At 60.0% G+C, this 57,671-nt stretch carries 45 protein-coding genes and 1 tRNA gene (1 of these 46 running past the window's edge); 25 read left to right on the top strand and 21 right to left on the bottom strand.

Features of this window, described 5'->3' with window-relative positions:
* Positions 1–554: the 3' portion of an HlyD family secretion protein gene (locus tag KGA98_RS13550; RefSeq protein WP_223502544.1), read on the top strand. 394 nt of this gene lie to the left of the window's left edge; the window shows 554 of its 948 coding nt (coding positions 395–948); its start codon lies beyond the left edge, outside the window; its stop codon occupies positions 552–554.
* Positions 555–768: 214 nt separating this feature from the next.
* Here KGA98_RS13550 and KGA98_RS13545 read toward each other — a convergent pair whose 3' ends face one another.
* The 4 genes from KGA98_RS13545 to KGA98_RS13530 form a co-directional block, all read right to left on the bottom strand.
* Positions 769–2,190, bottom strand: coding sequence for an efflux transporter outer membrane subunit (locus KGA98_RS13545; RefSeq protein ID WP_090455289.1), 1,422 nt, complete (start codon positions 2,188–2,190; stop codon positions 769–771).
* Positions 2,190–5,369, bottom strand: coding sequence for an efflux RND transporter permease subunit (locus tag KGA98_RS13540; RefSeq protein ID WP_150812992.1), 3,180 nt, complete (start codon positions 5,367–5,369; stop codon positions 2,190–2,192). The genes KGA98_RS13545 and KGA98_RS13540 overlap by 1 nt, the downstream gene beginning before the upstream one ends.
* A gap of 12 nt (positions 5,370–5,381) precedes the next feature.
* On the bottom strand, positions 5,382–6,635 hold the full coding sequence (mexE, locus tag KGA98_RS13535; RefSeq protein ID WP_223502543.1) for a multidrug efflux RND transporter periplasmic adaptor subunit MexE: 1,254 nt from the start codon (positions 6,633–6,635) through the stop codon (positions 5,382–5,384).
* Positions 6,636–6,954: 319 nt separating this feature from the next.
* Complete coding sequence (locus KGA98_RS13530) at positions 6,955–7,872, bottom strand: LysR family transcriptional regulator (protein ID WP_090455287.1); 918 nt, start codon at positions 7,870–7,872, stop codon at positions 6,955–6,957.
* A 270-nt stretch (positions 7,873–8,142) separates the two neighbouring features.
* Between KGA98_RS13530 and KGA98_RS13525 the strand changes: the two genes are divergently transcribed.
* From KGA98_RS13525 to pgm, 4 genes are all read left to right on the top strand, one after another.
* Positions 8,143–9,165 (top strand): zinc-dependent alcohol dehydrogenase family protein, encoded by a 1,023-nt coding sequence (locus KGA98_RS13525; protein WP_090455285.1) that lies wholly within the window; start codon positions 8,143–8,145, stop codon positions 9,163–9,165.
* A 548-nt stretch (positions 9,166–9,713) separates the two neighbouring features.
* A complete protein-coding gene (locus KGA98_RS13520) occupies positions 9,714–11,204 on the top strand; it encodes a hypothetical protein (RefSeq protein WP_223502542.1) in 1,491 nt (496 codons plus the stop codon).
* Positions 11,205–11,244: 40 nt separating this feature from the next.
* Positions 11,245–12,645, top strand: coding sequence for a PLP-dependent aminotransferase family protein (locus tag KGA98_RS13515; protein ID WP_223502541.1), 1,401 nt, complete (start codon positions 11,245–11,247; stop codon positions 12,643–12,645).
* A gap of 113 nt (positions 12,646–12,758) precedes the next feature.
* Positions 12,759–14,405: a phosphoglucomutase (alpha-D-glucose-1,6-bisphosphate-dependent) gene (pgm, locus tag KGA98_RS13510; RefSeq protein ID WP_223502540.1), complete on the top strand. Its 1,647-nt coding sequence runs from the start codon at positions 12,759–12,761 to the stop codon at positions 14,403–14,405.
* Positions 14,406–14,583: 178 nt separating this feature from the next.
* On the opposite strand, the gene KGA98_RS13505 is transcribed toward pgm, so the two are convergent.
* Entirely contained in the window at positions 14,584–15,279 is a 696-nt protein-coding gene (locus KGA98_RS13505) for a pirin family protein (RefSeq protein WP_102670283.1), read from the bottom strand.
* Between the two features lie 279 nt (positions 15,280–15,558).
* Here KGA98_RS13505 and KGA98_RS13500 point away from each other — a divergent pair, with 279 nt between their 5' ends.
* Complete coding sequence (locus KGA98_RS13500; RefSeq protein WP_223502539.1) at positions 15,559–18,033, top strand: UvrD-helicase domain-containing protein; 2,475 nt, start codon at positions 15,559–15,561, stop codon at positions 18,031–18,033.
* Positions 18,034–18,214: 181 nt separating this feature from the next.
* On the opposite strand, the gene KGA98_RS13495 is transcribed toward KGA98_RS13500, so the two are convergent.
* Positions 18,215–18,487, bottom strand: a complete 273-nt coding sequence (locus KGA98_RS13495) for a DUF1652 domain-containing protein (protein ID WP_057716601.1) — start codon at positions 18,485–18,487, stop codon at positions 18,215–18,217.
* A gap of 266 nt (positions 18,488–18,753) precedes the next feature.
* On the opposite strand from KGA98_RS13495, the gene KGA98_RS13490 reads away from it, so the two are divergent.
* The 4 genes from KGA98_RS13490 to KGA98_RS13475 all read left to right on the top strand — a co-directional run bounded on the left by KGA98_RS13490 (position 18,754) and on the right by KGA98_RS13475 (position 22,561).
* A complete protein-coding gene (locus KGA98_RS13490) occupies positions 18,754–19,572 on the top strand; it encodes a helix-turn-helix transcriptional regulator (protein WP_223502538.1) in 819 nt (272 codons plus the stop codon).
* 50 nt (positions 19,573–19,622) lie between these two features.
* Positions 19,623–21,029, top strand: a complete 1,407-nt coding sequence (locus KGA98_RS13485) for an NAD(P)/FAD-dependent oxidoreductase (RefSeq protein ID WP_223502537.1) — start codon at positions 19,623–19,625, stop codon at positions 21,027–21,029.
* 29 nt (positions 21,030–21,058) lie between these two features.
* Positions 21,059–21,400 (top strand): cupin domain-containing protein, encoded by a 342-nt coding sequence (locus KGA98_RS13480; RefSeq protein WP_008050088.1) that lies wholly within the window; start codon positions 21,059–21,061, stop codon positions 21,398–21,400.
* A gap of 75 nt (positions 21,401–21,475) precedes the next feature.
* The gene (locus KGA98_RS13475) at positions 21,476–22,561 is read left to right on the top strand and encodes a polyamine ABC transporter substrate-binding protein (RefSeq protein WP_223502536.1); all 1,086 of its coding nucleotides are present in this window, start codon (positions 21,476–21,478) and stop codon (positions 22,559–22,561) included.
* 46 nt (positions 22,562–22,607) lie between these two features.
* Here the strand turns inward: KGA98_RS13475 and KGA98_RS13470 are convergent, their stop codons facing one another.
* Together KGA98_RS13470 and KGA98_RS13465 are read right to left on the bottom strand one after the other, a co-directional pair.
* The gene (locus tag KGA98_RS13470) at positions 22,608–23,279 is read right to left on the bottom strand and encodes a lysozyme inhibitor LprI family protein (RefSeq protein WP_223502535.1); all 672 of its coding nucleotides are present in this window, start codon (positions 23,277–23,279) and stop codon (positions 22,608–22,610) included.
* A gap of 137 nt (positions 23,280–23,416) precedes the next feature.
* The gene (locus KGA98_RS13465) at positions 23,417–23,641 is read right to left on the bottom strand and encodes a YgdI/YgdR family lipoprotein (RefSeq protein WP_056724775.1); all 225 of its coding nucleotides are present in this window, start codon (positions 23,639–23,641) and stop codon (positions 23,417–23,419) included.
* Positions 23,642–23,835: 194 nt separating this feature from the next.
* On the opposite strand from KGA98_RS13465, the gene KGA98_RS13460 reads away from it, so the two are divergent.
* The 4 genes from KGA98_RS13460 to KGA98_RS13445 all read left to right on the top strand — a co-directional run bounded on the left by KGA98_RS13460 (position 23,836) and on the right by KGA98_RS13445 (position 30,824).
* Positions 23,836–25,503, top strand: coding sequence for a VRR-NUC domain-containing protein (locus KGA98_RS13460; RefSeq protein ID WP_223502534.1), 1,668 nt, complete (start codon positions 23,836–23,838; stop codon positions 25,501–25,503).
* On the top strand, positions 25,500–27,779 hold the full coding sequence (locus KGA98_RS13455) for an ATP-dependent DNA helicase (RefSeq protein ID WP_223502533.1): 2,280 nt from the start codon (positions 25,500–25,502) through the stop codon (positions 27,777–27,779). The genes KGA98_RS13460 and KGA98_RS13455 overlap by 4 nt, the downstream gene beginning before the upstream one ends.
* Before the next feature lie 125 nt (positions 27,780–27,904).
* Positions 27,905–28,807 carry a zeta toxin family protein gene (locus KGA98_RS13450; protein ID WP_223502532.1) on the top strand — a complete coding sequence of 301 codons (903 nt, stop codon included), beginning with the start codon at positions 27,905–27,907 and terminating at the stop codon, positions 28,805–28,807.
* Between the two features lie 100 nt (positions 28,808–28,907).
* A complete protein-coding gene (locus tag KGA98_RS13445) occupies positions 28,908–30,824 on the top strand; it encodes a PAS domain-containing sensor histidine kinase (RefSeq protein ID WP_223502531.1) in 1,917 nt (638 codons plus the stop codon).
* Here KGA98_RS13445 and KGA98_RS13440 read toward each other — a convergent pair.
* Positions 30,802–32,163 carry a cation:proton antiporter gene (locus tag KGA98_RS13440; protein ID WP_090455248.1) on the bottom strand — a complete coding sequence of 454 codons (1,362 nt, stop codon included), beginning with the start codon at positions 32,161–32,163 and terminating at the stop codon, positions 30,802–30,804. The two genes, KGA98_RS13445 and KGA98_RS13440, sit on opposite strands and share 23 nt — an antisense overlap.
* A gap of 198 nt (positions 32,164–32,361) precedes the next feature.
* Positions 32,362–33,516 (bottom strand): MalY/PatB family protein, encoded by a 1,155-nt coding sequence (locus KGA98_RS13435; protein WP_223502530.1) that lies wholly within the window; start codon positions 33,514–33,516, stop codon positions 32,362–32,364.
* Between the two features lie 289 nt (positions 33,517–33,805).
* Between KGA98_RS13435 and fdnG the strand changes: the two genes are divergently transcribed.
* The 7 genes from fdnG (at position 33,806) to KGA98_RS13400 (ending at position 42,900) form a co-directional block, all read left to right on the top strand.
* Positions 33,806–36,871, top strand: a complete 3,066-nt coding sequence (gene fdnG / locus KGA98_RS13430; protein WP_223502529.1) for a formate dehydrogenase-N subunit alpha — start codon at positions 33,806–33,808, stop codon at positions 36,869–36,871.
* The gene (gene fdxH, locus KGA98_RS13425) at positions 36,872–37,807 is read left to right on the top strand and encodes a formate dehydrogenase subunit beta (protein ID WP_057714811.1); all 936 of its coding nucleotides are present in this window, start codon (positions 36,872–36,874) and stop codon (positions 37,805–37,807) included.
* A complete protein-coding gene (locus KGA98_RS13420; RefSeq protein WP_057714812.1) occupies positions 37,804–38,469 on the top strand; it encodes a formate dehydrogenase subunit gamma in 666 nt (221 codons plus the stop codon). Before fdxH ends, KGA98_RS13420 begins: the two co-directional genes overlap by 4 nt.
* Before the next feature lie 3 nt (positions 38,470–38,472).
* A complete protein-coding gene (gene fdhE / locus KGA98_RS13415; protein ID WP_223502528.1) occupies positions 38,473–39,399 on the top strand; it encodes a formate dehydrogenase accessory protein FdhE in 927 nt (308 codons plus the stop codon).
* A gap of 51 nt (positions 39,400–39,450) precedes the next feature.
* Entirely contained in the window at positions 39,451–40,881 is a 1,431-nt protein-coding gene (gene selA / locus KGA98_RS13410; RefSeq protein ID WP_223502527.1) for an L-seryl-tRNA(Sec) selenium transferase, read from the top strand.
* Complete coding sequence (gene selB, locus KGA98_RS13405) at positions 40,878–42,785, top strand: selenocysteine-specific translation elongation factor (RefSeq protein ID WP_223502526.1); 1,908 nt, start codon at positions 40,878–40,880, stop codon at positions 42,783–42,785. Before selA ends, selB begins: the two co-directional genes overlap by 4 nt.
* Positions 42,786–42,804: 19 nt before the next feature.
* Positions 42,805–42,900 (top strand) — tRNA-Sec (locus KGA98_RS13400).
* Positions 42,901–43,019: 119 nt separating this feature from the next.
* Here the strand turns inward: KGA98_RS13400 and KGA98_RS13395 are convergent.
* The 3 genes from KGA98_RS13395 to KGA98_RS13385 form a co-directional block, all read right to left on the bottom strand.
* Positions 43,020–43,310, bottom strand: coding sequence for a type II toxin-antitoxin system RelE/ParE family toxin (locus tag KGA98_RS13395; protein ID WP_102670267.1), 291 nt, complete (start codon positions 43,308–43,310; stop codon positions 43,020–43,022).
* A complete protein-coding gene (locus tag KGA98_RS13390) occupies positions 43,303–43,548 on the bottom strand; it encodes a type II toxin-antitoxin system ParD family antitoxin (RefSeq protein WP_102670266.1) in 246 nt (81 codons plus the stop codon). The genes KGA98_RS13395 and KGA98_RS13390 overlap by 8 nt, the downstream gene beginning before the upstream one ends.
* Positions 43,549–43,718: 170 nt before the next feature.
* Positions 43,719–45,038 carry an OprD family porin gene (locus KGA98_RS13385; RefSeq protein WP_223502525.1) on the bottom strand — a complete coding sequence of 440 codons (1,320 nt, stop codon included), beginning with the start codon at positions 45,036–45,038 and terminating at the stop codon, positions 43,719–43,721.
* A gap of 262 nt (positions 45,039–45,300) precedes the next feature.
* Here KGA98_RS13385 and KGA98_RS13380 point away from each other — a divergent pair, with 262 nt between their 5' ends.
* Positions 45,301–46,032 carry a hypothetical protein gene (locus KGA98_RS13380; protein ID WP_223502524.1) on the top strand — a complete coding sequence of 244 codons (732 nt, stop codon included), beginning with the start codon at positions 45,301–45,303 and terminating at the stop codon, positions 46,030–46,032.
* Positions 46,033–46,380: 348 nt separating this feature from the next.
* Here the strand turns inward: KGA98_RS13380 and KGA98_RS13375 are convergent, their stop codons facing one another.
* Both KGA98_RS13375 and KGA98_RS13370 read right to left on the bottom strand, forming a co-directional pair.
* Complete coding sequence (locus KGA98_RS13375; protein WP_223502523.1) at positions 46,381–47,871, bottom strand: DUF1254 domain-containing protein; 1,491 nt, start codon at positions 47,869–47,871, stop codon at positions 46,381–46,383.
* Positions 47,872–47,981: 110 nt separating this feature from the next.
* On the bottom strand, positions 47,982–49,049 hold the full coding sequence (locus KGA98_RS13370) for an alpha/beta fold hydrolase (RefSeq protein WP_090455232.1): 1,068 nt from the start codon (positions 49,047–49,049) through the stop codon (positions 47,982–47,984).
* A 289-nt stretch (positions 49,050–49,338) separates the two neighbouring features.
* Here KGA98_RS13370 and KGA98_RS13365 point away from each other — a divergent pair, with 289 nt between their 5' ends.
* Positions 49,339–49,848 carry a cupin domain-containing protein gene (locus KGA98_RS13365; protein WP_223502522.1) on the top strand — a complete coding sequence of 170 codons (510 nt, stop codon included), beginning with the start codon at positions 49,339–49,341 and terminating at the stop codon, positions 49,846–49,848.
* A 503-nt stretch (positions 49,849–50,351) separates the two neighbouring features.
* Positions 50,352–50,930, top strand: coding sequence for an S-(hydroxymethyl)glutathione synthase (gfa, locus tag KGA98_RS13360; RefSeq protein WP_223502521.1), 579 nt, complete (start codon positions 50,352–50,354; stop codon positions 50,928–50,930).
* Positions 50,931–51,013: 83 nt separating this feature from the next.
* Here the strand turns inward: gfa and KGA98_RS13355 are convergent, their stop codons facing one another.
* From KGA98_RS13355 to KGA98_RS13335, 5 genes are all read right to left on the bottom strand, one after another.
* Complete coding sequence (locus KGA98_RS13355; RefSeq protein WP_223502520.1) at positions 51,014–51,781, bottom strand: ABC transporter ATP-binding protein; 768 nt, start codon at positions 51,779–51,781, stop codon at positions 51,014–51,016.
* Between the two features lie 30 nt (positions 51,782–51,811).
* Entirely contained in the window at positions 51,812–52,525 is a 714-nt protein-coding gene (locus tag KGA98_RS13350) for an ABC transporter permease (RefSeq protein WP_150813157.1), read from the bottom strand.
* Positions 52,522–53,211 (bottom strand): ABC transporter permease, encoded by a 690-nt coding sequence (locus tag KGA98_RS13345; protein ID WP_223502519.1) that lies wholly within the window; start codon positions 53,209–53,211, stop codon positions 52,522–52,524. The genes KGA98_RS13350 and KGA98_RS13345 overlap by 4 nt, the downstream gene beginning before the upstream one ends.
* A 92-nt stretch (positions 53,212–53,303) precedes the next feature.
* The gene (locus KGA98_RS13340) at positions 53,304–54,083 is read right to left on the bottom strand and encodes an ABC transporter substrate-binding protein (RefSeq protein ID WP_371319465.1); all 780 of its coding nucleotides are present in this window, start codon (positions 54,081–54,083) and stop codon (positions 53,304–53,306) included.
* A gap of 73 nt (positions 54,084–54,156) precedes the next feature.
* The gene (locus KGA98_RS13335; protein ID WP_223502518.1) at positions 54,157–55,326 is read right to left on the bottom strand and encodes a M20 aminoacylase family protein; all 1,170 of its coding nucleotides are present in this window, start codon (positions 55,324–55,326) and stop codon (positions 54,157–54,159) included.
* A gap of 121 nt (positions 55,327–55,447) precedes the next feature.
* Between KGA98_RS13335 and KGA98_RS13330 the strand changes: the two genes are divergently transcribed.
* Positions 55,448–56,401, top strand: a complete 954-nt coding sequence (locus tag KGA98_RS13330) for a LysR family transcriptional regulator (protein WP_223502517.1) — start codon at positions 55,448–55,450, stop codon at positions 56,399–56,401.
* Between the two features lie 115 nt (positions 56,402–56,516).
* Here the strand turns inward: KGA98_RS13330 and ctlX are convergent, their stop codons facing one another.
* Positions 56,517–57,473: a citrulline utilization hydrolase CtlX gene (gene ctlX / locus KGA98_RS13325; protein ID WP_223502516.1), complete on the bottom strand. Its 957-nt coding sequence runs from the start codon at positions 57,471–57,473 to the stop codon at positions 56,517–56,519.
* Positions 57,474–57,671 lie beyond the last annotated feature (198 nt).

Genomic DNA, 57,671 nt, shown 5'->3' with positions numbered 1-57,671 from the left:
GCGAAGAGTGGGAGAAAGCCAGCACCGACGTGTCGGTGGCCCAGGCCGACTTGATGCGTAATCAGGCCAGTCTGGTGTTGGCCCAGGCCAACGTGCAACTGGCCATCGCGGCATTGACCCAGTCCGAGCTCGACTTGCAGCGTACCCATGTCGTCTCCCCGGTGACCGGCTATGTCACCAATCTGCTGACCCGGGAGGGTGATTACGCCTCGGCAGGTGGCCCATTGCTGGCGCTGGTGGACAGCGAGTCGTTCTATGTCAGCGGTTACTTCGAAGAAACCAAGTTGCCGCGGATCGGGGAGGGTGACCGGGTCAAGATCGAGTTGATGAGTGGCGAAACGTTCGGCGGCAAAGTGCAGAGTATTGCCTTCGCCATTGCCGACCGGGAAAACCTGCCGGGCGGCCGTCTGCTGGCCAGCATCAACCCCAGCTACACCTGGATCAAACTGGCGCAACGGGTGCCGGTGCGGATCGAGATCGATGCCGACTATGCCGGTAAAGACAAATTGCGCGCCGGGACCACCGCGACGGTGACCGTCCAGGAACACCCCTGATCCCTGTAGGAGCGAGCCCGCTCGCGAGGGTGGTCAACAATGACGCGGGCAGCCTGAATTAGCGCGGTGTTCTTTGGTTTTTCGCGAGCAAGCTCGCTCCTACAAGGGGGATGCATTGCTTTGAAAGGCAAAAAAAAGCCCCGCGACCGAATGAGACGCAGGGCAAGGAAATTGGTTGGTTGCGGCCAACCAAAGGAGCGCTTTAAAAACCGTATTACTTGCTCGCGACCGTCTCCGGCTGCCAGCCACCACCGAGGGCCTTGTAGATCGCGACGATGCCGCGATACAGGTCAACCTCGGCCTGGGCCTGGGTGTCTTCGGCCGCCAGACGTTCACGCTGCGCATCAAGCAGCACGAGGAAATCGGACGTGCCTTCGCGGTAGCGGATTTGCGCCAGGTCGGCAGCCGAGCGGCTGGACTCGCTCTGGCGAATCAGCGAGATCAGGCGCTGTTGGCGTTTGCCATAGTCGCTGAAAGCGTTTTCCGATTCTTCCAGGGCCAGCAACACTTGCTGCTCGTAGGTCGCCAGGGCGCCTTCGGCATCGGCGTCGGCGCCACGTATGCGGGCTTTTACGCTACCCAGGTCAAACGCGGCCCAGGTGATGCTCGGGCCCAGCGCCCAGGCGTTGGCCGCCGAAGAACCGATCTGCGAACCACGCCCGGCAGTCCAGCCGAGGAAGCCGCTGAGGCTGACCCGCGGGAACAGATCCGCCTTGGCCACGCCGATACGCGCGGTGGCCGAAGCCAGTTGGCGTTCGGCACTGCGAATGTCCGGACGGCGTTGCAGCAGTTCACCCGGATCGCCGATCGGCAGGGCCTTGGCAATCGCCGGCAGGTCTTTCGGGCTCAGGTCCACGGTCAGCTTGTCCGGCCGCTCACCGAGCAAGGTGGCGATGCGGTTTTTCTGCCGAACCTGTTCGGCCTGCAGCTGCGGCACGCTAGCCTCAACCGACGCCAGTCGCGCATCGGCGCGCTCCACATCGAGCTGGTCGCCGACGCCGGCATCACGCAGGCTGATGGTGATCTTGCGCGACTCCTGCTGGTTCTCCAGGTTGGCCAGGGCAATTTTCTCCCGCAACTGCGCGCCGCGCAGCTGCCCGTAGGAGTCCACCAGTTCGGCAATCATGGTGACTTGCAGTTGGTACAGATCGGCCTCGAATGCCTGTTGCTCGGCGTTGGCCGACTCCAGGTTGCGCTGGATGCGACCGAACAAGTCGATTTCCCAGGCCATGTCCAGGCCCAGATCATAGCGTTCGCTGTTGACCCGGTCGGTGGTCTGGCCCGGAATCTGGCCTTTGCCCAGGTCACTGCTGACGCGGCTGGTGATGGTCGGCATGGCGTCGTTGCTGACGTCATCGCGGATCGCCCGCGCCGCTTTCCAGCGGGCGAAGGCGACGCGCAGATCACGGTTGCCTTGCAGGGATTGCGTCACCAGCTGGTTGAGGGTCGGGTCTTCGAACTGCTGCCACCAGATGCCTTCGAAACGCGAACGGTCAAAGTTCTTCTGGCCGGCGGCGCCATCGGTGGCGGCCGTGATGTTGGCCGCCTCGGTGGTTGGCGTCTTGTAGTCCGGGCCCACGGCACAGGCACTCAGGGCCAGTACCAGCAGGCTCGGCAGGAAGGCTTTCAAACTCATCAGTGCGACTCCAGCTTCAGGGTGGCCTTGGCAGCTTTGCGTGCCTGGCCGCGCTCGACAAAGTTACGGATCAGTACGTAGAACACCGGCGTCAGCAACAGACCGAAGAAGGTCACCCCAAGCATCCCGGAGAACACCGCGACACCCATGGCGTGGCGCATTTCGGCACCGGCGCCGCTGGAGAACACCAGGGGCACCACACCCATGATGAACGCGAAGGAGGTCATCAGGATCGGCCGCAGACGCAGACGGCAGGCTTCCAGGACCGCAGCCAGCGGGCTCAAGCCTTCCTCCTGTTTATCCTTGGCGAACTCGACGATCAGGATCGCGTTCTTGCAGGCAAGCCCCACCAATACGATCAAACCGATCTGGGTAAAGATGTTGTTGTCACCGCCGGAGGCGATCACACCGGTGATGGCCGACAGCAGGGTCATCGGTACGATCAGGATCACCGCCAGTGGCAGGCTCCAGCTTTCGTATTGAGCCGCCAGTACCAGGAACGCCAGCAGCACACAGAGCGGGAACACGAACAGTGCGGTGTTACCGGACAGGATCTGCTGGTAGGTCAGGTCGGTCCATTCGTAGGTCATGCCGTTGGGCAGTTCTTCCTTGAGCAGTTTCTCGATGGCTTTTTCGGCCTGGCCGGAGCTGTAGCCGGGGGCTGCCGCACCGTTGATTTCAGCGGTGATGAAGCCGTTGTAGTGCATCACGCGGTCCGGGCCAGAGGTGTCGCTGACCTTGATGAAGGTCGCCAGCGGGATCATCTCGCCCTTGTTGTTACGCACTTTCAGCTGGCCGATCTGGTCGGATTCGAGGCGGAACTGTTGTTCGGCCTGAACGTTGACCTGGTAGGTGCGACCAAAGCGGTTGAAGTCGTTGGCATACAGCGAACCCAGATAGATCTGCAGGGTGTCGAAGATGTCGCTGACGGCCACGCCGTGGGTCTTGGCTTTTTCCCGGTCGATGGCGGCATCGACCTGGGGCACGTTCACGGTGTAGCTGGTGAACAGGCCGGCCAGTTCCGGCACGTTGTGGCTCTTGTTGATGATGTTCATGGTTTCCTTGTACAGCTCTTCGTAGCCCAGGTTGCCCCGGTCTTCGATCTGCAGGCGGAAACCACCGATGGTGCCCAGGCCTTGTACCGGCGGCGGCGGGAAGATCGCCATGTAGGCTTCCTGGATATTCGCGTACTGGCCGTTCAAGGCACCGGCAATCGCACCGGCGGACATGCTCGGGTCTTTACGTTCGTCGAACGGTTTGAGGGTCACGAACACGATGCCGGCGTTCGGACTGTTGGTGAAACCGTTGATCGACAGGCCCGGGAAGGCCACGGCGCTTTCCACGCCGGGCTGTTTCAGCGCCAGCTCGGACATGCGCTTGATCACGTCTTCGGTACGGTCCAGGCTCGAGGCATCCGGCAGTTGCGCGAAGGCCACCAGGTATTGCTTGTCCTGGCCCGGGACGAAACCGGTCGGAGTGCTGGAGAAACCGAAGAAGGTCAGGACCATCAGGCCGGCGTACAGCAGCAGGGCGATACCGCTTGAGCGGATCACGCGGGCAACGGTGCCGACATAACCATGGCTGGCCTTTTCAAAGAAGCGGTTGAACGGACGGAACAACCAGCCACCGAAAATCTTGTCCAGCACCTTGGAGAATCGGTCCTTCGGCGCGTCATGGCCCTTGAGCAATACCGCGGCCAGCGCTGGCGACAGGGTCAGGGAGTTGAAGGCCGAGATCACCGTGGAAATCGCGATGGTCAGGGCGAACTGTTTGTAGAACTGGCCGGTCAGGCCGGAAATGAACGCCGCCGGAACGAATACCGCACACAGCACCAGCGCCGTGGCGATGATCGGGCCGGTTACCTCGCCCATGGCTTTTTTGGTCGCTTCAACCGGGGTCAATCCGAGTTCGATGTTCCGCTCGACGTTCTCCACCACCACGATGGCGTCGTCCACCACGATACCGATCGCCAATACCAGGCCGAACAGCGACAAGGCGTTGAGCGAGAAGCCAAACAGATGCATCACGGCAAAGGTACCGATCAGCGATACCGGCACAGCGACCAGCGGAATGATCGAGGCACGCCAGGTTTGCAGGAACAGGATCACCACGAGTACCACGAGGATCAGTGCTTCGAAGAGGGTGTGAACCACCGCCTCGATGGAGCCGCGCACGAAGATCGTCGGGTCATAGACGATGCTGAAGTCCATGCCTTCGGGGAAGCTCTTCTTCAGTTCGGCCATTTTCGACCGCACTTCGTTGGAGATTTCGATGGCGTTGGAACCCGGACGCTGGAAGATCGGGATCGCCACCGCCGGCTGGTTGTTCAGCAACGAACGCAGGGCGTACTGGCTGGAGCCCAGTTCGACGCGAGCGATGTCTTTGAGGCGAGTGATTTCACCGTTGTCGCCAGAGCGAATGATGATGTTCTCGAACTCTTCCTCGGAAACCAGACGGCCCTGGGTGTTGACCGACAACTGGAAGGCCGTGGCATTCGGTGCAGGAGGCGCACCCAAGGCACCGGCCGCCACTTGACGGTTCTGCTCACGAATCGCCGTGACCACATCGGTGGCGGTCAGGTTGCGCGAAGCGGTCTTGTTCGGGTCGAGCCAGACACGCAGGGAGTAATCGCCCATGCCAAACAACTGCACATCGCCGACACCACCCAGACGCGCCAGCTCATCCTTGATGTTGAGCAAGGCGTAGTTGGACAGGTAGAGCATGTCGTAGCGTTTGTCCGGCGAGGTCAAGTGCACAACCATGGTCAGGTCGGGCGAAGCCTTGTCCACGGTGATACCGATGCGCGTCACTTCCTCGGGAAGTTTTGGCTCGGTCCGCGTCACACGGTTCTGCACCTGCACCTGTGCGTTGTCCAGGTCAGTGCCCAGCGCAAAGGTGATGGTCAGGGTGATCTTGCCGTCAGCGGTGGACTGCGAGGACATGTACAGCATGTTCTCGACACCGGTGATGGCTTGCTCCAGTGGAGCGGCCACGGTTTCACCGATGACTTTTGGGTTGGCACCCGGGAAGTTGGCACGAACCACAACGGTCGGCGGTACCACTTCCGGGTATTCGCTGATCGGCAGCTGGAACAGCGAGATGGCGCCGGCGATCAGGATCAGCAGCGAAAGCACCGCTGCAAAGATCGGCCGTGAAATGAAGAATTGGGAAAAATTCATCGTAAAAATCCCTTAACCGCGTGGGGTCGTGGCAGCCAGTTTCACAGCCGTACCCGGCGCAACCCTGGCAGGCGCGACTTGGGGCAGGTTGCTGGCTTCCAGCGCTTGGCGTTGTTGTGCGAGTGCCGCGAGGGTTTGTTCGCTGGCCATCGGAATCACTTCAGGGCTGACCGGTGAGCCAGGGCGCACCCGTTGCAGGCCCTTGACGATGATGGTGTCGTCCTTGTTCAGGCCATTGCGCACAATGCGCAGACCTTCGATCTTCGGACCCAGCTCCACCGCGCGGTAGGCGGTCTTGTTGTCGGCATCCATCACCAGCACGAACTTCTTGCCCAGGTCGGTGCCGACCGCTTCGTCATTGATCAGCATGGCGCTGTAAGTGCCGCTGCCCACCAGTTTCAGGCGTGCATACAGGCCCGGGGTGTAGCTGCCATCGCTGTTGTCGAACACGGCGCGCCCACGAATGGTGCCGGTCTTCGGGTTGACCTGGTTGTCGACGAAGTTCATCACGCCCTGGTGCGGGTTGCCGTCCTCGTTGGACAGGCCCATGTAGACCGGGGTGGTGGCGCCGCGCTTGCCCTGGCGAGCGAGCTCGGTGTACTTGAGGAACACACGCTCGTCCGCGTCGAAGTAGGCGTACACCTTGTCAGTAGAGACCACGCTGGTCAGCGGGGTGGTGTCGGCAGTCACCAGGTTGCCGGCGGTGATTTCCGCACGGCTGACGCGGCCGCTGATTGGAGCAGTCACACGAGTAAAGCTCAGGTTCAGCCTGGCCAGATCCAGCTGCGCTTGCAGGGCGCCGACCGCGGCGCGGGCTTCCTGGGCGGCGCTGGTCCGCGAGTCGGCCAGTTCGGCGGAAATCGCGTTGCTGGTGCGCAGGCGCTCACCGCGCTGGGCTTCGTTTTCGCTGCGGGTGGCATTGGCGCGCGATTGTGCAACCAGTGCTTCGAGGCGGCGGACCTCAGCCTGGAACGGACGCGGGTCGATCTGGAACAGCAGGTCGCCTTTCTTGACCAGGGCGCCTTCCGTGAACGCCACTTCATCGATCTGGCCGGAGACCCGTGGACGAATCTCGACGGTTTCCGGCGCTTCGAGACGGCCGGTGAACTCGTCCCATTCGTTGACCGGCTGTTCCAGCACCTTGGCCACGCTGACCTTGGCCGCTGGCATGCTGGCGGCGGTTTCCGGGGCCTTGCCGCAAGCGCTGATCACCACTACGGCCAACAAGGCCAACGGGAAGCGCAAATGTTTGAGTGACTGTTCCATGGATGCATCCGCCAATGTGTTGAGATTGGCGAATGATGCGCGGCGGGTTTGTATCTCACGAATCGAATGGGGCGAAGGTAACTATCATCCGGAATGATATAAGACCCAAGCCAGCCCTCTAGCCTGCGCCTTGTGTTCGGTCGTCATCAACTGGATTGATGACAATTGTGTGTTGCATTGGATGCAATAGTCGGATCTGGAACCGTGTCGCGGCCATCGCGAGCAAGCTCGCTCCCACATTGGATCTTCGTCGTTCCCAAATCCCTGTGGGAGCGAGCCTGCTCGCGATAGGGCCAGAAGCCCTCATGCAAAATCAGGATCAGGCCAGACTGTCCGGATCCCCAAAAAACATCTGAATCCGCGACCGCAACCAGCGCTCCCCCGGATCATTATCCTGGGACCCGCGCCACGCCATGTGCAACTCGAAGCTGCGCACCGGCAACGGCGGATCTTCGGCCCGCACGCCGCCAGCGGCAGTCAGTGCATCGGCTGTGTAGTCCGGCACCGTCGCCACGATGTCGGTTCCGGCGAGCAGGGTGCTCAACCCGTTGAACTGGGGAACGGCGAGCACCACATGCCGTTTGCGCCCGAGCTTTTCCAGCTCTTCATCGATGAAGCCGCTGAGGTCGCCAGCGAACGACACCAGTGCATGGGGGCGAGCGCAGTAATCATCCAGGCTCAACGGCCCCGGCACGGTGTCGGCGCGCAACAGCTTCGGTTGGCTGCGGCGCAGTACCTTGCGTTTGGCGTTGGCCGGCAGGTCGGTGGTGTAACTGACACCGATGGATATCTCACCGGATGCCAGCAACCCCGGCATCAGGATGTAGTTGACCCGACGTACCACCAGCACAATCCCCGGCGATTCGGCACGCAGGCGCTTGAGCAGCATTGGCAGCAAGGCGAACTCGACGTCGTCCGAAAGGCCGATGCGGAACACGGCGGTACTTGTGGCAGGATCGAACTCGGCCGCACGGCTGACGGCGGTGGAAATCGAATCCAGTGCCGGGGAGAGCAGGGCGAAGATCTCGACCGCCCTGGCGGACGGCTCCATGCTGCGGCCGGTACGCACAAACAAAGGATCATCGAACAGGCCGCGCAGGCGCGAGAGCGCCGCACTGATGGCTGGCTGGCCGAGGAACAGTTTCTCCGCAGCACGGGTCACGCTGCGTTCGTGCATCAATGTTTCGAAAACGATCAACAGGTTCAGGTCGACACGACGCAGGTCATTACGATTCATCTGGAGTCCTGGCAGAGTCAGCAAGCTTGACGTGGGCGGCCATATGAGAACAATGGCCAGCAGGAATATTACGGGGAAAGACTGGTACTCTGCACCGGGTAATTCAGTTTTTCCTACATAGGCTGCTTCGGTTTCTTACGACATTTGACGATGTTGCCGCCGCTGCGGAATCAATGACAGGCATGTCGACTATTAATAGCCACAGATAGTGTTGGGTTGAAAGCCCGGCTAGAGTTCATGGCATTAGAGGTTTATTTGGCGAGGTTTGCGATGTCCCGCACGATACGTTTTCACAAGTTTGGTCCAGCCGAGGTGCTCAAATGCGAAGAGCATGCGACGGCTCTGCCTGCACCGGGCGAAGTGCAGGTGCGCGTCGAGGCGATCGGCATCAGTTGGTATGACACTCTCTGGCGTCAGAACCTGGCCCCGTCCCATGCCCGACTGCCTTCAGGCCTTGGCCAGGAGATGGCCGGTATCGTCACCGCTGTCGGTGATGGCGTCGATGACCTGGAGGTCGGTGACAAGGTCGCCAGCTTTCCGGCCCAAAGCCCGAACGACTATCCGGTCTACGGCGAGCAGATCGTTCTGCCGCGCTCGGCAGTCACCCGTTATCCGGATGTGCTTACCCCGATTGAAGCGAGCGTGCACTACACGCCGTTGTTGATCGCCTATTTCGCTTATGCCGATCTGGCACGGGTCAAGCCCGGGCAATTTGTGCTGGTGACTGACGCGAGTCATTGCGCCGGACCTTCGTTCGTACAACTGGGCAAGGCCTTGGGTGTTCGAGTGATCGCCGCGACCAAGACCGAGGAGGAACGTGAATACCTGCTGTCGCTGGGTGCCGAGAAAGTGATCGTCACCGAGGAAGAAGATCTGCTGATGCGGATCAACAAAATCACCGATAACCGTGGCGTAGATGTGGTGTTCGATGGTTTGGGCGGTCCGCAGATGTCGTTGCTGGGCGATGTGCTGGCGCCTCGCGGCAGCCTGGTGCTGTACGGCCTGCAAGGTGGCAACCAGACACCTTTCCCGGCCTGCGCAGCGTTCCAGAAGAACATTCAGTTCTTCGTGCACTGCATCGGCAACTTCACGGGCAAGCCGGAACTGGGCATCACCCAGGACCAGGCCGCACTGCAACGTGCCTTGCGCGATATCAATCAGCTGACCGCCGACCGCGTTCTGCTGCCGCTCAAGACTCGGGTCTTCCCGTTTGCCGAGTTTGTCGAAGCACACCGCTACATGGACGAATGCCCGTGTCGCGAACGGGTCGCGCTGCAGGTCGAGCCGGCGTAGCACTTACAGTCCTCCCAAGAGTCCGTGCCCACACGGACTCTTTCGTTTGAGCCCCCCGAAAGCCGTCGATCAGCAGGCCGGTCCAGCAACTGAACTGGTTTTTGCCCGTAATCTGTAGCTTCTAATCAGCCACTAAGCCCTGATAATTGAATGATTACTTTCATCTCAAGGAATGAGTCATGGCCGGGTGTCAGGCTGAAACTTTTCAATGTGCGCCATCGGTGCAAATCTCCAAATTAGTTGGCCGTTGGCTAGTTGCCAAAAAGACAGCTGCAACTTCCTTCCTTGTTTCTTGTATTAAGTGTCTGTGGGACTTTGTCGGATATTTCCTAGGACTCCGATTTCAAATCAGCAAACCCTTGCCAGTAGGGCGTTCCAGCCCCACCTTTGTCGTTAAGTCGAGGGGGTGCTGCGATCGTTTCAAATGATTTCAAGAAAATTCAAGTGTTAGCATTTGGCAATAAAGTCCATGACTCCATTCGCGCCGACAGTCCAACGGGATTTGCTGTCTGCACGATATTGAACTTACGAGTATCAGGTAAATAAAGATGACCAGCATCCATGACCAAGCGATGAACTATGTCTATCAACAAGTGCTGCAGCGATTGCTGGGTTTTTTCTCCCGTGCCGAACGCACTGCATTGCAATTGTTGATTCAGCGCCTGGCAGTAGCGGCCGGGGGCATGGAGCACATTGGCGATTACAAGGTGTTGGCGATCCAGTCCGGGGCCCGTGACAACTGCTACACCCTGGCTTTGTTGCGTGCTGCACAGCTGACCATTGCCACGCGGACGCCGACGACATTCCAGTTGCGCATCGCCTCGTTACGGTTGAACGGTACAAGCGGCGCGGCCGTGGAAAACATGCACAGGACCAACAGCGCATTGTTTGTCTATGACGATCCCCGGGTCGAGGTACTGATGGTCGATGATCGGGAAGTCTTGCCGTTCAACCACCTGACGCCGATCTCCGACGCCGGCCGCGAGTCCAGCCGCCTGAACCTGCTGCTGATCGGCCATCGCCGGGAGTGGCGCGGCGGGTTCGACCTTTGGGATGACGGTTATCTGGCCACGGGAGAGTTCTACGGACAAATCGCTCGCTGGGACGGCGGTGTCGACGCCTTGCTCATCAGTGACACGCCGCGTCAGCAAACGCAGTTCATCGACGGCTTGAGGCGCGCCGCCACCAAGGCAGGGCTCAAGCCTTCGCCTGCGGGCGAGCCGGGTTATGCGGGGTTGTTTGCATTGCTCGATGAACTGGGCAGCGACTGTTATCACGGGTTCTACGCCGATTACGGCCAGGCCCGGTGGCGTCCGCAAGAGCGCTTCGAAACCTGCCGTCGTACGGCCTGCATCGACATTCACGACCTGCTGGTCAGCAACCTGGAAGAGCGCTGGCCATTGTTGACGGAATTTCTCGGCTTCCAGCCTGACGAACTGTCCGCGCAGATCAGCGACAACGAATTCGTCAGCCCGTCGATCACGGCGCACGTCCGAGGGTTGCATGCGTGCTTTGTACAGAATCGCAATTACGAATCCGGTGTTGCGCAATACCTGCAACGTGCCTTGGTGATGATGCGCCGCAAGCACTTGCCCGAGCGATTGTGCGAGCAGGCCATCGAGGTCTTCGGCAATCCGGCGACACTGGTCGAACTGCGCGCCCGAGCGGCGGCCGAGGCACAAAAGAATCTGGGCCTGAGCGAAGCACAACTGGTGTGCCTGCTGTTTGCGCCCTTTACCGAAAAAGGTGCGGGGCTCGAGCGTTTTCTGCGTCAGTGCCATCCGGGCATGCTGGTGGCCATGCCCGAGTTGCACAAGGCCATGCAGGGGCATCCGGTCGCCGAGCAGATCATGCAATGGATGATTGATGTCAGCGGATTGCCCGTCAGCCTGATTGGCCAGCTTTACCGCATGGAGCGGACGCCCGCAGACGCTGGCGAGGCGGCTGAAGCAGTCATCCCAAGGGCCGTGTCGCAAGATGCGCTGGGCGATCCTGATGCTGACAGCACGTTGGTGGATGAATGGTCAGCGGGTCACTGAACGTGGGCGGATTTTCAGTCAATGCAAATGGCCTTCGCCGATGAAAGGTCCACGAGAAACGGATTTCGCCTATCAAGCGGTTTATCGATACCTGGTCAGCCTGATCAACGAGTCTGAAGGGGATTCGCGCATCCGCCTGCCTTCGCTGCGGCACCTGGCTGAGCGTCTGAATGTGTCGATCTCGACCATTCAGTACGCCTATTCGCTGCTGGAGAAAGAAGGGCGGGTCTATTCGGTGGCCAAGTCCGGTTACTACGCATTGCCAGTGTCCGCAATCAACCTGCAGGACAGCGGCAGCGACTTGCTGGAAGCGGTCTACGTCAATGCCAGGCGCCCGGGGATGCTGGTCATGAGCGCCGATGAACCGGCGTTATTGCAGCCACTGGACAGCCCGTTGTTGCTGCTGGAGCGGGAGTTGCTGCGCCAGTATCCCCGCCAGCCGCAGTCGCCTTCGCAACCCTGCGGCGAACTCGAACTGCGTGCCGCCCTGGCAGCACGCTACACCACGTCTCCCATGCGTTACTGGCACGCCGATGATGTCTACATCGGCGCCGACCTGCGCGGTGTACTGGAAATCCTGATCGCCGTGCTGGGCTTGAAAGACGCCACGGTGGTGGTCGAATCGCCGTGCGACTGGACGATCCTGCGTTTGTTTCAAGCCGCCTGCGTGCGGGTGATCGAGTTGCCCGTGCAAGCCGATGCCTGTCTGGATCCGGAACGTCTTGAAATGCTGCTCGATACCGAACCGGTAAGGCTGGTGATGCTGTCATCGGCCCTGAACATGCCCCGTGGCAGCCTGGCGCCTGACCACAACAGACAGGCCATTGCCCGGCTGTTGGCCGCGCATGACAGTTGGGTGCTGGAAAACGACTGTTATGGCGAACTCGGATTCGACCTGGGCACCCTGCGTTTTCGAGACTTGCTGGACCCTGAACGGCTGATGGTGTTTTCCACGTTCGAGAAAATCATCGGACCTGAAGCGCCTTACGGTTTTCTGCTTTCAAGGCATTTGAGCGCGCAGTTGCAACGGCACTTTCTGCTGCGGTCCTTCCGACTCTCGCCGATACGCCAGAAAGCCATTGCCCGTTTGTATAGCAGCGGTCGCATTGACCAACACCTGCTGGTGCTGCGGCGGCTGCTCAATGACCGCAAGAATCAAATGACCCTGTTGTTGCAGGAGCGATTGGGTGATGCCTTGCATTTCGTCGAGCCGCACGGTGGTGCAACGATCTGGATGCGCTCGTTGCGTCGGGTCAATGTCCGTCGTGTGTTCCAGCGTCTTCTGGCGCATCAGGTGGTCATCGCGCCGGGCGAGTTGTTCAGCCTCCACGGTCTGCACGGACAACATCTGCGCCTGAGCCATACCTTCGGTGGCGATCACAATCTGGCGGCCGCGCTGGGATTGCTGGGGGATGCGCTGCGCCTGGAATCAATCGAGTGAGTGAGACAAAAAATAACAACTTCCACTGTGCTGGATCGATCCCATCGCCTTGCGGTCAAACTGCCAGTAAACTGCGACCCAATTCCTGAACCACTCTATTCCAGAGGTTTTGCATGACACTCAGTCCTTTTGCGGGTAAACCGGCACCGGCACAATTGTTGGTCGACATCCCGCGACTGGTAACGGCCTATTACACCGGTCAGCCTGATGCCGCGATTTCGACCCAGCGCGTTGCCTTCGGCACGTCGGGGCACCGCGGCAGCTCGTTCGACTTGAGTTTCAATGAATGGCACGTTCTGGCGATCAGCCAGGCGATCTGCCTGTACCGCGAAGCTCAAGGCATCGATGGCCCGCTGTTTGTCGGTATCGACACCCACGCGCTGTCCACGCCGGCCGGCGCCAGTGCCCTCGAGGTACTGGCAGCCAACGGCGTGACCGTGATGATCGCCGAAGGTGACGAGTACACGCCGACACCGGCCATTTCCCATGCGATTCTCTGCTACAACCGTGGACGCACCACTGGCCTGGCGGACGGCATTGTCATCACGCCGTCCCACAACCCGCCGCAAAGCGGTGGCTACAAGTACAACCCAACCAACGGTGGCCCGGCCGATACCCACATCACCAAGTGGATCGAAGCCAAGGCCAACGAACTGCTGGCCAACAAGCTCGCCGGCGTCAAGCGCATCAGCTACGAGCAGGCACTGAAGGTCAGCACTACCCATCGTCACGATTACCTCAACACCTATGTCGCCGACCTGATCAACGTGATCGACTTCGACGTCATCCGCGATGCCAAGCTGCGCCTGGGTGTCGATCCACTGGGTGGAGCAGGGGTGCGCTACTGGTCGGCGATTGCCGAGCATTACCGCCTGGACCTGGACGTGGTGAACAAAGAGGTCGACCCGACCTTCCGCTTCATGACCGTCGACTGGGACGGCCAGATCCGCATGGACCCATCGTCCAGCCACGCCATGCAAGGCCTGATCGGCCTGAAAGAGCGCTTCGACGTGGCGTTTGCCTGCGATCCGGACCACGACCGCCATGGCATCGTCACGCCGTCCGGTGGCTTGCTGGCACCGAACAACTACCTCGCCGTTGCCATCGACTACCTGTTCCGGAATCGTCCGCAATGGCGCGCCGATGCCGCCGTGGGTAAAACCGTGGTCAGCAGCGGCTTGATCGATCGCGTGGCCAAGCGCCTGGATCGTCGCCTGTACGAAGTGCCGGTGGGTTTCAAATGGTTTGCCGACGGCCTGTTCGATGGCTCCCTGGGTTTCGGCGGCGAAGAAAGCGCCGGTGCCTCGTTCCTGCGCAAGGACGGCGGGGTCTGGAGCACCGACAAGGACGGTTTGATTCCGGCCCTGCTGGCCGCCGAGATGACGGCCCGGACTGGTCGCGACCCGAGTCAGGCGTATCGCGCCTTGACCGATGAACTGGGTGAGCCGTTCTCGGTACGGGTCGACGCCAAGGCCAATCCGGAGCAGAAAGCGCTGCTGAGCAAGCTGTCGCCGCAACAGGTCACCTCGACTCAACTGGCCGGCGAGCCGATCCAGAGCATCCTCAGCCACGCACCGGGCAATGACCAGGCCATTGGCGGTCTCAAGGTCATGACCGAGAACGGCTGGTTTGCGGCGCGTCCTTCGGGCACGGAAGACATCTACAAGATCTACGCCGAAAGCTTTGTCAGCGACGACCACCTCAAGCAACTGGTGGCCGAGGCGCAAACGCTGGTGGATGGTGCCATTTCCGCGAAATAAACCCACGACCCTGTGGGAGCGAGCTTGCTCGCGATGGCGGCAGGTCAGTCGACATACTTGTTGAATGTCAGACCGCTATCGCGAGCAAGCTCGCTCCCACAGGAGGTCGTTGCAGCCACAAAAAAAGGGGCGACCAATCACGGTCGCCCCTTTTTTGTGCCGCCCGGTAATTACCTAATCAAGCCAGGTCCACCAGAACAATCTCGCTGTCCTCGATGGCCGTCACCCGCAGCACCTGCTCATCGGCAACGGCTACACCGTCTCGAGCTTGTGCACGCAAGCCATTGACCTCAATGACCCCCGTGGCCGGTACCAGGTAGGCGCGACGCCCGTTGTCCAGGTGATACTCGGCGGATTCGCCGGCCTTGAGGTTCGCGGCCACCAGCCGGGCATCGGCGCGGATGCGCAGGCTCTGATCGTCACCTTCCTTGCCGCTGGCCAGGGTGACAAAACCTTCGCGGTTACCTTTCGGGAACGGCTTGGCGCCCCAGGACGGCGCCAGGCCGGACTCGTTCGGGATGATCCAGATCTGGAAAATCCTGGTCGGCGTCGCTTCCAGGTTGTACTCGCTGTGGGCAATCCCGGTGCCGGCGCTCATGACCTGGACGTCACCCGCTTCGGTACGACCCTTGTTGCCAAGGTTGTCCTGGTGGGTAATGGCGCCTTCGCGGACATAGGTGATGATTTCCATGTCGCGGTGCGGGTGTTGCGGGAAACCGGTGCCGGGCGCGATCACGTCATCATTCCAGACCCGCAGGTTGCCCCAGTTCATACGCTTGGGATCGTAGTATTCGGCGAACGAAAAATGATGGTGGGCATCCAACCAGCCGTGGTGAGCACCGCCGAGCGAGTTGAAAGGTCTGAGTTCAAGCATGATCGTCTCCAGAAAAGGTTCGTCATGGGGCCAGGTGCCTGAGCCACGAAGCGAGACCGGTGAGTGATGACGGCCATCATCCAACAGGCAACAATCGATAAAAAGCGTAAAAAATGCAGCATTCCTATCGAATGGATTGATATGAAATAACCTCGAAAGTTTCTCATCCAACCTTCACTTCATCGCATAAGCCAATGAGTCATAAGCAATTCACTAGAACTCAACGGCAAATGCAGACACCATAGCGCTCAACAGCCTCACACCCTGGAGTCAGTCCGCGTGCCGCAACACACCCCCGATCTCCCGCCTGAACTTCGCCCACTGGCCGAGATGCCGCTGATCAAGCGATTGCTCGCCCGATTCTTCGGTTACAGCCTGACCCGCCTGCACGCACAGCATCGGGCGTCGTGGTTGCATGGCCAGGCCGACGGTTTTCGCAGCGGTCACAGTGCCGGGGTCGATTACGGCTACAGGGAAGGCAAGCTCGAAGGTCTGGAGGAGGGTCGACAGGTCCTGCTGATCCGCGACTCGCGCAGCACTGAACACCGACCGCCGAATGTCGACGACCTGTTGTTCGACGACTGGCGCCTGCCGTTGAGCGCCGAGCTGAAGAAGCGCATGAAGGCCGATGTCGCCCGCTTGTTGCCGGCCCATGCTCAACCCAGCGCCGCACAGTGGAAAATGATCTTCAGCGACACCCCGTCCACTTCGGTGATCGCGGGTGCCGGTGCAGGCAAATCGACCACGCTGGTGCTGCGTATCCTGCTGCTGACCCATTACCTGGGCTTCGAGCTGAGTTCGATGACGGTGGTGACTTTCACCCGCGAGTCACGCAAGGACTTCATCAACAAGCTGATCGAACTGTTTGCGCTCTGGGGCCGCGGGATCAGTTTCAAGGAGGCGCGGGACCTGGTGCGCACCTTTCACTCGCGGATCCTGCCGATGGTGCGCAGCCTTCCGGGTTTCGAACGTTTACAGGCTTTCGAGAACCTCAGCCTGCGGGCTGCACAGGGGGACGAGGAGGTCGACAGCAATCCGTTCGATCTGCGCATCAACGACGCCCAACGCCAACAGCTCAACGCCTGCTATCACCGTCTGCACCGTGACGATGAGCGTTTTCGCGAGTTGATCAAGCCATTGTCCCGGCATGCGCTGCAACTCAAGGAGCTGGAGCGCGATCACCCGGATGTGCAAAAACGCATGGGCGTTACAGAGCTTGCGGCCAAACGCGATGAGGAGCTGTGCGACGCCATCGAGGACCTGTGGTTTCGCGCCGGTGCCTGGCCCATCAAGGGCATCGAACCGAATCGCCAGTCGTTCGATATCAACGGTTCGACATTCCATTGTCACGGCTACATCCCGTCGCTGGATGCCTGGGTGGTGCTGGGGTTCGATCCTCGGGAGAACCCGCAGGTCACGCGACCAAACGCCAAGCTGTCGGTGCGCGCGGAGTGGGCAGTAAAGCGCACCCTGTTTCAAGCTTTCTGTCGTAAGCCATTGATATGGCTAGATAGTTATGAATCATCAAAGCGTGTTTTGGCCTCGCTCGCCGGCGATGCCAGTGCCGGGCCGGGCTTCGATTACAAGGTCAAGGGCGAGCTCGCTTCAGCGCCACTGCTCGATTGTTTTGTCGCCGCCGCCGGGTTCATCGAAAACCTCGGGCTGGACGTGCCGGGCGCCGTGGCCCGGATGAGTTTCGCCAAGGACGATCCCGACCGGTTCTTCTTCGAAGCCTTGAGTCTGTACTGGCGGGCGCTGGAAGATCATTTGCTGGATCAGAAGCCGCCGATCATGACCTACAACCGAATGTTCGCCCTGTTCAGCGAACATTCGCCGGAGAACCTCAAACTGCTCGGCGATGAGCTGCTGCGGCCGTTGTCACACCTGATGATCGACGAATTCCAGGATGTCTCGCCGCAGATCGTCTCCTGGATCAGGGCCAGCCTGGCAGAGATCCGCAGTCGCGGGCCGGCCATGCACGTCGGGCGCGCAGCCCAGCGTTCCTCGTTGCTCTGTGTGGGCGATGACTGGCAGTCCATCTATGGTTGGCGCGGCAGTTCGCCGACCTACTTCATGGAGTTCAACAAGGAGTTCCCGTCGCCGAGCACCACCAAGGTCATGCTCAGCGACAACTACCGCAGCCACCAGCACATCATCGATGCCGCCGAGCACATCGTGCGCGCAGCACCGGCGATTGCCGGGAAGAAAGCCAAGGCCAGCGGTGAACCCAAGGCATTGCTGCCGGTGAACGTCCTTGATCGTGATGACCAGGGCATGGCCCAACGCCTGATGGAGCATTACAGAAAGGGCGATTCGATCTTGATGCTTTATCGAAAAGGCAGCGATAAGTCATTGATAGAAGAGCATATTCAATCGGTACTTAATGTTGATTCCAGCTTGCCGTATGAGGCTCGCAGGCTCAAGCAGTTGACGTATCACAGCGCCAAGGGCCTCCAGGCCGACGCGGTGTTTTTGCTGGGCGACTGCCAGCACCTCACCAGCTCGCCCTACAAGAATCAGGTGTACCGGATGGCGGGCCTGGGCAAGGCCGGTGACAGCGAACCCTACGACAACGCCCAGAAGGACGAGATCCTGCGGCTGGCCTACGTGGGTATTACCCGCGCTGTCAGCCATTGCTACTGGTACGTCGACGCACAAGACACCCAGGCCGCGAACATGCCCAAGGCCTCCGACCGGATCGGCAGGGGCAAAGCGTTTTTTGTCGACCATCGTAAAAGCCAAATCACCGCCTGACCTTGTAGGAGCGAGCCCGCTCGCGATGGTCGTTAACGATAACGCGTATTTACTGGCTAAACGCGGCGCTCTTGAGTCCATCGCGAGCAAGCTCGCTCCTACAGGTACAGGTACAGGTACAGGTACAGGGAAGCGTTCAACAAAAAGCCCACATAAAGTGGGCCTTTTAACAACTGAGCCTTCAGGCGTAACTCTTGAAGGCCTCCGGTGGGATGAAGGCTTCAAGCTCGTCCTCCACCGCTTCGATTATTCGTTCTACATCCGCAGCATTCATGACGGTGGCGCACGGAATACCGGCAATGGCGATCATGGTCTCGCCAGTGGCACGATCAAAAAGACGGGCAATCATACTGCCCGGCGCGTCCATGCTCGCCTCGAAACCCATGGGATGAAAATGCCAGCGCATCAGCTGGCAGGCGTTTGGAAACGTAACCTTACTGAACCCTTTATTCATGTGTTGCCCGCCTTCATTATCGAGCGCGTCCGTTAGCTCATGGTAGGAGGGAAGAACCTTCATTGGTTCAACCAGTGACAGTTTTTAAAAGTAGCATCCGGATGTGAAAACAATGTGGAGTTTTCAGGTCGTTTGGCGATTGCCGGCACTTTTTTTGATTCAGGTCACGCTTATCGGCCATTTGCGGGCACAAGCCATCATCGGTTTAGTCGTTGAAGACAAAACGGAAGTTGGGCAAGCTCGGTCTTTTCCCGTCGAGATGTTCAATGCACGCCGATGATCATGATGGCCCGCTGCAAACCCAGGCCACGGGCGAGACGGTCATGCGCTATCACTTGCGCTGGAAGCACCGGGATCTGGACGGCGTCATGGCGCTTTATCACCCTGAAGTCCAGTACAACGACTTTTTCCAGAACCGGGTCATGGGCCTGGCCGAATTGCGCGAATATGTGCGCAGCAGCATGCCCCGGGATCCGGATGAAGCGCTGGAGCACTCCGACCGCATTCGACTGGACGGCAACACTGCGTTCATTCAGTACCGCATCACCTTGCGCGGTGGTGAAGGGTTGGTGTCGTTCCGCGCCAGCGAAGCGATCACCGTCAAGGACGGGCTGATCTGGCGGGTCAATGAATATGCTTCATTGGTGCATGAACAACCCGGCAGCAAAACGTCCGGCAATCAGCGCCCGGCGGTCAGCCGGCTCGGCCTGTCGCCTCGCCAGTTGAGCTTCATGGCCGATGACCTGCAGCAGTATTTCCAGCGCCAACAGCCTTATCTGGACCCGGAGCTCGATCTGCAACGAGTGGCGAAGGAGTGTGGCTACAGCCGCAACCAGATTTCCTACCTGTTGAATCAGGTGCTGGGCCAGAGCTTCTACCGCTACGTCAACCAGGCGCGCCTGCAACATTTGCTTGCGGCGCTGGATACCGCCATGCCGCCAGTGCGCATCGACGAACTGGCCTTCGCCGCCGGATTCAATTCGCTGTCGGCGTTCTACAGCTGTTTCCGCCAGCACACCGGCCAGTCCCCCAAGGCCTACGTCAAACAAATTTCTTTGCGTGCACGCGCGCAAGACAACGCCTGAGCCCACGCACTAGGATCGACGCCATCGAAGTTTGAGTGGCGGAGTCTTGCATGCCGGCGTGGCGCACTATCAGTTTGTGGATGGACCAGCTCGACGAGCCGCTATTGGCGCGTCCGGCGCTGGAGCGGGACCTGGATGTCGACGTGGCGATCATCGGCGCGGGTTATACCGGACTCTGGACCGCGTACTACCTCAAGCGGCACAAACCTGACCTGAACATCGCCATCGTCGAAGCGCAAACCGCCGGTTTCGGCGCGTCGGGGCGCAATGGTGGCTGGCTGATGGGGAATTTGCTGGGAGAAGACCGCCTGCTGGCCAAACTGTCGGCCGAAGCGCGCCGCGCCTCCTACGATTTGTTGCACAGCATTCCGGATGAAGTGGAAATTGTCCTCGAACGTGAGGGAATCGACTGCGATTACCGTAAAGGCGGGGTGCTGTATTGCGCCGCACGCTATCCGGAGCAGGAGGCCAGCCTGCGTCACTACCTGGACGATCTCCACCGCCAGGGCCTAAACGACAGCCACTATCGCTGGCTTACCCCGGAACAACTGGCGCAACAGATCCGCGTCGCCAAGCCCTACGGCGGTATCTACGCGCCGCACGTGGCGACCATTCACCCGGCCAGACTGGTACGGGGGCTGGCCCGGGCGGTGGAGCGCCTGGGCGTCAGAATCTACGAAAACAGCCCGGTCACCCATTGGCAGCCCGGCAGCCTACGCACGGCCAAAGCTTCGGTGCGCAGTCGCTGGGTGGTGCCGGCGGTAGAAGGCTACTCCGTGACGCTGCCGCCATTGGGGCGTTATCAGTTGCCGGTGCAGAGCCTGATCGTCGCGACCGAGCCCTTGTCGGCGGCCATCTGGGACGAAATCGGCCTGAGTCACGGCCAGGCATTCAGCGAGGCCAGTCGCCAGGTCACCTACGGTCAACGCACCGCTGACAACCGATTGATCTTTGGCGCCCGTGGCGGGTACCAGTTCGCTGGCAAGCTGCGCCACGACTTCGACCTGAGCGCTGACGAAATACACCTGCGGCGTTATCTGTTCGGCGAACTGTTCCCGCAGTTGAAGAACGTGCAGATCACCCATTCCTGGGGCGGCAACCTGGGCATGTCCCGGCATTTCCAGCCACACATGCTTTGCGACCGGACCAACGGCATTGCCCTGTCGGGCGGTTACGGCGGGGAGGGCGTTGGCGCCAGCAACCTGGGAGGCCGCACGCTGGCCGACCTGATCCTGGGGCGCGATACCGATCTGGTACGCCAACCGTGGGTCATCCCCCAACGCGGCCTCGACGCACTGCGGGCCTGGGAGCCGGAGCCGATCCGCTGGCTCGGCTACAACGCGATCATCCGCAGCTTTGTCCACGAGGACCAGACCCTGGCCAACCCGGCCACAGCGCCCTGGCGGCGCAGGCTGGCCAGCGGGGTGGCCGGTTTCATGGAAGGTTTCATGCACTAAACAGCGTCTCTACATCGACAGGTATCCCCATGAGCATCACGCAATTCAAGAACACCGCAACCCTGAAACTGGACGAATCCAATCCGGTCGCCGTGCCCCTGGGAACTCCCGTGGCCGTGGCTTCGACCACCAGCGTCGAACGCGACGACGGCGTCGAGACCGGTGTCTGGGAATGTACCCCCGGGCGCTGGCGGCGGCAGATCGTCGCCCAGGAATTCTGTCACTTCATACAGGGCCGCTGCACCTTCACCCCGGACGGCGGCGAGCCCCTGCACATAGAAGCCGGCGACGCACTGATGTTGCCGGCCAACAGCCTCGGCATCTGGGACATCCAGGAAACCGTGCGCAAGACCTACGTGCTGATTTTTTGAGTTTTCAATTCTTTGAAATTTGAAAGCTGATCCTTTGATTGCCTGCCAACAAAAAAAACCTACAGGAATCGACTCATGCTCCGAAAGACACTGACTCTGGCCCCGCTGATGCTGGTTGCATCCATCAGCCAGGCCGCCGAAACCGTCAAGATCTACAACTGGTCGGATTACATCGCGCCAGACACCACGAAAAACTTCCAGAAAGAAACCGGCATCGACGTCACCTATGACGTCTATGACAGCAACGAAACCCTCGATGGCAAGTTGATGACCGGCAAATCCGGCTACGACGTGGTGTTCCCGTCCAACCACTTCATGGCCCGGCAGATTGAAGGCGGCGCCCTGAAGAAACTCGACAAGAGTCAACTTGCGAACTGGAAGAACCTCAACCCTGTGTTGCTCAAGGCGTTGCAGACCAACGATCCGGGCAACGAACACGGCTTCCCGTACCTGTGGGGCAGCACCGGCATCGGCTACAACATTGCCAAGGTCAAGGCCGTGCTGGGGGACAACGTCCCGGTGGATTCCTGGGACCTGATCTTCAAGCCCGAGAACATGCAGAAGTTGCACAAGTGCGGCGTGGCCATCCTCGACAACGGCCCCGAACTGCTGCCGGCCGCGTTGAACTACCTCGGGTTGCCCCATCACAGCAAAAACCCGGAAGACTACAAGAAGGCCGAAGCCTTGCTGATGAAAGTGCGGCCGTATGTCAGCTATTTCCACTCGTCCAAATACACCAGCGACCTGGCCAACGGCGATATCTGCGTCGCGGTCGGTTTCTCGGGTGACATCCTGCAGGCGGAAAACCGCGCCAGGGAAGCCAACAACGGCATCGACATCGGCTACTCGATTCCCAAGGAAGGCGCAGCGATCTGGTTCGATATGGTTGCCATGCCGGCCGATGCCCCGGATGAAAAGGCCGGTTACGCCTTCATGAACTACCTGCTGCGCCCGGACGTCATGGCCGGCATCAGCAACCATGTGCATTACGCCAATGGCAATGAACAGGCCGACAGCCTGATCGAACCGGCCATCAAGAACGACACCAAGGTTTACCCAAGCCCGGAAATGATGGGCAAGCTGTTTGCCCTGGAAGCCATGCCGTTGAATATCGACCGGATTCGCACGCGGGTGTGGAACAAGATTCGCACCGGCAGTTGAAGACCTGGTCAGGCGATCGGGACAGGACGTCCCGATGCCATCGTCATCAGCCGACCGGCTCGGCTGCGCAACTCATCTGGCCTGAGCCGGGTATCTGGAAAAAAACGTCATCGTCGATTTGCCAGAAGCTGTAGCTGCCTTTGTAATCCTTGCCCGTGTACTGGGTTCCGGCATTGTTCGGCACCTGGTTCAACGTCACCGAGGTGTTGGCCCATTTCAGGAACACCACGCCCGGTTCGACCGTAAAGAAGGTCGCGGCAACCAATGCGTTAAACCCTGCGCAACGATAAGCCAACGGGCCTTCCGTGAGCCTGCTGGGGTCCTTGGTTCTGGCAATGGCCGAACCCTGGCGCAGTTGGAACGCACGCTCGGCATAACTTCGCACGATGCACGCCTTGTCTTGCGGCCCGCCACCACACTGGTTGCGGGACTCAATCCAGAACCGCTGATCAATCTCGACTTTATTCGGGCGCGGCACCGAATGGTCGTCGCTGAGAGCCAGGAGATAAAGGCGATTGAGTTCCAGATCCATGCGCGCCAGTTGAGCGTCGTGACAGATTAGCTTTTCGGCGGATGCCTGGGGGTTGGCGCAATCGAAACTGGTTTTGTACGTTGGCAAGGGCTTTGGCTTGGCCTTTGTGGCAGCGTCACACAGGCTCGCCGTCATGCACGCGCTGACGGCGAGCACAGAGGCAAGAAGTGGCATGACCATTTTCATTTCGGCGTCACCTGAGTCTTTGCGTGATGCCCGTATTGCAACGCATATGTCGAAGCGTTGCACAGTCATTCGGTCGCACGGGGTCTATCGAGTGTAAAGCAGTGCTCGAAACCTGCCACATCGTGCCAGGAGAAACGTCAGTCTTCCTCACGAATCGTCGCCACTTCATCGGCCCTGACTTTCACCATCGCTCCGGAAATGTCCTCAAACTCAAAGAACCCGTCCTTGGTCTTGGTCTTCGGCATGTCCTTGGTCAGGTATTGAGTGCCGTTCTGCAGCGTCACCACCGTTGGCGTCGAGCAACCGGCCAGCGCCAGCAGGGCCGCTGCAGCCAGGGGCAAGCCCAATGTCTTGATGTCCATAATCACCTCCCGTTCGTTTAAAGCAGCGCCAACAGCCCGAGGCTGTCACTGCACCTGTATGGCGGTTGGTGCCGCCAGGGAGCAGAAAGTTCTACTGCCCGGGAAAATTCCGTAACGCGCCGCCATTTATCCTTTTCCGATTGCGCCACGCGGGCTGGAACTGGTATCTGTATGCATAACCAGTATCTCTCGCCATGGCCCATTTTCCAGTGACCGCAAATCCCCTCGACGATCCGTTCTACTACTTGAACAACTTCATGCAAGTGCTTGATTGGCTTGAGCAGCGCTTTGCCGATGTGCTGAGCGTCGACGAGCAGCGTTTCATTCATGAGTTTAAGCGCTTACCCCGTGAGTCGCAGGCACTGCTGGTCAGAATGGTCATGCGCAAGGGTGTCCATTTCAGGGCGAGCAAACTGCACTATGACGAAATCGGCGATACCGGCTGCGCCGTCGGGCCGCTGTTAGCGCTCGGCTGGGTCGATGAGCGAATGCCGTTGGCGGTCGAAGCGCTGTTCGAGGTGCTGCTCAAGGGTGAAATCCTCCAGGCCTTTGGCCCGGTCATCGATCAACCCAAAGGCAGGAAAGCCGATTGGTTGCCGGCGCTGTGCGAGCAGTTTCCCCAGGTGCAAAGCTTCAACGACTGGTGTCCGACCCTGGACGAGCGCCTGTTCAGCCTGACCATCATGCAATTGTGCGATCGCCTGCGCCTGATGTTTTTCGGCAACCTGTATCAGGACTGGTCGGAGTTCGTATTGGCCGACCTCGGTATCTACACCTACGAAAAAGTCGAATTCTGTGCCGAGTCCCGTGGCTTGCGCAGCCGCGAAGACGTGGATGCCTGCGTCCTCCTGCACGCATACCAGCAACAATTCGAGGCCGGTGAAGCGCGGGAAGAGGTGGCCGAGCGGATCAAGGGCCTGGCGCTGGACAATCCGTGGTTGCAGCGCCGGCGCGGCAAGCTGCTGTTCCAGATGGCCCAGTACTGCGAACGCATCGCCGATTTCTCCATGGCCCTGAACCTGTACCGCGAATGCGCTTTTCCCGGCGCGCGTGCGCGGCTCATTCGCGTACTGGAACGCAGCGGCCAGTTTGAACAGGCGATGGACCTGGCCGTGCAGGCCGAACAGGCACCGCAAAGCGCCGCGGAACACCAACAGTTGCTCCGCGTCCTGCCACGTCTGCGGCGCAAGCTCGGCGGGCCGCCCATCAAGCGGGCAGCGCCTCGGGAAATGCAGCGCCTGGACCTGCAATTGCCCAGGACAGACCCGGCATTATCGGTGGAGTTCTATGTTCAGGCGCATCTGGCGCAAGATTCGGCGCCGGTGCACTACGTGGAAAACAGCCTGGTCAATTCATTGTTTGGCCTACTGTGTTGGCCAGCGATCTTCGCGCCTTTGCCGGGGGCGTTTTTTCACCCGTTCCAGCGCGGGCCGGTGGATTTGCTCAGCGAAGACTTCCATGTCCGCCGGGCCGAACTGTTTCAGGCTTGCCTGGCAGAACTCGACGACGGGCGCTACCGGCAGACCATCCGCGAACGTTATGCCGCCAAGTGGGGCGTGCAGTCGCCGTTCGTGTACTGGAGCGTGCTCAGCGAAGAGTTGCTGGAGCAAGCCCTCGATTGCCTCCCGGCCGAGCACCTCAAGCACTGGTTCAACCGCCTCTTGCTGGACATCAAGGCCAATCGCGCCGGCATGCCGGACCTGATCCAGTTCTGGCCGCAGCAAAAGACCTACCGCATGATCGAGGTCAAGGGCCCGGGCGATCGCCTGCAGGACAACCAGTTGCGCTGGCTGGAGTTCTGTCATGAGCACCAGATGCCCATCGCCGTGTGCTACGTGCAATGGGCGGAGCAGGGCGATTGAGCTACAGCATTGCGGTGCGGGCGCTGTGCGAGTTCACCGCCAAGACCGGCGACCTCGACCTGCGCTTCACACCGTCACCGACCGCGCTGGAAGGTATCGTCGGGCACCGTACGGTGGCCTCGCGGCGCAGCGAGGGTTACCAAAGCGAAATTGCCCTTGAGGGCCAGTATCAAACCTTGACGGTCAAGGGCAGGGCGGATGGCTATGACCCCGGGCAAAACTGCCTGGAGGAGGTCAAGACCTACCGCGGCGACTTGAGCAAACAACCGGCCAACCACCGCCAATTGCATTGGGCCCAGGCCAGGATCTACGGCTGGTTGATGTGTCGGAAACTGGACCTCTCGCGGATCAGTCTGGCACTGGTGTATTTCGACATCGTCAGTGAAAAGGAGACCCGCCTGGTCGAGTCTTTCGACGCCATCGAGCTGCAACAGTTCTTCGAACGGCATTGCGCGCGGTTCCTGCAATGGGCCGAACAGGAAGTCGCCCATCGAGAAGGGCGCAATCTGGCTGCGCAGGGCCTGGCCTTTCCCCATGCCGGTTTTCGACCGGGGCAGCGTCATCTGGCCGAGTCGGTGTTCAAGGCCGTCAGCACGGGGCGCTGCCTGATGGCCCAGGCGCCCACGGGAATCGGCAAGACCCTGGGCACTTTGTTCCCCATGCTCAAGGCGCTGGCGCCGCAGCAACTGGACAAGGTGTTCTTCCTTACGGCGAAAACCCCGGGACGGCAACTGGCCCTGGACGCCGCGCACGTGATGCTTGCCAGCGCCGATGCGCCGCCGTTACGGGTGCTGGAGATGATCGCCCGGGACAAGGCCTGCGAACATCCGGACAAAGCCTGCCACGGCGAGTCCTGCCCACTGGCCCGGGGGTTCTACGATCGCCTGCCCGCCGCACGGCAGGCGGCCAGTCAACTGAGCCTGCTGAACGAGAGCGCCTTGCGCGAGGTCGCCCTGGCGCACGATGTCTGCCCGTATTACCTGAGCCAGGAAATGGCGCGTTGGGCCGACGTGGTGGTTGCCGACTACAACTATTACTTCGATTTCAGCGCGTTGCTGTTCGGTCTGGCCCAGGCCAACAACTGGAAAGTCGCGGTGCTGGTCGACGAAGCCCACAACCTGGTGGAGCGCGGCCGCCAGATGTACAGCGCCAGCCTCGACCAGGCGACCTTCAACGGCGTGCGCAAAACCGCGCCCGAAGCGCTGAAAAAACCGATGCAACGGGTCAACCGCGAGTGGAATGCCCTGCATAACGCGCAAACCGGCGCCTATCAGGCCTATGACAAGGCGCCGGAAAAGCTCCTGCAGGCGCTGTCATCGTGCAGTGCCAACATCGGTGACTACCTCAACGATCACCCTCAAGGCCTGGACAGCGCACTGCAGGGATTTTACTTCGACATGCTGCACTTTTGCCGGGTCGCCGAACTGTTCGATGAGCAGTTCCTGTTCGACATCAGCAAGCGCGACCTCGAGCGCCAGCGCAACCTCTCGCAACTGTGCCTGCGCAATGTAGTCCCCGCCGGCTTCATCCGCCCGCGCCTGACCGCCGCGCGTAGCACGGTGCTGTTTTCCGCGACCCTCAGCCCCCGGCACTATTACGCCGATTTACTGGGAGCGCCGCAGGACACGGTGTGCATCGACGTCGAGTCGCCGTTTCACGCCGATCAACTGCAAGTGCACATCGTCGACCAGATCTCCACGCGGTTCGTACATCGCCAGTCCTCTCTCGAACCGATCGTGGACTTGATCGCCAGGCAGTTCTGCAAACGCCCCGGCAATTACCTGGCGTTTTTCAGCAGTTTCGATTACTTGCAGCAGGTGGCGCAGTTGCTGGCCGAGCGGCACCCGCGGATCAAACTGTGGTCGCAATCCCGTGGCATGGGCGAGGCACAACGCCAGGACTTTCTCGACAGGTTCACCGAAGACGGCGAGGGCGTCGGCTTTGCAGTGCTCGGCGGTGCGTTCGGCGAAGGCATCGATTTGCCCGGCGCACGGTTGATCGGTGCGTTCATCGCCACCCTGGGGCTGGCCCAACTGAACCCGGTCAACGAGCAGTTGAAACAGCGCATGGCTGCGATTTTCGGCGCTGGCTACGATTACACCTACCTGTTTCCCGGCGTACAGAAAGTGGTTCAGGCCGCTGGACGGGTCATCCGTACGCAACAGGATCAAGGGGTGGTGATGTTGATCGACGACCGTTTTGGCGAGCACAAGGTCAGGCAATTACTGCCGCGCTGGTGGTCGATTGCGCCAACGAATTCTCGCTCTGCTCCGTAGGAATCTTTACCTTTAAAAACAAATACATACCTTGATCAAAACAACGAATTGAACAATCAGCGCCAGCACGCTTTATTGGAAAGGCTAGATATCACAACCCAATTCTTTGATAAGGAAATCAAGGTATGTCAGAAGCACCGAAATACAACTATTCCTCAGACGACGTGATCAAGGCGTTCGACGAGATCTTCCCTGCGCTCTTCGTCGGCAAAACTGCTGAAGCCATCCCAAAGTTGCTGATCACCGCCGGAGTGGAGGGCTCGGGCAAGACTTACTTGTTGGAAAAAAGCTTGCTGCCATCCGGGAATTACGGGAACTACATTCGACTGTACCTGCCTGAATATCGAAAAAAACACCCGCATTACGCCGACATGATCAAGCTCGGCGTTTTGCACGCCTACGAACATACAGAAGCGTTTGCCAGGGAGCTCGGTGAGAAAATCTTCGCCAACGCGCTTTCTCAAAGATGCAACATCATCATGGAGTGCGCGTTCGATGACATCGGTTTTGCCGGATTGGCAAAATTTGTTCCCGGTTATCAACTCGAAGTCCATGTCGTGGGCTGCAATCACGCGTTCGCCCATCTGTCCAGCATCAAAAGAGCATTCTCCAGCCTGGAAAAGCAGGAGATGGAACGGTTTGTCAGCTATTCGAGACTCGAGTCGAGCATCAGTAACGCCCCTGCGGTTCTCGTTGCGTTCGAGTTCATCGCAAAGACAGTGAGTGGCTCGCAAATCTTCCTGTACGAGCGCGGCCTGGGCACGCTGAGCGAACGGGTACTGCGTGCTCACAGTACCTATACCCTGGACCCAAATGAGAATCTGAACGAAGTTTCAACGTTGCAGCCATATGCGTACAGCGCCTATGACACTATCCTCAGAAGGTCCGTCTATTCGATGGAGGAGCGTGACGAGATGGTCATGGAATGTCATCTGCAGCTGCTTAAAACCAGCAAATATGACAAACAGGTTCCCGGTTTCGTCTACAACGACCTTTACTCCTATATCACCAAATACGTGTATCGCTAAGCCGGGATTGCAGGCTATGAAGCAAACTGCCGGGGTCATGGCTTTCCAAATTGGCAGTTTGTCTCATACTCCAGAAAAACAATCATGACGCGAGAACTCAATGAGCGAGGATCCAAACAGGCCGAGTACCGTTGAGGACAATCGCTTTCGCCTGTTGATCGATGCAGTGATCGACTATGCGATCTACATGATTGATCCCGACGGCATCATTACCAGCTGGAACGCCGGCGCCAGGCGTTTCAAGGGCTACGAGGAGGCCGAGATCCTCGGTCAGCATTTCTCGCGCTTCTACACCGATGACGATCGCCGTGCCGGCTTGCCCCAGCGGGCACTGGACACGGCGATTCGTGAAGGGCGTTTCGAGGGCGAAGGCTGGCGGGTGCGCAAGGACGGCACACATTTCTGGTGCCATGTGGTCATTGATCCGATCTTCGACCCGTCGGGCACGTTGCTCGGTTTCGCCAAGATCACCCGGGACCTGACCGATCGCAAAATGGCCGAGGAAGTCCTCAAGCAAAGCGAGCAGCAGTTTCGCCTGCTGGTGCAGAGCGTTACCGACTATGCGATCTACATGCTTTCCCCGGACGGCCGGGTGAGCAACTGGAACCCCGGCGCCCAGCGCATCAAGGGTTACTTGCCGGAAGAGGTCATTGGCCAGCATTTTTCGATGTTCTACACCCCGGAGGATCGCGATGCCCGCGAGCCACAACGGACGCTGGATATCGCCGTTCGTGAAGGGCGCTTTGAAAACAAGGGCTGGAGGATGCGCAAGGATGGTACGCGGTTCCTCGCCCATGTCATCGTCGACCCGATCTGGGGCGACACCGGCACATTGCTCGGTTTTGCCAAGATCACCCGGGACATCACTGAAGTCACCCAGGCGCAGCAGGCGCTGGAGCAAACCCGTGAGGCCTTGTTCCAGGCGCAGAAAATGCAGGCCATCGGCCAGCTCAGCGGCGGGATCGCCCACGACTTCAACAACCTGCTGACGGTGATCCTCGGCAATCTGGAAATCGTGCGCAAACGGGTGACGGATGACCCCAAAATAACCCGCCTGATCGACAACGCCACCCAAGGTGCCTTGCGCGGTGTATCCCTGACCCAGCGCATGCTGGCGTTTGCCCGACGCCAGGAGCTCAAGTCGGTACCTGTGCGGATACCGGCGTTGGTGGAAGGCATTTCCGGGCTATTGCGCAGCTCCCTGGGGCCTTCGGTGAAAGTCGAAACTCGCTTTCCCGAGGATCTTGAACCGGTGATGGCGGACATCAATCAACTGGAACTTGCCGTACTGAACCTGGCGACCAACGCCCGCGACGCCATGCCCCACGGCGGGACCATCATCTTCAGTGCCAGGACCGAGGAGGTCACCGGCGGCGCCTCTTCCCTGGCTGCGGGGCGTTATGTCTGCCTGAACATTGCCGATACCGGCGAGGGCATGGATGAAACCACGCTGGCCTCGGCGATGGACCCCTTTTTTACCACCAAGGGCGTCGGTAAAGGTACGGGCCTGGGGTTATCGATGGTCCACGGTTTTATCGAGCAATTGGGTGGGCGCTTCATCCTCAAAAGCAACAAGGATCAGGGTACGACGGCCGAGTTGTGGTTGCCGGTTGCCACCCGGGGTTCGGTGGTTGAGCCTGTAGCGCAAACGCAGACCGTGGATGTGCCCCGCCTGTGCGTACTGGTGGTGGACGATGACAGTCTGGTGTTGACCAGCACCAGTCTGCTGCTCGAGGACCTCGGGCACCGGGTCATCAGTGCGCCTTCCGGAGCCAGGGCGCTGGAGCTGTTCGGCAGTGAACCGGGTATCGATCTGGTGATCACCGACATGGCCATGCCACAGATGAGTGGCGCGCAACTGGCCAACGCCATCAGGCTCATACGACCGAGCGTGCCGATCATCCTCGCCACCGGTTTTGCCGAACGTCTGGAAGGTATTGCCGCGCGTCTACCTCGTTTGTCGAAACCCTTTACCCAGCTCAACCTGGTGGAAGTCATTGCCTTGGCGATGAAGTGACGCGGCGGTTATGCCGTTCATAGCGGGCAAGCATCGGCTGGGTGCTGATGCCGTGGACCAGAATGCTCAGGGCGACCACCGAGAGCGTCAGGTCGGCACACACCGTTGCCACTGAAGGCAGCAGATCATGGTTCAAGGCATAGAAAAGGTAGTAGAAACTCCCGATGCCGCGAATTCCGAACCAGCCAATCAACCAGCGTTGCGGGCCATTGAGCAGCGACCCCCATGGCATCAGCCAGACCGTCAGCGGGCGAATCATCCCGAACAGCACCAACGCGACCAGCAACGCCCGCCAGTCCCAGTGCGCGATCAGCACAATACCGAGCAAGGTGACCAGAAAAACTTCCATGGCCCGTTCCACCAGGCTGCCGAACGACAGCATGTCGCCCATCATGATCCCGGCGGCGACTTGCGTGTCTTCCAGGTGTTCCACATTGCCGAGCACGGCCGCCTCGGGTTCGACATGCTGATGACCGACCACCGCTTGAACCAGGTGTTCGGCCGGAGTGTGGGCGTCACTGCTTGTCCTGACCTCGGCCCGGCGCAAGCCCAGGCCGGCGGCAAACACCGAGAGGAACCCGTAGCCGCCGATGGTTTCGGCCACGACGTAAGCCAGTGCGATCAAGGCCAGGGCAAGGTAGTCATTGGGGGAAAACGTGCTGTCGGCATTCTTGATGCGCATGAATAATGTCAGGTGACCAATACCGCGCCCCATCCAGTAACCGGTCAGCAGTCCGGCGGGCACGCCCCACAACAGGCGCTTGAAAAACCAGTCATCCAGACCGCTGCCAAAGCTGCCGTTTTGCTGCAAAAACAACAGTCCCAGAATCACGAACGGGAAAGCGATTCCGTCGTTCAGTCCTGCCTCGCCCGAGAGTCCGAACCGCACCGGATCATCATCCTTGGCGTCATTGACCTGAACCAGCGAGGCCAGGACCGGATCGGTCGGAGCCAGTATCGCCCCGATCAGCAGCGACGGCCCCCACGCCAGTCCGAAAGCGAAATGCAGCAGCAGGCAGACGCCGACAATGGTCAGCACCATCACCGGTCCCGCCAGGACGAACGCCACTCGCCATCGGCGATCACGAAGAGGAGGTCGCAGCTTGAGCCCGCAGACAAACAATGAAAACAGCACCGCGACTTCCGTCAGGTGCTCGATCCAGAACGCCGCCTCCTTGATATCCAGCCGGAGCATGCCCAGGCCCGCCGGCCCGATGGCGATGCCCAGGACCAGGCACACCGCCGAAGTGGTGACCGGCATCCAGCGCAGGTACGACGAAGTCAGTGCCAGGGTCAGCAACACCGCGCCCAACACCGCCACCCAGGCAACGAAACTCATGGCTCAGATCCCGAAACAACTGTCAGTGCAGGGCTATAGGCTGTTGAGCATTGAAGGGCTGCATCGGTTCAATTATTACCTGCAGGAGTGAGCCTGCTCGCGATAGCGCCGTGTCAGGCAACACATTGCCGACTGACAGGACGCCATCGCGAGCAGGCTCACGCCCACAAGGGGATAGGCTATGGCTAGAGGGACGGGTCAGGCCTTGAGATGGCGCAAACTGCGCTCCATCCGCGCAATGCCTTCTTCCAGCAGCGACCGTGGGCAGCCGAAGTTCAAGCGCACGAACTGTTTGCAGCCATTGCCGAAGTCCAGGCCGGCGCTCAAACCCACCTTGGCCTGTTCGAGGAAAAACTGCTGCGGGTCGTCCAGCCCCAGTGCCGTGCAGTCGAGCCACGCCAGGTAGGTGCTTTGCGGCAGGTTCATGGTGATGCCCGGCAGGCGGGTGTGTACGGCCTCGGCCAGGTAATCCCGGTTGCCTTGCAGGTAGACCTTCAGCTCGGCGAGCCATGGCGCGGCTTCGCTGTAGGCGACGCGGGTGGCTTCCATGCCCAGCGGATTGACGCTGTCGACCATGCCGCAACGGGCGTGGTTGACCTTCTCGCGCAGGTGGCGGTCCTGGATGATCATGAAGGAGGTCTTCAGGCCGGCGATGTTGTAGGCCTTGCTCGCCGACATCAAGGTGATGGTGCGCTGGGCGACCTTCGGGCTCAGGGTTGCCATCGGAATGTGCTGGCGGCCGTCGAAGCACAACTCGGCGTGGATCTCGTCGGAAATGATCCAGGCATCATGCTCAAGGCAAATGTCGGCAATGGCTTGCAGCTCTGTGCGGGGGAAGGCCTTGCCCAGCGGGTTATGCGGGTTGCTCAGCAGCAGTGCGCCACCACCTTGCAGCGATTGGCTCAGGGTATCCAGCGGCGTGGTGTAGGTGCCGTCGGCTTGCGCATCGAAATTCAGTTCGACCTTGTTCAGCCCCCAATGCCCGGGCGCATGACGCAGCGGTGGGTAGTTCGGCACCTGCACAACGACATTCTGTGGCGCCTGCACCAGTGCCTTCAGTGCCATGTTGAAGCCGGACTCGACGCCCGGCAGGAAAATCAGCTCCTGGGGCTCGACGCGCCAGGCGTACTTGTTCCAGAGGTCGGCAACGATTGCCTCGCGCAGGTCATCCTGGGCCACGCTGTAGCCGACCATCGGGTGTTCCAGTCGTTTTTGCAGGGCCTGGATGATCATCGGCGGCGCGGCGAAATCCATGTCGGCGACCCACATCGGCAACACATCGGCGGGGTAGCGGCTCCACTTGGTGCTGCCGGTGTTGTGGCGGTCGAACACCTGATCAAAATCGAAAGTCATGCGGGGTCTCGTAACGGCAGGTTGGTTATGGCGCCATGATAAGCGCCAACCCCTTGTAGGAGCGAGCTTGCTCGCGATGGAGTGTCAGTCGACACTCACTCAGCTGATACACCATCGCGAGCAAGCTCGCTCCTACAGGGGGTAGTGTCTGGAGGGCCGACGGTCGGCTGTCATGGTGAATTCGACAGCATTGACTACAGTTTGTAGTGTCGGCAGCCAGACTGCCCCGACCGTGGTTGTTCGAAAAAGCCCGGCCATGTACCGGGTCCCACCTGATCAGGAGTGCACGATGGATCTCAGCCGTCGTCAGTTCTTCAAGGTCGCCGGCATCGGCCTTGCAGGCTCTAGCCTGGGTGCGTTGGGCATGGCCCCAACGCTTGCCTTTGCCGAACAGGTGCGTCACTTCAAGCTCGCCCACACCCATGAAACCCGCAACACCTGCCCGTATTGCTCGGTCGGTTGCGGCTTGATCATGTACAGCCAGGGCGATACGGCGAAGAATGTCGCGCAAAACATCATCCACATCGAAGGTGACGCCGACCACCCGGTCAACCGCGGCACCCTTTGCCCTAAAGGCGCAGGCCTGCTGGACTTCATTCACAGCCCCGGCCGCCTGCAATACCCGCAGGTGCGCAAACCCGGCAGCACCGAATGGACCCGCATATCCTGGGATGAAGCGCTCGATCGCGTCGCCGACCTGATGAAGGCCGACCGCGACGCCAACTTCATCGAGAAGAACGCCCAGGGCCAAACGGTGAACCGCTGGCTGACCACCGGTTTCCTCGCGGCATCGGCGGCGTCCAACGAAGCCGGCTACATCACCCACAAGGTGGTGCGCAGTCTCGGCATGCTGGGGTTCGATAACCAGGCGCGTGTCTGACACGGCCCGACGGTGGCAAGTCTTGCCCCGACGTACGGCCGTGGTGCCATGACCAATACCTGGACCGATATCGCCAACGCGAATCTGGTCCTGGTGATGGGCGGCAACGCAGCAGAAGCGCACCCGTGCGGCTTCAAATGGGTGACCGAAGCCAAGGCGCACAACAAGGCGCGGCTGATCGTGGTCGACCCGCGTTTTACCCGGACCGCCTCGGTGGCCGACTATTACGCGCCGATTCGCACCGGCACCGACATTGCCTTCATGGGCGGGCTGATCAATTACCTGCTGACCGAAGACAAGATCCAGCACGAATACGTGCGCAACTACACCGACGTGTCGTTCATCGTCAAAGCCGGCTATGGCTTTGAGGACGGGATCTTCAGCGGCTACGACGCGGCCAAGCGCCTTTACACCGACAAGTCCGGCTGGGGCTATGAACTCGGTGAAGACGGCTTTGCCAAGGTCGACCCGACCCTGCAAGACCCACGCTGCGTCTATCAACTGATGAAGCAGCATTACAGCCGCTACAGCAAAGAACTGGCGAGCCAGATCTGTGGCATGCCGGTCGATGCCATGCAAAAAATCTGGGAGGAAATCGCCACTTGCTCGACACCGGGCAAGACCATGACCATCCTCTATGCCCTGGGCTGGACCCAGCACTCGATTGGCGCGCAGATGATCCGCAGCGCGGCGATGGTGCAACTGCTGCTGGGCAACGTCGGCATGCCGGGCGGCGGCGTGAACGCCTTGCGCGGGCACTCTAACATCCAGGGGTTGACTGACCTGGGGCTGCTATCTAACTCACTGCCGGGCTACCTCACGCTACCCGGCGATGCCGAGCAGGATTACAACGCCTACATCGTCAAGCGCACGCAAAAGCCTTTGCGTCCGGGGCAACTGTCCTACTGGCAGAACTACGGCAAATTCCACGTCAGCCTGATGAAAGCCTGGTACGGCGCCAACGCCACAGCCGAGAACAACTGGGCCTACGACTACCTGCCGAAACTGGACATTCCCCAATACGACATCCTCAAGGTGTTCGACCTGATGGGGCAGGGCAAGGTCAACGGCTACATGTGCCAGGGCTTCAACCCCATTGCCGCATTGCCCGACAAGAACCGGGTGATGGCGGCGCTGGCCAAGCTGAAATGGCTGGTGGTGATGGATCCGCTGGCCACCGAGACCTCGGAGTTCTGGCAAAAGGTCGGGCCGTATAACGACGTGAACAGCGCCGACATCCAGACCGAAGTCATTCGCCTGCCCACCACCTGCTTTGCCGAAGAGGACGGTTCGCTGGTCAACAGCAGCCGCTGGCTGCAATGGCACTGGAAGGGCGCCGACGGACCGGGTGAAGCGCAGACCGATATCCGCATCATGAGCGAGCTGTTCATACGTCTGCGTCAGCGTTATCAGGCCAATGGCGGCAAATACCCCGACCCGATGCTCAAACTGTCGTGGCCGTACAAGATCCCTGAGGAACCTTCACCGGAAGAGCTGGCCAAGGAAATCAACGGCTCCGCCACCACGGACTTCACCGACGCGACGGGCGCGGCGATCAAGGCCAATGCGCAACTGGCCGGGTTCGGCCAGCTCAAGGATGACGGCAGTACCGCGTCCGGTTGCTGGATTTTCTGTGGCAGCTGGACTGAACTCGGCAACCAGATGGCGCGGCGCGACAACAACGACCCGTACGGCATGCACCAGCATCAAGGCTGGGCCTGGGCCTGGCCGGCCAACCGGCGGATCCTCTACAACCGCGCCTCGGCGGACCTGCAAGGCAAGCCGTGGGATCCGAAAAAACGCCTGGTGTGGTGGAACGGCAAAGCCTGGGCCGGCACCGATGTGCCGGACTACAAGGCCGACGTGCCGCCGGAAGCGGGGATGAATCCGTTCATCATGAACCCCGAGGGCGTGGCGCGATTCTTCGCCGTCGACAAGATGAACGAAGGCCCGTTCCCCGAGCACTACGAGCCGTTCGAGACGCCGATCGGCATCAACCCGCTGCACCCGCAAAACAAGAAAGCCACCAGCAACCCGGCGGCGCGGATCTTCGATTCGGTGTGGGATTCCCTCGGCGTGGCCAAGGATTACCCGTACGCCGCGACCAGTTACCGGCTGACGGAGCATTTCCACTTCTGGAGCAAGCATTGCAAGCTCAACTCGATTACCCAACCGGAGCAGTTCGTGGAAATCGGCGAAGTGCTGGCCAAGGAAAAAGGCATCGTCGCCGGCGACAGGGTGCGGGTCAGCAGCAAGCGCGGCTTCATCGAAGCGGTGGCGGTGGTGACCAAGCGGATTCGTCCGCTGCAGGTCAACAATCAGGTGGTGCACCAGATCGGCATTCCGTTGCACTGGGGGTTCACCGGCCTTACGCGCCACGGTTACCTGACCAACACCCTGGTGCCGTTCCTCGGCGATGGCAACACTCAGACCCCGGAATCCAAGTCATTCCTGGTCAACGTGGAGAAAGTCTAAATGGCCAGCCAAGACATCATTGCCCGCTCGGCCACCACCACACCTGCGCCCTCGGTGCGCGGCATGGAGGAAGTCGCCAAGCTGATCGACACCACCAAATGCATCGGCTGCAAGGCCTGTCAGGTCGCCTGCTCGGAGTGGAACGAGTTGCGTGACGAGGTCGGCCATAACCATGGCACCTACGACAATCCTCAGGATCTCACCGCAGAAACCTGGACATTGATGCGCTTCACCGAGCACGAGACCGACGCCGGTAACCTGGAATGGCTGATCCGCAAGGATGGCTGCATGCACTGCGCAGAGCCCGGTTGCCTGGCGGCATGCCCCAGCCCGGGGGCGATCATCAAGCACGCCAATGGCATCGTCGATTTCGATCAGGATCATTGCATCGGTTGCGGCTATTGCATCACCGGGTGTCCGTTCAACATTCCACGGATCTCGCAAAAGGATCACAAGGCCTACAAATGCACCTTGTGCTCGGACCGGGTGGCGGTAGGGCTGGAGCCGGCCTGCGTGAAAACCTGCCCGACCGGTGCCATCGTGTTCGGCTCCAAGGACGACATGAAGGAACATGCGGCCGAGCGTATCGTCGACCTCAAGAGCCGGGGTTTTGAAAACGCCGGCCTGTACGACCCCGAAGGCGTTGGCGGTACCCACGTGATGTACGTGTTGCACCACGCCGATACGCCAAGGCTGTACGCCGGCTTGCCCGATCACCCGGCGATCAGTCCGTTGGTAGGGCTGTGGAAGGGCATCAGCAAACCCCTGGCACTGTTGGCCATGGGCGCGGCGGTGCTGGCCGGGTTCTTCCACTACGTGCGCGTCGGTCCGCAAATCGTCGAAGAGGATGAACATCCGGAGCCGCCGGACAACGCCGTGCACGAAGTCGATCCATCGGTGCACACCTTCGATCCCCGAGGGGAGGGCAGGCCATGAGCGACAAGACGATCCTGCGCTACACCAGCAACCAGCGCACCAATCACTGGCTTGTGGCGATTCTGTTCCTCATGGCCGGATTGTCCGGGCTGGCGCTGTTCCACCCGGCGCTGTTCTGGCTGAGCAACCTGTTCGGCGGCGGACCATGGACGCGCATCCTGCACCCGTTCATGGGCGTGCTGATGTTCGTACTGTTCCTCGGCCTGGTGTTTCGCTTCTGGCGCGCCAACTACTTCATCGCCAATGATCGCCTGTGGCTAAGGCGCATCGACCGGGTGATGAAAAATGAAGAGGAGGGCGTCCCGCCCATCGGCAAATACAACCCCGGGCAGAAGCTGCTGTTCTGGACTTTACTGCTGTGCATGCTGGTGCTGTTGTTCAGCGGGCTGGTGATCTGGCGTGCGTACTTCAGCGAGTATTTCGGCATCACCACGATACGCTGGGCGATGTTGCTGCATGCGCTGGCCGGTTTCGTGCTGATCCTGAGCATCATCGTGCACATCTATGCCGGCATCTGGATCAAGGGCTCGGTCAGCGCCATGTTGCACGGCAGGGTCAGCCGCGGCTGGGCCAGGAAACACCACGAACTCTGGTATCGCCAAGTGACTCAAGATGAGACCCGCGGCGAAGCGCCCAAACGACCGATCACCAAAAAGGGCTGACATTTGCCAACCATCCTTGAACCCGGAGAAATCGAAGCGGCGGCCAGTTCGCCGCCGTTTCTGTACATGCCACCGCATAACCTGTTCAGCCTGCGTGCCCAGCGCCTGGAAACGCTGGCCGAAGGGCACCCGATGGCCGATTACCTGCGCCTGATCGCCGGGTTGTGCCGGGTGCAGCAACAGGTGCTGGACGACCCGCCGCCAAGCGACCCCCTTGACCGACAACGCATCGAGTTGTGCCAGCAACACGGCTTGCCGCCGTTCGCGGCCGACAGCCTGGCGCGCGAAGACGATTGGCAGCCTTACCTCGATGCCTTGCTGCAGTGCTATAGCGCACCGTCACAATCCGCCGTGTCCGATGCCGTGGACACCTTGCGCCTGGCCGGTGCCGGGCAACGGCGTGCCTGGGCGGTGGCGCTGGTCAGTGGCCAGTATTCGCTGGTGCCGGCGGCGTTGGTGCCGTTTCTCGGTGCGGCGCTTCAAACAGCCTGGAGCCACTGGCTGTTGAGTACGCCGAACCTCGCACTAACTCCCGGCGACAGCCTCAGCCAGTGCCCGGCCTGCGGCTCGCCGGCCATGGCCGGGGTGATCCGTCATCGCGGCAAGCACAACGGCTTGCGTTATCTGGTCTGCTCGCTGTGTGCCTGCGAGTGGCATGTGGTGCGGGTCAAATGCGTGTATTGCGAACAGAGCAAGGGCCTGGAATACCTCAGCCTTGAAGATGATCGCCACGCCGCCAACCAGGCGCCGTTGCGCGCCGAAGTCTGCCCCGGTTGCAACAGTTATCTGAAGTTGCTCTATCTGGAGAACGATGCGGACGCCGAAGCGTTGTCGGCAGACCTGTCCAGCCTGATGCTCGACATGCGCCTGACCCAGGACGGTTATCAGCGTCTGGCACCCAATCTGTTGCTGGCGCCGGGAGACGAGTAACCGCAGCGTCTACACTCTGGCGCGAGGGCCATTCGTTTTCAGGAGCGCCAGATGTCTGCACGCAGTGCCAGCCAACCCCTGCGTCTACCTTCCATCGACAGTTTGTTGCGTCACCCGGCGTGCCGGCCGTTGGCCGAGCGCTATGGACGCGACGCCTTGCTGGGTGCCTTGCGGCTATTGCTGGATGAACTGCGCGAAGGCGTACGGCAGGGTTTGCTCGAACCTGTGGAAGTCAGCGCCGACGTGCTGGCGGGCAGGGTCGGCGAGCGATTGGCAACCGAGCATCGCAGCCATGTGCGTCGGGTGTTCAACCTCACCGGCACGGTCTTGCACACCAATCTCGGCCGGGCGTTGTTGCCCAAGGAAGCGATTGAAGCGGTGCAAATGGCTGCGCGCTATCCGCTCAACCTCGAGCTCGACCTGCGCAGCGGCAAGCGCGGAGATCGCGACGACCTGATCGAAGGCTTGATCCGCGAATTGACCGGCGCCGAAGCGGTGACCGTGGTCAACAACAATGCCGCAGCGGTGCTCTTGACCCTCAACAGCCTGGGCGCGCGCAAGGAAGGGATTATCTCCCGGGGCGAACTCATTGAAATCGGCGGTGCCTTCCGCATTCCCGACATCATGGCCCGCGCCGGGGTGAAGCTGGTTGAGGTCGGCACTACCAACCGCACCCATGCCCGCGACTACGAGACTGCCATCGGCCCGCGCAGCGGCTTGATCATGCGCGTGCATGCAAGCAACTACAGCATTCAAGGCTTCACCACGAGTGTGGCGACGGCTGAACTGGCGCAAATTGCCCACCAACATGGACTGCCATTGCTCGAAGATCTCGGCAGCGGCAGTCTGCTGGACTTGACCCGCTGGGGTTTGCCGGCAGAGCCGACGGTGCGTCAGGCCCTGCTCGATGGCGCGGACATCGTCACCTTCAGTGGCGACAAACTGCTCGGCGGACCACAGGCCGGGTTGATTGTCGGCCGCAAGGAACTGATCGCCAGGATCAAGAAAAATCCGCTCAAGCGAGCACTGCGGGTCGACAAAATGACCCTGGCCGCCCTGGAAGCGGTGCTGGGTTTGTACCGAAACCCGGACCGATTGGCCGAGCGTTTGCCGAGCCTGCGCCTGTTGACTCGACCACAGGCCGAGATTCTCGCCCAGGCCGAGCGCTTGCGGCCGGCGCTTGCCCAAGTGCTGGGTGACGGCTGGAGCGTCAGTGCCATGCCGGCACTGGGTATGATCGGCAGCGGCAGCCAACCGGTGGCGAGGCTGGCCAGCGCAGCGCTGTGTCTGCGCCCGCTGACGTCCAAGCGCTTGCGCGGACGCTCGCTGTTGACGCTGGAAGAAGCCTTTCGCGACTTGCCGATTGCGGTCCTGGGGCGCATCGACGATGACGCCCTGTGGCTGGACCTGAGGCAACTGGACGACGAGCCGGCATGGCTGGCGCAACTCGAACAATTACAGGTGGAGGGCCGGGCAGGGTGATTGTCGGCACCGCAGGGCACATCGACCATGGCAAGACGGCGCTGCTCCAGGCGCTGACCGGTCAGGCGGGTGACCGGCGCCGCGAAGAGCGTGAGCGTGGCATGACCATCGACCTTGGCTATCTGTATGCCGAGCTGGAGGCGGATGCGCAGCTGACCGGATTCATCGACGTTCCCGGCCATGAGCGCTTCACCCACAACATGCTGGCCGGAGCGCAGGGCATCGATCTGGTGTTGCTGGTGGTGGCCGCCGATGACGGGGTGATGCCGCAGACCCGCGAGCACCTGGCGATTGTCCAGTTGCTGGGCATCCCCCGGGCACTGGTGGCGATCAGTAAGTGCGACCGGGTCGACAGCGACCGGGTGCAGATCGTGCGTGAGCAGGTCCGTACCTTGCTGGCGCCCGGAGCGTATGCCGATGCGCCGCTGATTGCGCTGTCGAGCGTGACCGGCGAGGGCATCGAAACCCTGCGCCAACAATTGCTGCAAGCCCAGCGTGAAGTACAGCAGCGCAGCACCGAAGGCGGTTTTCGCCTGGCGATCGATCGGGCTTTCAGCGTGGCCGGGGCCGGTATCGTGGTGACCGGCACGGCACTGTCCGGCCAGGTCGCGGTGGGCGATACCCTGCTGTTGGGGCCACAGGGCAAACCGGTGCGCATTCGCGGCCTGCACGCGCAAAACCAGGCCGCCGACCACGCTTTCGCCGGCCAGCGCGTAGCGTTGAACCTGAGTGCCGAACGGCTGGCCCTGGAACACATCCATCGCGGCCACTGGTTGCTGGCCGAGAGCTTGTACGCGCCTACCCGGCGCCTGGACATCGACATGCAACTGCTGGCCGGCGAACCCCGGGCTTTCGAACACTTTCAACCGGTGCACGTACACCTCGGCACCCAGGACGTGACCGGGCGCGTCGCCTTGCTGGAAGGCACCAGCCTGGCGCCCGGTGGACGGATGTTTGCGCAACTGCTGCTCAACACAGCGGTGCATGCAGTGAAGGGTGATCCGCTGATCCTGCGTGACCAGAGTGCCCAACGAACCCTGGGCGGCGGCCGGGTGCTCGACCCGTTTGCCCCTGATCGGCAACGCCGCAGCCCCGAACGTCTGGCTCAACTGGGTGCGCTGGCGAACAGTGCCGGGCTGGAAGATGTTTTGCCGGCGTTGCTGGCCCACAGCGACACCGGACTCGATCCGCAGCGCCTGGAGCGGCAGTTCAACCGACCGCGCAGCAGTTGGGTGTTGCCCGCTGACGTGCGCCTGATCGATACCCGTCAAGGCCCATTGCTGTTTAGTGCAAGTCGCTGGGAATCGTTGAAAGCGCCCTTAGTGGATCAGCTTGCGCATTTCCATCAACTCGAACCGGATCAAATGGGGCCGGACCGGGATCGCCTGCGTCGATTCACCGGCAGCACGCTGGAACGCCCAACGTTTATCAGCCTGCTCGACGAGTTGTTGGCCAGCGGCGACATCGCCAGCAGCGGCCCGTGGTTGCACCTGCCCGAACATCAGGTGCGCTTGAGTGAAGAGGACGAAACCCTGTGGCTACAATTGCAGCCGCTATTCGAACAGGCCGGATTCGACCCGCCCTGGGTGCGCAACCTGGGGCATGACGAAGCCACCGTCCGCGCATTGCTACGCAAAATGGCGCGCCTGGGCTTGATGCACCAGGTGGTGCGCGACCTGTTTTACACCGACAGCATGATTCGCCGATTGGCGGCTATGCTGTTGCAACTGGCGGACGCCAACCCGGTGATTCAGGTGACGGCGTTTCGTGATGCGGTGGGCCTGGGGCGCAAGCGCAGCATTCAGATACTGGAGTATTTTGACCGTGTCGGCCTGACCCGGCGCTTTGGCGATCGTCGGCAGATTCGCCTGGACAGTGCGCTGGCCCAGCGAAATGAGCTTTGATTCAGAGGCAATAATTCAAGGAAGGCAATCGCGCCCGGTGGCGCGCCCGGGCTTCAAACCCGGTTGGGGACGGCATCCGTTCCCGGGCAGGTTCGACTCCGGCTGCCTTCCGCCAATCAACCCCACACGTTCTGACTCAACCGAATCCCCTGTGGGAGCGAGTCTGCTCGCGATGGCAGTTGGTCGAAGCAACACATTCGTCCAGTTTTTACACGGGGGTTGGAAAATGGATCGTCAGAGATTGCGCTGCGCTTCCATCCGATCATGAAGGATCCTGATGATCGCAATACCGTACGCAGTGATTCGAAAATAGATCATGTGCCGCTCCACACTACAGCGCCGATAACCAGGACGGATAGCGTCGCAGGCCGGCGCCTTTTTCGGGTGCTCGGCCAATTGCGCAAATGCTGAGGTAAGGATATCAATGTAGCGATTGGCCTGATCCAGACCCCACTGGCGAGCGGTATAACTCCAGATTGCCTCAAGGTCACCCTCTGCGGCAGGCGTCAGACGATATTCAGCCATGCGCGGTTAACATTCTCTGTTTGAATGCAACAGGATCGAATGGGCGAGGCTTTCCGCTGGATTCACCTTCCCGAAGGGCGGAACGGATCGTTTCGAGTTCAGCGCTGCGCTCCTGTTCACGACGGATCAGATCGCGAATGTATTCGCTGTCGTTGGTGTAATGGCCCGCTTCTATCTGCGCTTTGATCCAGTTGTCTTGCTGGTCAGTCACGGTGATGGTTTTTCGTACGGTTCCCATGAATGGGCCTCCACGGAGATGGTCGACTGCGTGCAAGCTATCATACTATTGGTGCGGTTTCGAGCAACCTGGCCACTATTGCAAACCTTCCAATCCGAACAGAATTTGCAGATTTGCGGCAAGCCCGCTCCAACAATTGAATACATTCCAAACATTGCCGCGTGGTTTGCTCAGAACTCCAGCGGGTACTCAATCACTACATATATCCGGTCTATGTCATCACCCGCCTGCGCCTCATTGGCCCGATGCGAAACGTGTGACACCTGTACCGACAGGTCCTTCGCCGCCCCCGTTTGGACGATGTACTTCAAATCAATGTCCCGCTCCCAATGCTTGCCGCCATCCCCTTGTTGCGGCACGTAGGCGCCGGTCGCCGGGTCGAACGGGTTGTAGGCCCCGCCTTGTGGTGCATGGGTGCCGTCGATCTGGTCGCCGGTGACGTAGCGGGTCATGAACTTCAGGCCGGGTATCCCGAAGGCAGTCAGGTCCAGGTCGTAACGAACCTGCCAGGAGCGTTCGTGGGCGCCGTTGAAGTCGGCGTACTTGATCGAGTTGGCCAGGTAAATGGAATCGCCACCGACGAAATCGAATGGCGTATCACCGTCGACTTTCTGATAGCCCAGGGTGAAACCATGGGCGCCCAGCGCGTATTTACCGGACAGGCTGTACGCCGTGTTGTCGATGGCACCGGCCAGCGCCTGACCAGTGTCCCTGGTGTGATAGAGGTTGGCGTCGAGGAACATCCCGGACTGTTTAAAGTGCAGGTTGCCGTAGTACTGATGCCAGGTGTCGGTCAGATCCGAGGCATACAGGGCGCCGCCAACCGGGCTTTGGGTAAACAGATCGGCACCGACAAACGAAATGCCGCCGGCCTCGGTATTGGCGCCATAACCGAAAAAGTTGCCCTTGCCTGAAGCACTGTCCTGATTCTTGAATGCCGTGAAGTGACCGGCTTGCAGGTTCATGCCGTCGATTTCGCGGTTGTTGAGCAGAAAACCTGTGGCGTACTCCGGCTGCAGGCGTTTGTCCGCGGTATCGAACACCGGGGATTCGACCTCCATTTCGCCAAACGCCAGGGTGGTGTTCGATGCCTTGAGCTTGATCGCGCCGCCACCGCTGGAGTAATTGCTTTCGCTACGACCGTCACTGCCCACGGGCAGCAGACCGGTTCCGGAATGGCCTTTGCCACCGTCGAGTTTCAATCCAACAAAGGCATGGGCATCGAGACCGAAACCAACTGTCCCCGGCGTGAAACCGGATTCAAAAGCGCTGATAAAACCTTGAGCCCATTCGGCTTTGTAGTTTTTTCCGGTCGGTGAGGGGGATCGATAGTCGCTGTTCAGATAAAAGTTTCGACTGAACACGCCAAGGGTCGAGCCCTCGAAAAATCCTTCTGCGCCTTGCACCGATTCCTCGGCCGGTGCGTGGTTGGCCAGCAGGCAGAAAAACAGGGCAACAGGCGCCCTGAAGTCTTGCAGGGAAAGGATCATCAATGGGTCACCAAAGGGGCAGGGTTATGCCAGGTTCTGCCTTTGCAATGGCCATGACACTGTCCTTACGGGGGGGAGTGAGGTGGTCATGGTTACGTAGATCGGGTCGGGAATATTGAATCGGTGTGCTGTCTTTGATGTCTGGTGCGCAAAGTGGCTAGAACCCCAATTGGGCTGTCCATCGGCACGGCCCTGCAAGCGGCCGGCTATCGATTATTCTGGTAATGAGGCAAGCGCTGCCGGCCGAGGAGGGGACGCAATCATGTCTGCACAGGATCGAGAACTGCTGGACCAGGTGCTTGCCGCCCATGGCGGCCTGGTGCGCTGGAACAGTTTCAATAAGGTCTGCGCCACGATCGTCACCGGCGGCTCGCTCTGGGGCATGAAAGGGTTGACCCAGGACAGCGCGCCACGCCAGATGACCGCGTGGTTGCATGAACAAAGAGCCTCGGTGAAACCCTTCGGCGCACCGGAGCAATTCACGGCCTATACGCCGAACCGAATCGCCATCGAGAATACCGCGGGCAAGGTGATTGCCGAGCGCCATGCGCCCCGGGCATCCTTCAAGGGCCATGGGGAACACACGGCGTGGGACCCGTTGCACCGGGCCTACTTCAACGGCTATGCGATGTGGTCCTACCTGACCATGCCCTTCCTGTTCACCTTGCCGGGCGTAACCTGCGAGGAAATCGAGCCCCTGCAAGAGGGGGCCGAACTCTGGCGGCATTTGCGGGTGCACTTTCCCGACAGCATCGCAACCCACAGTGCCATCCAGGACTTCTATTTCGGCGATGCCTTTCTGCTGCGCCGCCACGATTACAACGTCGATGTGAGCGGCGGCATGCCCGCTGCCCAACTGGTTGGTGACTACGTCGAAGCCGACGGATTGCGAATGCCGGGCAAGCGGCGAGCCTATCGACGCAAGATCGATGGGCAGGTCAACAAGGAGGCGTTGCTGGTGTCGATCGACTTGAGTGAGATCCATTACTCGTAGCAAAAGTCGTGTCTGGCGTAAACCGGCGGAGCGCGAAGCCAGCCATCGTGTCCTGTGGGAGCGAACCTGCTCGCGATGAGGCCGGCACGTCCAACATTGATGCCGGCTGACACTCCACCATCGCGAGCAAGCTCGCTCCCACCTTTGTTTTGTGGTGTGACAAGCATTTGTGGGCGCCACTGAAACCTGTGGGAGCGGGCTTGCTCGCGATGAAGCCGGCACGTCCAGCATTGATACAGGCTGACATTCCGCCATCGCGAGCAGTCTCGCTCCAACAGGGTTTAGGGGGGGTCCATGCCGCCAAAATGAAATGAGCGCCACCCGGGCGCTCATTTTTTCAGATCCTGTTCATTTGGTTTTCACCACCGCCGGTGGGGTCCAGTCACCGTCGAGGACATCGGCTTGCGGCCAGTAGGCGCGGATGTACAGCGAGAATTCGGCACCTTTGGGCGAGGGCAGCCAGTTGCTTTCCTTGTCCTTGCCCGGTGATTCACTTTGCACGTAAATGGTCAGCGAGCCGTCAGGATTGGTTTGCAGGGATTTGTTCTTGGTGCCGATGGAGTAACGCTTGAGCTCGTTCGGCGAGAAGAAGTGCTGTTCGTTGTACAGCGTCAGCGACCAGAACCCCCTGACTGGTGGCAGCTTGCCTTTGGCGAACGTGACGCTGTAGCCGTACCGGCCGTTGAGGCGCAGGCCGTTCTCATCCAGGTCCTGGTAGAAGTATTTGGTCTCTTTCTGCTGGTTCACGAATATGTTCGAACGCGCGACGGCGGTACGGGTGAAATAGTCCGTGCCGAACGCTGCACCGTTGCTCACGGTGCTCCAGTGATTGGGCAATTGCAGACCGTAGTTGCGGAACTGCAACAGCGGGTCGATCACTTCGCTGTCGGCCTTTTTCGCCTCGTCGATCATCGCAGCTCGAAGTTGCGGGTCGGCCTTGGCGATGGCCGCGAGGGCGGCCATTTGCGCGTAGCGGGCTTCTTCCCCCGGCAATGGCTTGGCGTCCTTGAGCAGGGCCGGCAGCTCATCGAAGAACTTCTCCGGCACCACCCACTTGGTTTCGGCATTGCCTTCGGAAGCCTGGGCCGGGAATTTCGGCAGCCTGGCCCAGTTGCGCTTCTTCATCTTGCCGTCGTATTGCGACAGCGGGTACATGTCGATGCCCGACAATGCGGGTTGCACAGCCTGACGATCGGCGGCGGTATCGTCCTGAAATACCCGAGGGATCACGAACCCGGTGTTCGTGCGCGCCCGGTACACCCGCTTGATGCCGGGCGGCACCTTGCCGTTCCAGTCCGGGCCGACCAACAGGTAGAAACCCGGTTGGGTGTTATACATTTTGCCCATTTCGGCGAAGCTGTCCGAACGCAGGTCCACCACCTGATACACCCAGAATCGGCCGTCGAAGTCCGGCACTTGCAGCACCACCGGCTCAATGTCCAGGGCGATGCTGCCGGCGCCGTACACCACGTCCTGGTTCGGACAGGCCACCAGCCGCTCGGCCGGGTCGATGTAGTCGCTGAGCATCGACAGCCGATTGATCGGGGCCACGGGTACGATGCCGCCCATCAAGCCGGGTTCCGGCAAGTTCTTGAAGGCCTGGCGACGATTGAAGATGTTGGCCATCGGCCAGGCCCAGAAATACGCCTCGCGCGCCATCATGCGCACATACGGTTCGGTTACTTTGGTGCCGGCGACAGGGCCTGAGACAGGGCTGGTGACCGGAGCGGCAACAGTGGCTTGCGCTGCGTAACCCGGTGCACTCAACAGGGCTGCGGCTGTGACCGTACTGGCGAAAGTCAAGGCGAGGAGGGCATGGCACCGGGGTAAACGATTCATGAAGCGTCCTTACTTGTCGGCAGTCACCGAATGCAGGTGATTCGCTCTCAAGATAGCTCATCCTTTACCCCAGTGCTGTTCAGCACAGGCGCGAGGGCCTCAGATCGACCTCAAAGATGATCGGCATCAATCACCGCCTTGGCGAACGCCTGCGGATCTTCCTGCGGCAGATTGTGGCCGATGCCACCATTGATCAACCGGAACTCGTATTTGCCGGTGAAGCGCTTGGCATAGTCTTCAGGCGCCGGGTGCGGTGCGCCGTTGGCATCGCCTTCAAGGGTGATGGTCGGCACGCTGATGGACGGCGCCGTGGCCAGTTTCTGCTCCAACGCTTCGTACCGACTTTCGCCCTGGACCAGGCCCAGGCGCCAGCGGTAGTTGAACACAGTGATGTCGACATGGTCGGGGTTGTCCAGCGCCTTGGCACTGCGGTCGAAGGTGGCGTCATCGAACGCCCATTTCGGCGAGGCCAGTTGCCAGATCAGCTTGGCGAAGTCATGGGTGTTCTTCTCGTAACCGGCGCGACCACGGTCAGTGGCGAAGTAGAACTGATACCACCACTGCAATTCCGCCTTGGGCGGCAGCGGGTTCTTACCGGCCGCCTGGTTGCCGATCAGATAACCGCTGACCGAAACCAGCGCCTTGACCCGTTCCGGCCACAGTGCCGAGACAATGCCGGCCGAACGCGCACCCCAGTCGTAGCCACCGAGCACCGCTTGCTTGATCTTCAGGGCATCCATGAAGTCGATGACATCACTGGCCAGTGCAGCCGGTTGGCCATTGCGCAGGGTTTTGTCGGACAGGAAATGCGTATCGCCATAACCCCGGGCATAGGGCATCAGCACCCGATAACCCTTGGCGGCCAGCAACGGCGCAACCTCATCATAGCTATGAATGTCGTACGGCCAGCCGTGCAGCAGGATCACCACCGGCCCATTGGCCGGGCCTGTTTCTGCGTACGCCACGTCCAGCAGCCCGGCGTTGACATGCTTGAGCGGGCCGAAGGGCGAGGGCGCCGCCTGGGTGGTACCGGCAGGGGCCACGGCTGGCTGCGCGGTGGCGGCCGTTTGCGCGTGGGCCGCACCGAGCACGCCGAACAGCGTCAGCGCGAGGATCGAAGGGCCGACCAGGTGGCGGCGAGTCTTGCCGGATTTGCTGTTGCGCAGTGCCATCTTCATGGGATGTCTCCATTACCAGCCGTGGGTCAGGGGTTCCGTCCGAACCCCTTCAAACCTTGCCTGCATTTAAGCGCGGCAACGTATCTGGCCTGTGTCCAATTGCAGGACGGATGAAAGTCTGTGTATCGAGGTGTCACGCCGATACACTGTAATACACAACAGGTCAGACACTGGAGGGGGCAGGATCAGTTATGAAGGCTAACTCGACTAAAGCACTATTTAGTCGAGTTATGTTGGCAAATGCTTCGATTATGCCAATAAAGTTGCGATTTAAAGGCAGGGAGACAAAATGAATCCAAGCACCACGAAAATTGCAGAGCTGATCAAATCCCTGGACCTTGAGCCCCATATCGAAGGTGGTTTCTTTCGCAGAACCTACCAGTCGGACGACCAGGACATGATTCTGACGTCCACTGGCCAACGGCATTGCATGACGTCGATTTTCTATCTGCTGACCCAAGACGCACCAATAGGTCATTTCCATCTGAACCGGTCAGACATCGTTCATTACTATCATCTGGGCGATCCGATTCAGTACACGCTGATTTTTCCGGACGGCACATTGAAAACCATTGTGATGGGTCACGACGTTCTCGCCGGACAATGCTTGCAACTGCATGTGCCCGGTGGCATCTGGAAAGCTTCGCAGGTGATGCTCGGCGCAGCAGGATTCGGCTTGATCAGTGAAGCGGTTACGCCAGGCTTTGATTTCGCAGATATGGAAATGGGTGACCGGCAAAAGCTCGGTCAGCAGTTTCCTGAGCATTGGGCGTTGATCGAAAGGCTGACGCGAGGATGAAGTGGTTCCTTGCTTCAAGATCTGTGTGAGTCTGGGCCAATCTGGCCATATCGTATTACGTGTAATGTATATTATGTTAAATGCTGTATTGAAGCAGATCCCCGCCTCAGTTCTGAGGTCCCCAGCTCTAGCTCTCCGAACCAACTCTTTGAATTCTCGCGAACTGATTTGTAGATTTGCCATCGATGCTTCAGACATTAAGTTTTCGTGCTCACCCTGCGATGTGTCCGAAGCAATATCGACGCTGGATCAGTGGGAATCCACGAGCAATAAGAAACCGCTTGCTACCCGGTTTTCAGGGCGTCTTTGAACTATGATTTTCTCTGGGATACCGGAGGCGACAGCCACTCTTTCTCCCCGTCGTCGCTTGGCCCAGGCGATCTTCGGGTCGATAAATCCAAAGGCGTCGAGGGTCGCACCCAGTTGCCGAAGATGGTCCAGGATGCGATGAGGTGCACGGCCCAAGGCACTTTCGTCTGACACCCTGAAACGGAGAAGCCAACGTGAACACCTTGAAACTTCACCCTGCACTGGACAATGGTCTCCAGCCTGCCGCTGCGAATTTCACAGGAGGCACCCTGCAATGCCTGTGTGCGACCGACAAGGTCGAGGTCAAGATCGACGCACAAACCCTGCATAACCACGCGTGCGGCTGCAGCAAATGCTGGAAACCGCAAAACGCGACATTCGCCGTCATTGCCGTAGTACCTCGGGATAAGGTCAGCGTCACTGCCCACGGTGAAAAACTGGCAATTGTCGACGAAACCGCCACCATTCAGCGGCACGCCTGCAAGCAGTGCCACACCCATCTCTTCGGGCGCATCGAGAACAAAGACCATGCATTTTATGGTCTGGACTTCGTCCACACCGAGCTCTCTCCCCAAAGTGGATGGGCTGCGCCGAGCTTCGCGGCGTTCGTGTCGTCCATCATCGAAACCGGCACACCGCCAGCGCAAATGAAGGCCATCCGTGAGCGCCTGCGCTCGATCGGCCTGGAGCCCTATGACTGCCTGTCCCCGGACTTGATGGACGCACTGGCGACTCATGTCGCCAAACAGAAAGGCCTGCTCCCCGCCGCCTGATTGATCGGCCGCCGCGGTTTCTTCATCGGACCGCGGCCCCGACATCCCAAAAAAACCACTTCTCGCACACTGGGCGCGACAGGTTACTTCAGACTACCCGACAAAAACTGTTTCAACCGCTCGCTACGGGGCTGTTCCAGCACAGCGCTCGGCGCCCCCTGCTCCTCCATCCGGCCCTGATGCAGGAACATGACGTGGTTCGACACCTGCCTGGCAAACGCCATTTCATGGGTGACCACCACCATTGTCCGGCCCTCTTCGGCAAGCTGCTGCATGACTTTGAGCACTTCACCCACCAGTTCGGGATCCAGCGCGGAGGTCGGCTCATCGAACAGCATCACCTGGGGCTCCATGGCCAGTGCGCGGGCGATAGCAACGCGCTGCTGCTGGCCGCCGGAAAGATGGACCGGATACTGGCTTTCAATCTTGGCTGGCAGACCTACTTTGGCGAGGTAATGACGCGCACGCTCCAGGGCTTCCCGTCGACCGATGCCCAGCACGCTCATCGGGCACTCAATGAGGTTTTCCAGCACCGTCATGTGGCTCCACAGATTGAAGTGCTGAAACACCATCGATAGCTGGCTGCGCACAACCTGCAACTGCCGGGGATCGACCGCACACAAGTCGCCACTTTTGTTCTTGCGGGTCAGTAGCTCCTGCGAATTGATGATGATCCGCCCCGCCGACGGTTGTTCCAGATGGTTGATACAGCGCAGGAAGGTACTTTTCCCGGACCCGGAGGAGCCGATGATGCTGATCACATCACCCGCTCTGGCCTTGAGCGAAACACCCTTGAGCACTTCGTGGCTGCCGTAGTTTTTATGGACATCTTCAACGATCAATTTATACATGCGTGCAAGTCCGATGATTCAGGGTGTGGTTCAGTGCGTGCGAGGGTTAAGGTAGGCCAGCCAACGCAGTTCGCCGCGCCGAAACAGCCAGATCAGGAAAAACGCGCTGGCGGCATACAGCACCCCGGCAATGCCGAATGCGCTGAACGAGGCGTAGGTCGCCGAGTTGACGTCGCGGGCAATTTTCAATAAATCGGGCACCGTGGCGGTAAACGCCACCGAGGTGGAGTGCAACATCAGAATCACTTCATTGCTGAAAAACGGCAGTGCCCGGCGCAACGCCGACGGCAAGACAATTCGGCGATAGAGCGTGAACCGACTCATTCCATAGGCGCGGGCAGCCTCGATTTCGCCGTAGGGCGTCGCCCTGATCGAGCCGGCAAAAATCTCGGTCATGTAGGCACAGGTATTGAGGCCGAACGCAAGCACCGTGCAGTTGAAGCCGTCGCGGAAAAATGCATTGAGAAAGTCCTGTGACCGAACCACGTGCAGGCTGTACACCCCGGTGTAGAAGAACAGCAGCTGGATGTACAACGGGGTACCGCGAAACACATAGGTGTAACACCAGACCGGTAAACGGAGCAGCGGATTGCGGCTGACGCGGGCAATCGACAACGGCACCGCGAGCAGGAAACCGATCACCACCGATAGAATCAACAGCCACAAGGTCACTGCCAACCCGGAAAAATGCGGTCCATCACTCCACAGGTAGGCCTGCCAGTAGTCTTCGAAAATGCTGGTCATGGCGCAACCTTCCTGACACCCACCGAATAACGGTGTTCAAGCCACAGCAACACCCCGTTTGACACCGTGGTGATAGCCAGGTAGATCAGGCCGCCCACCAGCGTGAAATAAAAGAACTGCATCGAACCCTTGCCCGCATCCTGGGTGGCCTTGACCACATCGGTCAGGCCGATAATCGAGACCAGCGCCGTGGACTTGATCAACACCTGCCAGTTATTGCCAATACCCGGCAACGCATGTCGCAGCATTTGCGGGAACAACACCTTGCGAAAGGTTTTCCCCCGACTCATGCCGTAGGCCCGTGCCGCTTCGAGCTGGCCAGCCGGAACGGCCTGGAAGGCACCGCGAAACGTCTCGGTAAAGTACGCCCCGTAAATGAAGGACAAGGTCACGACACCGGCCAGAAACGGGTCGATGTCGATCTGACTGACCCCCAGCCAATCGGTCATTCGGTTGAGCAGCATCTGCAGACTGAAGAACAGCAGCAACATGATCACAAGGTCCGGCATGCTGCGGATCACCGTGGTGTAACCCGTGGCCAGAGCCCGCAGTAAACGGTTGGAGGACAATTTGGAACTGGCGCCAAGCAGGCCCGCCAGGACCGCGATCAACAATGACCACAGCGCCAGTTTGATTGTGGCCAGAGTGCCCAGCAGGATTTGCGGGCCAAAGCCTTCCAGAAGCATTTCACTCTCCTTGTTCTTATTAGGTTGAGGTGAAGGGGTGGCTCAAGCAGAGCGGTCTGGTCGACCACCCTGCCCAACCTTGTGAGGGGGCGTTATTTCGCGCCGTAGACGTCGAAATCGAAGTACTTTTTGTTGATTCGCGCGTAAGTGCCGTTGGCCAGAATGGTCGCCAGTGCCTTGTTCAAGTCTTCGCGCAACTCGACATCGCTCTTGCGCAAGCCGATGCCATCACCGACGCCGAAAAAGTGCGGGTCATCCAGGGTCGCGCCGGCAAACTCAAAATCCTTGCCCGGCGCAGTGCCCAGGAAGCCGTAACTGGCTTGAATAGCACCCTGCAGGGAGGCATCAAGTCGGCCCACCACCAGGTCGGCGTACACCTGGTCCTGATTCTGATAGGACAACACCTCCACTCCTTTCTTCCCCCAGACGGCTTTGGCATACGCTTCCTGGGTCGAGCCCTGCTCCACACCAATGCGTTTGCCCTTGAGCGATTCAAAGGTCGGCAACAGGCCCGACCCGCGCTTGACCACCAGCCGTGCCGGCGCATTGGAGACCTTGTCGGTAAACGCAATCTGCTCGAGACGCTTGGGCGTCACGGTCATCGACGACGCCACTGCGTCGAACTTGCGCGCCAGCAGCGCCGGGATCATCCCGTCCCAGCTGCTTTCTACCCAGACACAACGGGCTTTCAGTTCTGCGCACAGTGCTTCGGCGATGTCGACCCCGAAGCCAGTCAGGGTGCCGTCCTGATTTTTGTATTCCAGCGGCGGGTACGTAGGGTCGACCCCCAGTCTCAAGACTTTGCCAGACCAGTCGGCCGCGCCGACCAGGCTGGATGCCGTCAAGCAAACCAGTGAAACAGCAGCAATCATCTTGTTCATTGTTATTTTCCTCTTCAGACCGCAGACGTTCTTTGTACAGACTGACGCTCGGCAATACGGCGTCTCAACTCAGAAAACGTTCGACCAGCTTGACCCAGTAACTCGCCCCGATCGGCAGGCAGGCATCATTGAAGTCATAGCCAGGGTTGTGCAGCAGGCACCCGCTCTCCCCGTCGCCGTTGCCGATCACCAGATAGCTGCCGGGGCATTTCTCCAGGATGAAGGCGAAGTCTTCACTGGCAGTAAAGGGCCGCAGGTTATCGATCAGTTGCCCTTCCCCCAGCCACTCCCGTGCGACCTCCCGGGCAAACGCGGTGGACTCGGGATGGTTGATCAACACGGGATGACAATGCTGATAATCGATTTCGGCCCGGGCACCGAAACTGGCGGCCTGACCGTTGACTAACTCGGTGATTCTGACTTCGAGCAACTGGCGAATCTCGGGGGTCAATGCGCGCACGCTCAGGCTCATCTGTGCGCTGGACGGGATGACATTCGAGGCACTTCCGGCATGAATGGAACCCACCGTGATGATCGCCACGTCCTGCGGGTTGACGTTGCGCGAGACGATGCTTTGCAATGCGATCACGATCGACGAGCAAACCACCACCGGATCGACGGCTTTGTGCGGCACCGCGCCATGGCCGCCGTTACCGATGATGTTGATCGTCACGGTGTCGGCAGACGCCATGAACGGTCCGCTGTAAAAACCCAGGTGTCCGGCGGGGTACCCCGGCACGTTATGCATGGCGAAGATCGCGTCACAGGGGAACCGTTCGAGCAGGCCTTCTTCCAGCATTTTCCTGGCGCCGCCCAGCCCTTCTTCGGCCGGTTGGAAAATCAGTTGCAAAGTACCCTTGAACGCCCGGGTCTGCGCCAGGTGCCTGGCGGCCGTCAACAGGGTGGCCGTATGACCGTCATGGCCGCAAGCATGCATGACGCCGTCGATCCGGCTGGCGTAGGGTAAACCGGTGGTCTCCTGAATCGGCAGTGCGTCCATGTCGGCGCGCAGACCGATGGACCGGCCCTCACCATTTTTCAAGGTGCCGACGACGCCGGTCTTGCCGACACCGGTGCTGACCTGGAAACCCCACTGAATCAAACATGCGGCCACCCGCTCGCTGGTAGCGAACTCTTCAAAACCCAGTTCGGGATGTGCGTGAAGGCTGTGACGCAACGCGATCATTTCATCCTGCATCGCTGCAATACCAGGCAAGACATGGCCGGCGTTCATTATTGTATTCCCTCGAAAAGACCTGAGCGGTCGCTGAGCTGGATCTTAGGGAACGGAGTCTGGGCTGGGGAGGCCCAGTTTGGTTATGATGACAACCACAAGTTGTCACTAGGGTGAGCAGATGAAACTGCATCAATTACAAGCACTGATTGCCAGCGCTGAAACCGGCAGTATCCGGGCGGCGGCGCGTTCACTGGAGATTTCCCAGGCGGCCGTGACCAAAGCGCTGCGCGAATTGGAAACCGCTCAGCAGTTACCGCTGTTCACCCGAACGCCCAGCGGTCTGAACTTCACCGAATACGGAAAAGTATTGCTGACTCACGCCCGCCTCGTGATCAAGCAACTCGAACATGCGCAAACCGAACTCGATCACATGCGTGGCAAGGCTCAGGGGCGGCTCTGTGTAGGGATCACGCCCTGGATAGCCCTGACCTTCCTGCCCGAAGTGGTCCTGGCCTTTCGTGAGCGCATGCCGCAAATCCGCCTGGAGTTGTTCGAAAGCCTGATGGCCGTGGCCCAGCCGCTATTGCGCGACGGCAGCATGGATTTTGCGATCGGCCAGCTTCACCCTGCGCAATCAACCCAGGAGTTCGCCTGCGAAACGCTGCTCGATTACCAGACCTCGGTGTTGGTGCGCCAGGGCCATGCCCGGCAGAGCGCTCGATCGATCCATGAACTGCTGGAGGAAAACTGGACGCTGAACTACGCACCCGACGGACACGACGGGCTGATGCAGGAGCTGTTCTGGCAACATGGCGCACAAATCAATGAAAACCGTATCGTTCGCGCCCACTCACTGGCGATCCTGCAGATGATGGTCGAGCAGGCCGACATGTGCACCTGGGGGCCGTCCATCGTCAGTATTGCCCCACCCTTCCTCGGCCGAGTGGTGTCCCTGGACCTGGCCGAGCAGTTCGAGCCCAGACATCTGGGCATCGTGACACGCCGCAATGGAGCGCTGAGCAACCCTGCGCTGTGCTTCACCGATTGCCTGTTGCAGGTGATTCGGCGCCATGCACGTTCGGCGAAGAAGGAAGATCGGCAATTGTTTGAAACGCTGCGGTTATTGGTTTGATTAGCGCCTCGGCTGCGAAATCGCAGCCGGCGGCAGCTGCATTCGCCGTGCTCATCTCGACAAATGAGATGAATGCGGACATACAGGGGCTGCCGCCAGTTGTGATCTTTTTCGGTCAGCGATCCAAGCCGCCGATGGTTGCAAGGCAAGCGCTGCCACCCTGCCTGGGCAGGAACACCTCGGCCAGCATGCAGCGCGCGCTGCCGCCACCGATGCGCTCGATGGTGTCGATGTTCACCGGCAACGGCGTGGTGTGAGCTTCGATCAAGCGACGCTGATTGGCGTCCAGTGATTGCCAGGCTGTGCGCGACATCACCAGCAGTGGCTCGCCCGCTGCGCTGTGCACTTCCAGCATGTTGCCGGCAAAGGACTCCAACTGCGCCCAGTTCAAGGCGATGACCTGTTTGCCGCTGGTTTCGAGCCGTTCACGCAGCGCCGCACGTTCGCCCGAATGGGGCAAGGACGCCAGGCAAGCCACCGCCAGGCGGGTGCCGACACTCATCATCACATTGGTGTGATAAATCGCCACGCCCTGGCGATCCACCGCGTTGAACGCACAGAGTTCATAGCCCAAATGGGTGACCAACTGATCCAGGGCCTGGGCGTGGGTGCGTGTGGAATACCCGGCGTAGCAAATCCGCTGTTGCCGATCCAGGACCATGCTGCCGGTGCCCTCCAGGAAAACCTCCTGCTCTTCGAGGCTGGACAGGTCTAGCAACTGCTCGACCCGGTATTCGCCCAGCAGCCCGTCGAGTACACCTTTGTCCCGCTCCAGTCGCCGGTTGTGGCCCTGCATCGGATACAGCACCAGGGTGCCATCCGGGTGGCTGCTCCACCAGTTGTTGGGGAAGATCGAGTCCGGGGTATGGGGCGCTTCTCGATCGTTATGCACCAGGACTTCAACGCCGTGCCGACGCAACGCGGCAACATAGCCATCGAACTCGGCAAGGGCCTTGAGTTGAACGTCTTCAGCAATGGTTGCCGGACGCTGGAAGCGGTTGTTCGCCGCCGTGTCCTGATTGAAGGAGAAACGTGTCGGGCGAATCATTAAAACCGTATTGGTGGTTTGCATGGGCACAGACTCAATGAGGGTCGAGAGAGGCTCATTGTCTGTTTCGAGGTGGGAAAAACCCGGTTGATAACGGCTTTTGCGCTGATGAAAACGGCTGAAGATTCTGACCCCTTCAGCCGATTCGGTGAACAACACAAAGCAAATGTGGGAGCGGGCTTGCTCGCGAAGGCGCAGGGTCATCCAACATCAATGTCGACT

Source organism: Pseudomonas sp. BF-R-24, from assembly GCF_019947335.1.
GTDB lineage: Bacteria > Pseudomonadota > Gammaproteobacteria > Pseudomonadales > Pseudomonadaceae > Aquipseudomonas > Aquipseudomonas jessenii.
This window is presented reverse-complemented; position numbering and strand designations above follow the sequence as displayed.

Bases quoted from the DNA above. Each gene is read 5' to 3' on its own strand.
- KGA98_RS13545 (WP_090455289.1), bottom strand. From the start codon at position 2,190: ATGAGTTTGAAAGCCTTCCTGCCGAGCCTGCTGGTACTGGCCCTGAGT.
- KGA98_RS13540 (WP_150812992.1), bottom strand. From the start codon at position 5,369: ATGAATTTTTCCCAATTCTTCATTTCACGGCCGATCTTTGCAGCGGTG.
- mexE (WP_223502543.1), bottom strand. From the start codon at position 6,635: ATGGAACAGTCACTCAAACATTTGCGCTTCCCGTTGGCCTTGTTGGCC.
- KGA98_RS13530 (WP_090455287.1), bottom strand. From the start codon at position 7,872: ATGAATCGTAATGACCTGCGTCGTGTCGACCTGAACCTGTTGATCGTT.
- KGA98_RS13525 (WP_090455285.1), top strand. From the start codon at position 8,143: ATGTCCCGCACGATACGTTTTCACAAGTTTGGTCCAGCCGAGGTGCTC.
- KGA98_RS13520 (WP_223502542.1), top strand. From the start codon at position 9,714: ATGACCAGCATCCATGACCAAGCGATGAACTATGTCTATCAACAAGTG.
- KGA98_RS13515 (WP_223502541.1), top strand. From the start codon at position 11,245: ATGAAAGGTCCACGAGAAACGGATTTCGCCTATCAAGCGGTTTATCGA.
- pgm (WP_223502540.1), top strand. From the start codon at position 12,759: ATGACACTCAGTCCTTTTGCGGGTAAACCGGCACCGGCACAATTGTTG.
- KGA98_RS13505 (WP_102670283.1), bottom strand. From the start codon at position 15,279: ATGCTTGAACTCAGACCTTTCAACTCGCTCGGCGGTGCTCACCACGGC.
- KGA98_RS13495 (WP_057716601.1), bottom strand. From the start codon at position 18,487: ATGAATAAAGGGTTCAGTAAGGTTACGTTTCCAAACGCCTGCCAGCTG.
- KGA98_RS13490 (WP_223502538.1), top strand. From the start codon at position 18,754: ATGCACGCCGATGATCATGATGGCCCGCTGCAAACCCAGGCCACGGGC.
- KGA98_RS13485 (WP_223502537.1), top strand. From the start codon at position 19,623: ATGCCGGCGTGGCGCACTATCAGTTTGTGGATGGACCAGCTCGACGAG.
- KGA98_RS13480 (WP_008050088.1), top strand. From the start codon at position 21,059: ATGAGCATCACGCAATTCAAGAACACCGCAACCCTGAAACTGGACGAA.
- KGA98_RS13475 (WP_223502536.1), top strand. From the start codon at position 21,476: ATGCTCCGAAAGACACTGACTCTGGCCCCGCTGATGCTGGTTGCATCC.
- KGA98_RS13470 (WP_223502535.1), bottom strand. From the start codon at position 23,279: ATGAAAATGGTCATGCCACTTCTTGCCTCTGTGCTCGCCGTCAGCGCG.
- KGA98_RS13465 (WP_056724775.1), bottom strand. From the start codon at position 23,641: ATGGACATCAAGACATTGGGCTTGCCCCTGGCTGCAGCGGCCCTGCTG.
- KGA98_RS13460 (WP_223502534.1), top strand. From the start codon at position 23,836: ATGGCCCATTTTCCAGTGACCGCAAATCCCCTCGACGATCCGTTCTAC.
- KGA98_RS13450 (WP_223502532.1), top strand. From the start codon at position 27,905: ATGTCAGAAGCACCGAAATACAACTATTCCTCAGACGACGTGATCAAG.
- KGA98_RS13445 (WP_223502531.1), top strand. From the start codon at position 28,908: ATGAGCGAGGATCCAAACAGGCCGAGTACCGTTGAGGACAATCGCTTT.
- KGA98_RS13440 (WP_090455248.1), bottom strand. From the start codon at position 32,163: ATGAGTTTCGTTGCCTGGGTGGCGGTGTTGGGCGCGGTGTTGCTGACC.
- KGA98_RS13435 (WP_223502530.1), bottom strand. From the start codon at position 33,516: ATGACTTTCGATTTTGATCAGGTGTTCGACCGCCACAACACCGGCAGC.
- fdxH (WP_057714811.1), top strand. From the start codon at position 36,872: ATGGCCAGCCAAGACATCATTGCCCGCTCGGCCACCACCACACCTGCG.
- KGA98_RS13420 (WP_057714812.1), top strand. From the start codon at position 37,804: ATGAGCGACAAGACGATCCTGCGCTACACCAGCAACCAGCGCACCAAT.
- selA (WP_223502527.1), top strand. From the start codon at position 39,451: ATGTCTGCACGCAGTGCCAGCCAACCCCTGCGTCTACCTTCCATCGAC.
- KGA98_RS13395 (WP_102670267.1), bottom strand. From the start codon at position 43,310: ATGGCTGAATATCGTCTGACGCCTGCCGCAGAGGGTGACCTTGAGGCA.
- KGA98_RS13390 (WP_102670266.1), bottom strand. From the start codon at position 43,548: ATGGGAACCGTACGAAAAACCATCACCGTGACTGACCAGCAAGACAAC.
- KGA98_RS13385 (WP_223502525.1), bottom strand. From the start codon at position 45,038: ATGATCCTTTCCCTGCAAGACTTCAGGGCGCCTGTTGCCCTGTTTTTC.
- KGA98_RS13380 (WP_223502524.1), top strand. From the start codon at position 45,301: ATGTCTGCACAGGATCGAGAACTGCTGGACCAGGTGCTTGCCGCCCAT.
- KGA98_RS13375 (WP_223502523.1), bottom strand. From the start codon at position 47,871: ATGAATCGTTTACCCCGGTGCCATGCCCTCCTCGCCTTGACTTTCGCC.
- KGA98_RS13370 (WP_090455232.1), bottom strand. From the start codon at position 49,049: ATGAAGATGGCACTGCGCAACAGCAAATCCGGCAAGACTCGCCGCCAC.
- KGA98_RS13365 (WP_223502522.1), top strand. From the start codon at position 49,339: ATGAATCCAAGCACCACGAAAATTGCAGAGCTGATCAAATCCCTGGAC.
- KGA98_RS13355 (WP_223502520.1), bottom strand. From the start codon at position 51,781: ATGTATAAATTGATCGTTGAAGATGTCCATAAAAACTACGGCAGCCAC.
- KGA98_RS13350 (WP_150813157.1), bottom strand. From the start codon at position 52,525: ATGACCAGCATTTTCGAAGACTACTGGCAGGCCTACCTGTGGAGTGAT.
- KGA98_RS13345 (WP_223502519.1), bottom strand. From the start codon at position 53,211: ATGCTTCTGGAAGGCTTTGGCCCGCAAATCCTGCTGGGCACTCTGGCC.
- KGA98_RS13340 (WP_371319465.1), bottom strand. From the start codon at position 54,083: ATGATTGCTGCTGTTTCACTGGTTTGCTTGACGGCATCCAGCCTGGTC.
- KGA98_RS13335 (WP_223502518.1), bottom strand. From the start codon at position 55,326: ATGAACGCCGGCCATGTCTTGCCTGGTATTGCAGCGATGCAGGATGAA.
- KGA98_RS13330 (WP_223502517.1), top strand. From the start codon at position 55,448: ATGAAACTGCATCAATTACAAGCACTGATTGCCAGCGCTGAAACCGGC.
- ctlX (WP_223502516.1), bottom strand. From the start codon at position 57,473: ATGCAAACCACCAATACGGTTTTAATGATTCGCCCGACACGTTTCTCC.